General features: G+C 40.9%; 65 protein-coding genes (1 of these 65 running past the window's edge). 26 read left to right on the top strand and 39 right to left on the bottom strand.

Going from position 1 to position 56900, the window contains the following annotated elements:
* Window positions 1-227 precede the first annotated feature (227 nt).
* From SKC35_RS07925 to SKC35_RS07845, 17 genes are all read right to left on the bottom strand, one after another.
* A complete protein-coding gene (locus SKC35_RS07925) occupies window positions 228-851 on the bottom strand; it encodes a NeuD/PglB/VioB family sugar acetyltransferase (RefSeq protein WP_377978873.1) in 624 nt (207 codons plus the stop codon).
* Window positions 852-903: 52 nt separating this feature from the next.
* Window positions 904-2001: a DegT/DnrJ/EryC1/StrS family aminotransferase gene (locus tag SKC35_RS07920; protein WP_377978872.1), complete on the bottom strand. Its 1098-nt coding sequence runs from the start codon at window positions 1999-2001 to the stop codon at window positions 904-906.
* Entirely contained in the window at window positions 1991-2974 is a 984-nt protein-coding gene (locus tag SKC35_RS07915; RefSeq protein WP_377978871.1) for a Gfo/Idh/MocA family protein, read from the bottom strand. The genes SKC35_RS07920 and SKC35_RS07915 overlap by 11 nt, the downstream gene beginning before the upstream one ends.
* On the bottom strand, window positions 2967-4460 hold the full coding sequence (locus tag SKC35_RS07910; protein ID WP_377978870.1) for an NDP-hexose 2,3-dehydratase family protein: 1494 nt from the start codon (window positions 4458-4460) through the stop codon (window positions 2967-2969). The genes SKC35_RS07915 and SKC35_RS07910 overlap by 8 nt, the downstream gene beginning before the upstream one ends.
* Window positions 4420-5844 carry a lipopolysaccharide biosynthesis protein gene (locus SKC35_RS07905; RefSeq protein ID WP_377978868.1) on the bottom strand — a complete coding sequence of 475 codons (1425 nt, stop codon included), beginning with the start codon at window positions 5842-5844 and terminating at the stop codon, window positions 4420-4422. The genes SKC35_RS07910 and SKC35_RS07905 overlap by 41 nt, the downstream gene beginning before the upstream one ends.
* Window positions 5845-5884: 40 nt before the next feature.
* On the bottom strand, window positions 5885-6862 hold the full coding sequence (locus tag SKC35_RS07900) for a glycosyltransferase (RefSeq protein WP_377978866.1): 978 nt from the start codon (window positions 6860-6862) through the stop codon (window positions 5885-5887).
* 32 nt (window positions 6863-6894) lie between these two features.
* Window positions 6895-7965, bottom strand: a complete 1071-nt coding sequence (locus SKC35_RS07895; protein WP_377978865.1) for an O-antigen ligase family protein — start codon at window positions 7963-7965, stop codon at window positions 6895-6897.
* A 126-nt stretch (window positions 7966-8091) separates the two neighbouring features.
* Window positions 8092-8955 carry a 6-hydroxymethylpterin diphosphokinase MptE-like protein gene (locus SKC35_RS07890; protein ID WP_377978863.1) on the bottom strand — a complete coding sequence of 288 codons (864 nt, stop codon included), beginning with the start codon at window positions 8953-8955 and terminating at the stop codon, window positions 8092-8094.
* The gene (locus tag SKC35_RS07885; protein ID WP_377978862.1) at window positions 8940-9713 is read right to left on the bottom strand and encodes a glycosyltransferase; all 774 of its coding nucleotides are present in this window, start codon (window positions 9711-9713) and stop codon (window positions 8940-8942) included. Before SKC35_RS07885 ends, SKC35_RS07890 begins: the two co-directional genes overlap by 16 nt.
* Window positions 9714-9756: 43 nt before the next feature.
* Window positions 9757-10527 carry a hypothetical protein gene (locus tag SKC35_RS07880; RefSeq protein WP_377978860.1) on the bottom strand — a complete coding sequence of 257 codons (771 nt, stop codon included), beginning with the start codon at window positions 10525-10527 and terminating at the stop codon, window positions 9757-9759.
* A gap of 47 nt (window positions 10528-10574) precedes the next feature.
* Window positions 10575-11600, bottom strand: a complete 1026-nt coding sequence (gene pseI, locus SKC35_RS07875) for a pseudaminic acid synthase (protein ID WP_377978858.1) — start codon at window positions 11598-11600, stop codon at window positions 10575-10577.
* On the bottom strand, window positions 11587-12072 hold the full coding sequence (locus tag SKC35_RS07870) for a GNAT family N-acetyltransferase (protein ID WP_377978857.1): 486 nt from the start codon (window positions 12070-12072) through the stop codon (window positions 11587-11589). Before SKC35_RS07870 ends, pseI begins: the two co-directional genes overlap by 14 nt.
* Window positions 12059-12619, bottom strand: coding sequence for a GNAT family N-acetyltransferase (locus SKC35_RS07865; RefSeq protein ID WP_377978856.1), 561 nt, complete (start codon window positions 12617-12619; stop codon window positions 12059-12061). Before SKC35_RS07865 ends, SKC35_RS07870 begins: the two co-directional genes overlap by 14 nt.
* Window positions 12594-13295 carry a pseudaminic acid cytidylyltransferase gene (gene pseF / locus SKC35_RS07860; protein ID WP_377978854.1) on the bottom strand — a complete coding sequence of 234 codons (702 nt, stop codon included), beginning with the start codon at window positions 13293-13295 and terminating at the stop codon, window positions 12594-12596. The genes SKC35_RS07865 and pseF overlap by 26 nt, the downstream gene beginning before the upstream one ends.
* On the bottom strand, window positions 13285-14439 hold the full coding sequence (gene pseC, locus SKC35_RS07855; protein WP_377978852.1) for a UDP-4-amino-4,6-dideoxy-N-acetyl-beta-L-altrosamine transaminase: 1155 nt from the start codon (window positions 14437-14439) through the stop codon (window positions 13285-13287). Before pseC ends, pseF begins: the two co-directional genes overlap by 11 nt.
* A 30-nt stretch (window positions 14440-14469) precedes the next feature.
* Window positions 14470-15564: a dTDP-glucose 4,6-dehydratase gene (gene rfbB, locus SKC35_RS07850; protein WP_377978850.1), complete on the bottom strand. Its 1095-nt coding sequence runs from the start codon at window positions 15562-15564 to the stop codon at window positions 14470-14472.
* Window positions 15565-15901: 337 nt separating this feature from the next.
* Complete coding sequence (locus SKC35_RS07845) at window positions 15902-17260, bottom strand: MFS transporter (RefSeq protein WP_377978849.1); 1359 nt, start codon at window positions 17258-17260, stop codon at window positions 15902-15904.
* Window positions 17261-17356: 96 nt separating this feature from the next.
* On the opposite strand from SKC35_RS07845, the gene SKC35_RS07840 reads away from it, so the two are divergent.
* The 6 genes from SKC35_RS07840 (at window position 17357) to SKC35_RS07815 (ending at window position 19356) form a co-directional block, all read left to right on the top strand.
* Window positions 17357-17698 carry a nucleotidyltransferase family protein gene (locus tag SKC35_RS07840; protein ID WP_377978847.1) on the top strand — a complete coding sequence of 114 codons (342 nt, stop codon included), beginning with the start codon at window positions 17357-17359 and terminating at the stop codon, window positions 17696-17698.
* Window positions 17640-17981: a HepT-like ribonuclease domain-containing protein gene (locus tag SKC35_RS07835; protein ID WP_377978846.1), complete on the top strand. Its 342-nt coding sequence runs from the start codon at window positions 17640-17642 to the stop codon at window positions 17979-17981. The genes SKC35_RS07840 and SKC35_RS07835 overlap by 59 nt, the downstream gene beginning before the upstream one ends.
* Before the next feature lie 110 nt (window positions 17982-18091).
* Entirely contained in the window at window positions 18092-18388 is a 297-nt protein-coding gene (locus SKC35_RS07830; RefSeq protein WP_377978845.1) for a helix-turn-helix domain-containing protein, read from the top strand.
* 132 nt (window positions 18389-18520) lie between these two features.
* Window positions 18521-18883: a helix-turn-helix domain-containing protein gene (locus tag SKC35_RS07825; protein WP_377978843.1), complete on the top strand. Its 363-nt coding sequence runs from the start codon at window positions 18521-18523 to the stop codon at window positions 18881-18883.
* A gap of 62 nt (window positions 18884-18945) precedes the next feature.
* Window positions 18946-19095 (top strand): hypothetical protein, encoded by a 150-nt coding sequence (locus SKC35_RS07820; protein ID WP_377978841.1) that lies wholly within the window; start codon window positions 18946-18948, stop codon window positions 19093-19095.
* A 33-nt stretch (window positions 19096-19128) separates the two neighbouring features.
* Window positions 19129-19356, top strand: a complete 228-nt coding sequence (locus SKC35_RS07815) for a hypothetical protein (RefSeq protein ID WP_252624555.1) — start codon at window positions 19129-19131, stop codon at window positions 19354-19356.
* A 94-nt stretch (window positions 19357-19450) separates the two neighbouring features.
* Here the strand turns inward: SKC35_RS07815 and SKC35_RS07810 are convergent, their stop codons facing one another.
* The 5 genes from SKC35_RS07810 to hisH are packed head-to-tail and all read right to left on the bottom strand — an operon-like array spanning window position 19451 to window position 22480.
* Window positions 19451-19789 carry a phage holin family protein gene (locus SKC35_RS07810; RefSeq protein WP_236633179.1) on the bottom strand — a complete coding sequence of 113 codons (339 nt, stop codon included), beginning with the start codon at window positions 19787-19789 and terminating at the stop codon, window positions 19451-19453.
* A gap of 8 nt (window positions 19790-19797) precedes the next feature.
* Window positions 19798-20397, bottom strand: coding sequence for a bifunctional phosphoribosyl-AMP cyclohydrolase/phosphoribosyl-ATP diphosphatase HisIE (gene hisIE / locus SKC35_RS07805; protein WP_377978839.1), 600 nt, complete (start codon window positions 20395-20397; stop codon window positions 19798-19800).
* Between the two features lie 7 nt (window positions 20398-20404).
* Window positions 20405-21166, bottom strand: coding sequence for an imidazole glycerol phosphate synthase subunit HisF (hisF, locus tag SKC35_RS07800; RefSeq protein WP_377978837.1), 762 nt, complete (start codon window positions 21164-21166; stop codon window positions 20405-20407).
* Window positions 21160-21891 carry a 1-(5-phosphoribosyl)-5-[(5-phosphoribosylamino)methylideneamino]imidazole-4-carboxamide isomerase gene (gene hisA, locus SKC35_RS07795; protein WP_377978835.1) on the bottom strand — a complete coding sequence of 244 codons (732 nt, stop codon included), beginning with the start codon at window positions 21889-21891 and terminating at the stop codon, window positions 21160-21162. Before hisA ends, hisF begins: the two co-directional genes overlap by 7 nt.
* Window position 21892: 1 nt before the next feature.
* Window positions 21893-22480 carry an imidazole glycerol phosphate synthase subunit HisH gene (gene hisH, locus SKC35_RS07790; protein WP_377978833.1) on the bottom strand — a complete coding sequence of 196 codons (588 nt, stop codon included), beginning with the start codon at window positions 22478-22480 and terminating at the stop codon, window positions 21893-21895.
* Between the two features lie 41 nt (window positions 22481-22521).
* Here hisH and SKC35_RS07785 point away from each other — a divergent pair, with 41 nt between their 5' ends.
* On the top strand, window positions 22522-23184 hold the full coding sequence (locus SKC35_RS07785; protein WP_377978831.1) for a TVP38/TMEM64 family protein: 663 nt from the start codon (window positions 22522-22524) through the stop codon (window positions 23182-23184).
* A gap of 325 nt (window positions 23185-23509) precedes the next feature.
* Window positions 23510-23803, top strand: coding sequence for a hypothetical protein (locus tag SKC35_RS07780; protein WP_377978830.1), 294 nt, complete (start codon window positions 23510-23512; stop codon window positions 23801-23803).
* A 60-nt stretch (window positions 23804-23863) separates the two neighbouring features.
* Here the strand turns inward: SKC35_RS07780 and SKC35_RS07775 are convergent, their stop codons facing one another.
* Window positions 23864-24259 (bottom strand): Dabb family protein, encoded by a 396-nt coding sequence (locus tag SKC35_RS07775; protein WP_269001179.1) that lies wholly within the window; start codon window positions 24257-24259, stop codon window positions 23864-23866.
* A 26-nt stretch (window positions 24260-24285) separates the two neighbouring features.
* Here SKC35_RS07775 and SKC35_RS07770 point away from each other — a divergent pair, with 26 nt between their 5' ends.
* Window positions 24286-24963 carry an NAD-dependent epimerase/dehydratase family protein gene (locus SKC35_RS07770; RefSeq protein ID WP_377978829.1) on the top strand — a complete coding sequence of 226 codons (678 nt, stop codon included), beginning with the start codon at window positions 24286-24288 and terminating at the stop codon, window positions 24961-24963.
* Window positions 24964-25015: 52 nt separating this feature from the next.
* On the top strand, window positions 25016-26536 hold the full coding sequence (gpmI, locus tag SKC35_RS07765) for a 2,3-bisphosphoglycerate-independent phosphoglycerate mutase (protein ID WP_377978828.1): 1521 nt from the start codon (window positions 25016-25018) through the stop codon (window positions 26534-26536).
* A gap of 337 nt (window positions 26537-26873) precedes the next feature.
* Here the strand turns inward: gpmI and SKC35_RS07760 are convergent, their stop codons facing one another.
* Window positions 26874-27194, bottom strand: a complete 321-nt coding sequence (locus tag SKC35_RS07760) for an FtsB family cell division protein (protein ID WP_130895766.1) — start codon at window positions 27192-27194, stop codon at window positions 26874-26876.
* 4 nt (window positions 27195-27198) lie between these two features.
* Entirely contained in the window at window positions 27199-28476 is a 1278-nt protein-coding gene (gene eno / locus SKC35_RS07755; RefSeq protein ID WP_130922293.1) for a phosphopyruvate hydratase, read from the bottom strand.
* A 122-nt stretch (window positions 28477-28598) separates the two neighbouring features.
* On the opposite strand from eno, the gene SKC35_RS07750 reads away from it, so the two are divergent.
* A complete protein-coding gene (locus SKC35_RS07750) occupies window positions 28599-29279 on the top strand; it encodes a thioredoxin domain-containing protein (protein ID WP_377978825.1) in 681 nt (226 codons plus the stop codon).
* Here the strand turns inward: SKC35_RS07750 and SKC35_RS07745 are convergent.
* Window positions 29260-30231: an aldo/keto reductase gene (locus SKC35_RS07745; RefSeq protein WP_377978824.1), complete on the bottom strand. Its 972-nt coding sequence runs from the start codon at window positions 30229-30231 to the stop codon at window positions 29260-29262. The genes SKC35_RS07750 and SKC35_RS07745 overlap by 20 nt on opposite strands.
* Before the next feature lie 257 nt (window positions 30232-30488).
* On the opposite strand from SKC35_RS07745, the gene SKC35_RS07740 reads away from it, so the two are divergent.
* A complete protein-coding gene (locus SKC35_RS07740; protein ID WP_377978822.1) occupies window positions 30489-30842 on the top strand; it encodes a LytR/AlgR family response regulator transcription factor in 354 nt (117 codons plus the stop codon).
* Between the two features lie 135 nt (window positions 30843-30977).
* Window positions 30978-31103, top strand: coding sequence for a hypothetical protein (locus SKC35_RS07735; protein ID WP_377978821.1), 126 nt, complete (start codon window positions 30978-30980; stop codon window positions 31101-31103).
* A gap of 58 nt (window positions 31104-31161) precedes the next feature.
* Here the strand turns inward: SKC35_RS07735 and rsmG are convergent, their stop codons facing one another.
* The 5 genes from rsmG to SKC35_RS07710 form a co-directional block, all read right to left on the bottom strand.
* A complete protein-coding gene (gene rsmG / locus SKC35_RS07730; RefSeq protein ID WP_377978820.1) occupies window positions 31162-31788 on the bottom strand; it encodes a 16S rRNA (guanine(527)-N(7))-methyltransferase RsmG in 627 nt (208 codons plus the stop codon).
* Between the two features lies 1 nt (window position 31789).
* The gene (locus tag SKC35_RS07725; protein ID WP_377978819.1) at window positions 31790-33010 is read right to left on the bottom strand and encodes a tetratricopeptide repeat protein; all 1221 of its coding nucleotides are present in this window, start codon (window positions 33008-33010) and stop codon (window positions 31790-31792) included.
* Window positions 32994-34550, bottom strand: a complete 1557-nt coding sequence (locus SKC35_RS07720; RefSeq protein ID WP_377978817.1) for an Rne/Rng family ribonuclease — start codon at window positions 34548-34550, stop codon at window positions 32994-32996. Before SKC35_RS07720 ends, SKC35_RS07725 begins: the two co-directional genes overlap by 17 nt.
* 290 nt (window positions 34551-34840) lie before the next feature.
* The gene (locus SKC35_RS07715) at window positions 34841-35686 is read right to left on the bottom strand and encodes a tetratricopeptide repeat protein (RefSeq protein WP_377978816.1); all 846 of its coding nucleotides are present in this window, start codon (window positions 35684-35686) and stop codon (window positions 34841-34843) included.
* Window positions 35687-35715: 29 nt separating this feature from the next.
* Window positions 35716-36009, bottom strand: a complete 294-nt coding sequence (locus SKC35_RS07710) for an HU family DNA-binding protein (RefSeq protein ID WP_130895757.1) — start codon at window positions 36007-36009, stop codon at window positions 35716-35718.
* Between the two features lie 144 nt (window positions 36010-36153).
* On the opposite strand from SKC35_RS07710, the gene mutY reads away from it, so the two are divergent.
* The 3 genes from mutY (at window position 36154) to gldE (ending at window position 39141) form a co-directional block, all read left to right on the top strand.
* Window positions 36154-37209: an A/G-specific adenine glycosylase gene (gene mutY / locus SKC35_RS07705; RefSeq protein WP_377978814.1), complete on the top strand. Its 1056-nt coding sequence runs from the start codon at window positions 36154-36156 to the stop codon at window positions 37207-37209.
* Window positions 37210-37257: 48 nt separating this feature from the next.
* Window positions 37258-37713, top strand: coding sequence for a single-stranded DNA-binding protein (locus SKC35_RS07700; protein ID WP_377978812.1), 456 nt, complete (start codon window positions 37258-37260; stop codon window positions 37711-37713).
* A 78-nt stretch (window positions 37714-37791) separates the two neighbouring features.
* Window positions 37792-39141: a gliding motility-associated protein GldE gene (gene gldE / locus SKC35_RS07695; protein ID WP_377978810.1), complete on the top strand. Its 1350-nt coding sequence runs from the start codon at window positions 37792-37794 to the stop codon at window positions 39139-39141.
* On the opposite strand, the gene SKC35_RS07690 is transcribed toward gldE, so the two are convergent.
* From SKC35_RS07690 to SKC35_RS07680, 3 genes are all read right to left on the bottom strand, one after another.
* A complete protein-coding gene (locus SKC35_RS07690) occupies window positions 39138-41414 on the bottom strand; it encodes an ATP-dependent helicase (protein ID WP_130922301.1) in 2277 nt (758 codons plus the stop codon). The two genes, gldE and SKC35_RS07690, sit on opposite strands and share 4 nt — an antisense overlap.
* 65 nt (window positions 41415-41479) lie before the next feature.
* A complete protein-coding gene (locus tag SKC35_RS07685) occupies window positions 41480-42742 on the bottom strand; it encodes an acyltransferase family protein (protein WP_377978809.1) in 1263 nt (420 codons plus the stop codon).
* A gap of 1 nt (window position 42743) precedes the next feature.
* Window positions 42744-43265 (bottom strand): DUF1684 domain-containing protein, encoded by a 522-nt coding sequence (locus tag SKC35_RS07680; protein ID WP_377978808.1) that lies wholly within the window; start codon window positions 43263-43265, stop codon window positions 42744-42746.
* Between the two features lie 229 nt (window positions 43266-43494).
* Between SKC35_RS07680 and SKC35_RS07675 the strand changes: the two genes are divergently transcribed.
* From SKC35_RS07675 to SKC35_RS07665, 3 genes are read left to right on the top strand one after another with little or no spacing between them, the layout of a single operon-like run.
* Complete coding sequence (locus SKC35_RS07675; RefSeq protein ID WP_377978807.1) at window positions 43495-43842, top strand: type II toxin-antitoxin system RelE/ParE family toxin; 348 nt, start codon at window positions 43495-43497, stop codon at window positions 43840-43842.
* On the top strand, window positions 43826-44128 hold the full coding sequence (locus SKC35_RS07670) for a helix-turn-helix domain-containing protein (protein WP_377978805.1): 303 nt from the start codon (window positions 43826-43828) through the stop codon (window positions 44126-44128). The genes SKC35_RS07675 and SKC35_RS07670 overlap by 17 nt, the downstream gene beginning before the upstream one ends.
* Complete coding sequence (locus tag SKC35_RS07665) at window positions 44125-44322, top strand: hypothetical protein (protein WP_377978804.1); 198 nt, start codon at window positions 44125-44127, stop codon at window positions 44320-44322. Before SKC35_RS07670 ends, SKC35_RS07665 begins: the two co-directional genes overlap by 4 nt.
* Window positions 44323-44473: 151 nt before the next feature.
* On the opposite strand, the gene SKC35_RS07660 is transcribed toward SKC35_RS07665, so the two are convergent.
* The 3 genes from SKC35_RS07660 to SKC35_RS07650 form a co-directional block, all read right to left on the bottom strand.
* The gene (locus tag SKC35_RS07660) at window positions 44474-45781 is read right to left on the bottom strand and encodes a hypothetical protein (RefSeq protein ID WP_377978802.1); all 1308 of its coding nucleotides are present in this window, start codon (window positions 45779-45781) and stop codon (window positions 44474-44476) included.
* 58 nt (window positions 45782-45839) lie between these two features.
* Window positions 45840-45962: a DNA translocase FtsK gene (locus SKC35_RS07655; RefSeq protein ID WP_377978946.1), complete on the bottom strand. Its 123-nt coding sequence runs from the start codon at window positions 45960-45962 to the stop codon at window positions 45840-45842.
* 265 nt (window positions 45963-46227) lie between these two features.
* On the bottom strand, window positions 46228-46566 hold the full coding sequence (locus SKC35_RS07650; RefSeq protein ID WP_377978800.1) for a hypothetical protein: 339 nt from the start codon (window positions 46564-46566) through the stop codon (window positions 46228-46230).
* A gap of 48 nt (window positions 46567-46614) precedes the next feature.
* On the opposite strand from SKC35_RS07650, the gene pxpB reads away from it, so the two are divergent.
* Together pxpB and SKC35_RS07640 are read left to right on the top strand one after the other, a co-directional pair.
* Window positions 46615-47244: a 5-oxoprolinase subunit PxpB gene (gene pxpB, locus SKC35_RS07645; protein WP_377978799.1), complete on the top strand. Its 630-nt coding sequence runs from the start codon at window positions 46615-46617 to the stop codon at window positions 47242-47244.
* Complete coding sequence (locus SKC35_RS07640) at window positions 47241-48104, top strand: 5-oxoprolinase subunit C family protein (protein ID WP_377978798.1); 864 nt, start codon at window positions 47241-47243, stop codon at window positions 48102-48104. The genes pxpB and SKC35_RS07640 overlap by 4 nt, the downstream gene beginning before the upstream one ends.
* Here SKC35_RS07640 and uvrB read toward each other — a convergent pair.
* Window positions 48075-50093 (bottom strand): excinuclease ABC subunit UvrB, encoded by a 2019-nt coding sequence (gene uvrB / locus SKC35_RS07635; RefSeq protein ID WP_269006985.1) that lies wholly within the window; start codon window positions 50091-50093, stop codon window positions 48075-48077. The genes SKC35_RS07640 and uvrB overlap by 30 nt on opposite strands.
* Before the next feature lie 72 nt (window positions 50094-50165).
* On the opposite strand from uvrB, the gene SKC35_RS07630 reads away from it, so the two are divergent.
* Together SKC35_RS07630 and mazG are read left to right on the top strand one after the other, a co-directional pair.
* Window positions 50166-51020, top strand: coding sequence for a glycoside hydrolase family 16 protein (locus SKC35_RS07630; protein WP_377978797.1), 855 nt, complete (start codon window positions 50166-50168; stop codon window positions 51018-51020).
* Between the two features lie 2 nt (window positions 51021-51022).
* Complete coding sequence (gene mazG / locus SKC35_RS07625; protein WP_377978795.1) at window positions 51023-51808, top strand: nucleoside triphosphate pyrophosphohydrolase; 786 nt, start codon at window positions 51023-51025, stop codon at window positions 51806-51808.
* Here the strand turns inward: mazG and SKC35_RS07620 are convergent.
* Complete coding sequence (locus SKC35_RS07620) at window positions 51805-52857, bottom strand: aldose epimerase family protein (protein ID WP_377978794.1); 1053 nt, start codon at window positions 52855-52857, stop codon at window positions 51805-51807. The genes mazG and SKC35_RS07620 overlap by 4 nt on opposite strands.
* A 220-nt stretch (window positions 52858-53077) precedes the next feature.
* Here SKC35_RS07620 and rpsA point away from each other — a divergent pair, with 220 nt between their 5' ends.
* From rpsA to SKC35_RS07605, 3 genes are all read left to right on the top strand, one after another.
* Window positions 53078-54922, top strand: coding sequence for a 30S ribosomal protein S1 (rpsA, locus tag SKC35_RS07615; RefSeq protein ID WP_377978793.1), 1845 nt, complete (start codon window positions 53078-53080; stop codon window positions 54920-54922).
* A gap of 108 nt (window positions 54923-55030) precedes the next feature.
* Complete coding sequence (locus tag SKC35_RS07610; RefSeq protein ID WP_377978791.1) at window positions 55031-56464, top strand: Gfo/Idh/MocA family protein; 1434 nt, start codon at window positions 55031-55033, stop codon at window positions 56462-56464.
* A gap of 66 nt (window positions 56465-56530) precedes the next feature.
* Window positions 56531-56900: the 5' portion of a cupin domain-containing protein gene (locus SKC35_RS07605; RefSeq protein WP_377978790.1), read on the top strand. Its footprint extends 140 nt past the window's final position; 370 of the gene's 510 nt are visible here — the first part of the coding sequence; the start codon lies at window positions 56531-56533; its stop codon lies off the right edge, out of view.

Below are 56900 nucleotides of genomic sequence, written 5' to 3'. Positions count from 1 at the left end.
ATTACTAAATTCTAATAAATAATTGCCCCGAAACAAAAAGTAAAAAAATCTATAAAAAAATTCATACATGATTTATACCTAATTCGACAGTATACACCTTGAAAAAATATTTTAGCTTTTACTGAGGGCACCAGAGTGAATAAAGAAACTTATTTTAACGCTATCATCTATCAGAAAGCTTACTAACTAGAAAATATGTATCTTTCCGTTGAGCCTATTAACTTGAATTAGAGCTTCTTTGTAACGCTTCCATGGATAATATATGACCCAGGTTCGAGTATGTTTTTAGTGACTATAGAACCCATACCTAATGTTACATTATCTCTAATCCAAGTTTTTTCTCTAACAAGAGATCCTGCTCCAATAAGACTTCTTTCTCCAACTCTTACATTTCCACAAAGAACTACACCGGGTGAGATATTACAGAAATCATCAACAACACATTCGTGTGAAACGATAGCTCCTGAATTAATGATACAACATTTCCCAATTCTTACATCAGCTGTCACTATCGCGCCTGATGCAATATAAGACCCCTCTTGAATGTCCGAGTTTCCGACTATGCTCTTCGGGTCAATGATTGTTGCGAAAATGAAACCTAAATCTTTCAAATTTTTGAAGAGTCTAAATCTAAAATCAATTTTGCCGACTGCGATGTGTGGCAAGTGTAATTCCTTGTTTAGCTCTTCGATGCTTCTAATGGGAAACTCATACAATTTAGAGCCTTCCTCGACATACTCAGGTTCAACGAAGAATCCAGCCAGTTCTAGTGGCTGTGAATTACTGCACCTCATAATTGAGTGATATACTTCTTTGGCATGTCCACCTGCTCCAATTATGGCTAACTTCATAGAGTTAAAATTTAATTGCTTTTATCAAATTTCACATAGACTTAAAACCATATTAATTTTCATTTCCCGCTAATAATATAATTTCAGTGATCTTGTTAATTTGTTCATACGTTAACGACCAGTATAAAGGTAAACATAAGATTCTTTTAGCTATATCCTCAGCAATTAACATTGGTTGATAAGGGACAATTGCATTAAACGTATTTACAGCAGGATAAAAATATCGTCTCGGATAAATATTTGATTCAATTAGTGCCTTTTCAACTATCAATAACCTTTTTTCAGAATCGGTTATTATTGGGAAATAAGAATAATTGGTTTCACCAAAAAGATTTTTTTGGAAAGTCAGAAAATTTGTACCACTAAGTTTGTCCAGATAATATAAGTATTTCAATTTTCTATCAGTTAAAACTTCATCAAAATACTTCAAATTAGCAATTCCTAAAGCCGCATGAACTTCTGTAAGTTTTCCATTAAAACCTTCCTCAACAATATCTTTAGAATCATTATGCCCAAAAAAACGTATTCTTTTAAGCTTTTGATAAATTTCTGAATTAGTCGTGATACAACCTCCACCCTCTGCAGTATTTATTAATTTCGTTGCGTGTAGACTAGTTGCAGAAATATCCCCATATTCTAAAAGACATTTCTTATTGTAAGTTGAACCTACTGCATGTGCAGCATCGTAAATTACTTTTAATTTATATTTCTTGGCTATTTGATTAATAGTATCAACATCACATGGATTTCCAAAAACGTGGACTGGCATAATAGCCACTGTTTTATTAGTGATTTTCTCTTCCAATTTACTTGGATCCATATTAAGCGTAAATGGATCGATATCACAAAATATTGGAGTACAACCTTCCCATTGAATTGCGCTTAAGGTTGCAACCCAAGTAAACGGAGTAGTAATTATTTCTCCTTTTAATTCGAGAGCTTTAATTGCCATCTGCAAAGCTAATGTGCCGTTAGCAACTGACACAAAGTGTTTGATACCTAAAATTTCGCTAATCCGACTTTCAAACTGTTGCACTAAAGGTCCATTATGAGTCAGTATACCTCTATCCCATACTCCTTTCAATAAATCATTAACCTCTTCTAATGGGGCTAATGACGGTTGTGTTACATAAATTGGCTTATTTGACATATGCATTATCTTTTATTTCATTCAACAATCGAGCTTGATCCAAATTTTGAATATGCTCTATTTCTAAATTATCCTTAGTTTTAATTAAATTATAAAAGTGTAGTAACATATTTTCAAAATGGTTTCCACTTGGAGCTTTGATAATTTCATTACCAGAAGAAGTCTCTACCATAATTTCAGGAATAAATTCACTAGGTGCAGTAAACAATCTATTAGTAGTTAATCTTCCTTTGCTACCCCATATTTCTATACCACATTGATAAAAATTGTCGAATCCAAAAGCTAGTTCAGAAAAGATTCCACTTTTTTCATCTTGAAGGTATGCTCCCCCCCAAATATCAACTGAATAATTTGTTTGAAAATTTAAATTAGAAGCTTTAACTTTTAAATTCGTACCTAATAATATTTGTGAAATTTTGGTAGTATAAGCTCCTGCATCCAATAATGCCCCTCCACCCAATAGTTCATTATATCGAATATTATTTATATCAGAAAATGGAGGAAATCCAAAGGATGCCCTTAAAGATCTCATTTCCCCGATTTTACCACTGAGTAAAATTTCCTTAATAACATTAATTTGTGGATGGAATCTAAATTGAAAATTTTCAACTATAACGAGACCTCGACTTCTTGCAATTGATGTCAAAAATTCAACTTCTTCATAAGAGCATCCCAAGGATTTTTCAACTAGTACATTTTTATTATTATTAAGTGCTTTTTCAACATATTCTAAATGTAATGAGTTTGGCAATGGAATATAAACTGCTTCAATCTCATCTTCTGATAATAAATCATCATAACTATTATAACCTTTTGTACGAAATTTATCTGCAAATATTTCAGCTTTACTGTTTGACCTGCTCGCAATACCCGCTAATACAAAATTTGATTTCATTGCATTAATTGCTGGAATAACTAATCTTTCAGCAATACTTGCAGTACTTATGACACCAATCCTAACCAATTTATTCATTAACAATAGATTTCTTAAAACTTAATGCAGCTAACAAGCTACGAGCCTGTATATTAATATAATTATTATACCTAATAAAAGTCTGTATTTGATTTAATGTCATCCAAATAAAATTATTAGGTAACTCTTCGGAAATTTCCTCACCAGCCCAAACTAGCATGTTTCTGTTCTGTTCTTTAAAAAAGCGTCCCCCTTCTTCGGATTGAAAATTATCAAATATTATTTTCTTTTTATCTACATTAAGAACATAGTCCAAATAAGGTATACTTGACGAATTGGAGTTTCTATAATTACCAGTTAAACATTGAACAGTAGGCGCAAACTCAATAATATCAAAATTACCACATTCTAATTTCGCTTGCACTGCAAAATGTAACATCCCATTAATTTCTTTACAAATAAATGCACACAGTCCCTCTTGGGCGGGCTCAACCATAGGCTGAGTCCAACTATTAACTTCTCTATTCCCGATACTAACTTCAACAGCAATTATTTTAAAGTATTTTTTTTCAGCATGTTCAATTACATCTTGACTTATAGACCAATTTTTAACCTCTATAAGTGGTATTCTTTTGACATTTAATTCATAAAAACACTTGTGTCTTGTTACAAAATTAATTATGCTATCAAAGCTATTAACTGCTGATTCCGAAGATAACATCGACTTAAGAACTTTTGCTTCAAAGGAAATTGGATTTAAATAATCTCCAATAAAAGTAAACAAATCAATTTGCACATCTGAATACGTACCATAGGGAATTCCCGAAATAACAGTTCTCGTATCCATATTAACCAAATTATCGTAAGTCATCAATTCCTTAATTTGAGCTAACGTAAGCCATATAAAATTTTCCTTTAATTGAACTTCATCTTCAATTTTGATGATAATATTTCTATTTCTCTTTCTTAAAAACCTGGCTCCTTGCTCAGATTGTAATTGATCAAGAAGAATTTGTTCTGGCTTTGCATTGATAAAATATTCTAAATAAGCTGGTGATTTACCTTTGTGTGCTTGTGTATAATTACTTTTTGTTGCTTGTAAAGTTGGGGACAATTGCACAAAATTTATGTTTCCTGGCTCAATCTTCGCCTGTAACAAAAAATGTAAAACTCCATTAAATTCTTTAGTAATAAAACCCAAATAACCAATTTCAGGTTGATTAATGATTGGCTGATCCCAAGTTGACACCTCTCCCCAATTTGTCTTAACTCTTAATCCATCAATAGTAAAAAACTTACCGGTATTATGCCCAATTCTACAGAGGTTTTTATCAAAACTCCACATATTAAGATCAGAAAATGAAATCTTATTTATTCTTACAGACACATTATCATTTTGTTCTTTTATCCAACTAATAACACCACGAGTAGTTACAAATGGATTTTCAAAAGAAAAAGCACTTTTAAGAAACATTCCTTCAGTATAAGCTATATTCACAAAAATTCTATTTAAAATTAAAATTGTCTTTAAGTAAGATAATATCATTCAAAGAATTTAATCTTAGAACAAAGGCAGACAAGAAATATAATACAAAATAAATAACAGGATAAATCAAAAGAGAGAAATTTCCAATATTAATGTAACTACCAAAAACATATACTATAAAAAAAATTAACCCATTTATTAAAACTAAAGGCATAAAATCAGACAACTGGTCCCAATAATCAATTGCTAGATATTTCTTAGTTGGATAAAACATAATAATGATTGAAACAAAAGCAACAACTAATTGACCAACAACTATTGCCTTCACGCTGAAAGGAATCGTAATAAGTAATACAACTACTCCAATAATTTTTTTAATTAGTTCATACTTTAAAGTTACATTACTATGACCCATAGCATTAATGTAATAAGTTATTTTAGTGTGCAAATGATGTAACCCTAAAATAACTGAGAACATATTTAAATAAAATACACTTCCAATCCACTTTTCAGTAAAAAATATTCTAACAAAGTCAGAAGACACAAGTATTACAATAGATATGCATGGTAAAACAATAAAATTTAAAACTCGTGAAACCTTTCTATAAATATTAGCATTATTTACATTTATTGATTTTCTTTTGGCATAAAATGGAAAAAAGACACTTGATATTGTTGCATTTAAAGTTGCACTGGCAAAACTAGGAATTTGTCTACCCAAATTATAATTACCAAGAGTGCTATTGGAATAATATTTTCCAATTGACAACGTAAAAAAACTTTTATTTAATTCATCTAATAAAGCAGTAATTAAAATTTTATAGGAGTAGTTTAGAGAACTTATAGCATGATTGATATTAAAAGTTAAACTAGGTATTGGGACGTAAAAAGAAAAACAAATTACAATACTAATAATTGAACCTAAAAAATTATTTAATATTAATGAATAAATTCCAAATCCAAAGTATGCTAAAACTATACTTGCTATACCCGAGAAAAATAATGGAATAGATGTCACATAAAACATCTTTTTAAAATCTAAATCACGCTGCAATATGCTTATTTGAATTGAATTTATAGAATTAAAAATAACGAGTGGAGTTGAAATTCTAATTAAGAATACAAGATCAAATTCTGTGGAGTATAGTAATCCGATGAAGGGAGCTGAAAAATAAAGAATAGTGCAAATCAAAATTCCTAATGAGGAACTTAATATGTAAATAGTGTCAAATTTTTCTTTATTATAATCTGTATTTTGGATTATAGCAGCACCAAGACCTGCGATAGCAAAAATATTTGAAATATTAACAAATACTAGTATGATAGCAATAACACCGAAATCTGTTGGGTTCAATAATCTTGCAAGTAGAAAATAAATAATCAGTTGAACACCATTTGAAAAAATTCGAGTGAATAAATTCCAAGACATTCCATTGAAAGCCATTCTATTCAAGGGTAAAGTATTAGTCATTCTTTAACAAAAATTATTTTTTGAAAAATTTAATTATTTGAGAAAAAATAAATTTTGGAATTTTGTTAATGTTTAATAATATGTAATTAATAAACTTTTTTCTGTCGTCTAATAATTTAAATACAAAAACCATGACGGACCAATTATGTTTATTAGGATACTTGACTAGATAAAGTATGGACCATGCTAGAAAATTTTCAACTCTTGGTGCGTACCTAACAGAGACATTATATTCAATCAGTGCAAATTTTTCTAACTTCTCTAGATATAATAGTCTATTCTTAATTTGGTTTTTTCCATTTACGGTAGACTTATAATTCGAACCATTTTTTCTTACAATAATTCTGTGTGCGGCCATATTATCATCCATTACAAATATCCTGCCATTTAATAGTAACAATAAATTTAGGGTAATATCACCGATAAAAGGATGAGCTGATTTTACAATTTCGTAAATATTTCGATTATGAAAATACAAATTTCTAAATACAAGCGACCCGAGCAAGCCAGAGTATATATAGTTTTCAAAATGTTCTAATTTATACTCACCTGATAAAGGTCGACCTAGTCCAAAATACTCATTAACTATTTCCGCCCCTTTCTCATTAACTACTTTGTATCTATGTGTACAAGCTATAATTGAGGGATTTGAATCTAAAAATTCAACTTGTTTTTTTATTTTAAAAATATCAGTCCAAAAATCATCTCCCTCCAAAATGGCAATATATTTACCTTTACACTGCAATAATAATTGGTACAAATTCTGAGTTGGACCTATATTTGTATCCTGTAATATTACATTAATTAAATCTGGATATTGCTTTTGATAATTAACAAGTATACTTACAGTCTCATCAGTAGAGGCATCATCACTAACTAATATCTCACATTTATATGAATGCTTTTGATTTAATACACTATCAATAGCCTCAGAAATAAATTCTGCATGATTGTAGCAAATTATAGCTATGCTAATATGAAATTCTTCCAATTAAATATATATTTCTAATAAATAACAAACATCTACTTTTCAATACTTTGAGGTCTGTAATGACTTAAAAAAATTAATATGAAAAGAAATGTAAAATCTCGCATAAATGTTTGAAAAAAGGATAGAACAATAAAGAGAAAGAACATGTATCTCAAATCAAAATTTTTAATCTCTTTAATTTTTAAAAAAAGAAAAGATCCAAACAATAATATCCCTAAAAGGCCGTAACGAAGTGTAAATTCTAAAACAAAATTGTGCGTGTGACCCCAATCCATTAATGGTTCATAATCAATTTTAATATATGAAAGTTGCTCTATAGTATTTCCACCATAGCCAAATAATAAACTCTGTTTTATATATGCTATACTAGTGTAAAATATATCGATTCTATCAAATGCACGTAAAAATTTGAAATCATTTTCATAGTTAATTAATACATTAAAATAAAAAACTAATGTAATTAAAGAGGAAATTAAAATAAAATTAATATAGCGTCTAATTTTTCTAATTACTGGTAAAAGTAACACCCCAGACATGCCAAGAATCGCTCCTCTTGATCCTGTTAATAATGCGGCAAAAATTATAATTAACAAGAAAATTAATGAATAATTCATCTCTCTAACTAAGTACAACGATAATATTAAAATTAGTGGAATAGTATTAGGCCAGCCAGGGAAATAACTATTCATAATTTCATTCCATTTGAAAAATTCAAAGTTTTCTGAGGAAAATAAAAATACAAATATGATAATTAAGCTTAATATAGTGGTGAGTCTAACAAGCATTTTTTTTATTAAAAAAAAATCAAGATCTATAAATAATATCAAATATAAATATTGAAAATTATATAAAAATTGTGGAATACTTCTTAGTTCAAGTTGCTTAAAAAAAACTGCATAAATTACAGTGTTTAATGTGATATACCCTAAAAAAATAAATAATAAAAAAGAAGTTTTTCTGGAACTGATGAACTTAAATCGCCTTGAAATAGAAATTTGATTCAAGAAGCCGATCAAAAAAATAATATTAGAGATATAAATTTGTCCTAATTGATAACAAAAAACTATAAACAGGGATAGACTTTTTTGTAAAGTTCGAATCATTCTGATAAATTTCTTAAAATATTAAGCATTGCTGAATGGGTAAAATAAGGTTCTTTTATATCTAAATTATTTTCAGGCATTACATAAATATTTTTTGAAGTATATTCATTATTAGAATTAAGATAATTATTTGTAAATATCTAAATTATGATCCTTTGAAAAAGCATCAACAAGTCCTTGGCAATCCAAGTTAATGATTGGATACTTTTCAAATTTTTCAAGACCTGAAAATAGAGTACTTATATGAATTAAAAGTGATGACATCGACTTATGAAAGTTTTTGTCTACTTTCCTGATAGTATTCTCGCCTATTTCATTCGTATAAAAGTGTTTATCTTCAAAATAAATTTCATTTTTATGATTACATTGATAATTTTTGAAATAATCGTTATCAAATCCGCAAATGTAGATTTTAGAATAACCCATATAGCATGCCAAACTTAGAGCCTTATACAATGTCATTGAAACATAAGGTCGTGGCTTCGTTAAATCAGCAACATTACTCGAAAAAAGATCAATTGTGTCATTGAAAATAAATGAATTATTATGTCTGCTAACATACTTTGAATATCTATGTGGGTAAAAGCATGGAATACCCATCTCTTCAATATTTCTTACTACTTTCAAATTTTCATCATAAACAAACGAAGAATTATGTTTATGAAAAAATTTATCATCACTTATAAAATAGTAATCGGGCTTTATAACCTGACCTAGATTACTGTTAATAAATGAATTACCTGCAAACACATCAAATCCTTTGTCTTTATATATTTTTATCTTATTGATATCAAGCTGACTAATTGAAGGCCCGCCAGCAAATACAAACGCTGATTTTCCTACCTTAAGATTTTTAAAGGATTTGATTTTCTTGATTTCAAAATAATTTGGAATTACAAAATAAAAAAATTCTGCAAATCTAAGTACCTTAGAAAGTATATAGAATCTTAAAAAACTCCAAAAACTTAAGTCATTTAATAGAACTTGCATAACCTTTTTAAAATAATACGTTTAGTAATAATAATAATTGACAAGAAAAAAATTAATCTACTATTAATTTTTGAAATTAATTTTCTCGAAATTACACTTGCATTTCCACCATGAATTCTCCTAAATAAAATTGGCTCTTCAATGTGAACAATTCTATTAATGATAATTGCAGATTTAGCTATCCACAAATCATGTGATTCAATAATTATAGGGAAAGGGAGTATTAATGATCTTAACTCTTTAGAAAATGCCATGGTACATCCATAATATGGTGCAGTCCCACTAAAAATTTTAAATAGATTTGATATAGATTTTTTTGAATCGCATTTTTTTAAATTACCAATTAATGGTTCTGTTTCTAACCCATTATTATCAATGTAAATAGCATTCCCAGCTAATAGAGAACCCTGATTATTATCTAGCGTTGATAAAATCAACTTTAATCTTCCGTTTATCCAAATGTCGTCCTGATCAGATAAAACTATTACTTGATTATTTGCCAATTCAATAGCTCTTTCAAATGAACGATTTACTCCTAAATTTGAATCATTCTTTACTAATTTTATTCTTTGATCATTTAGATTTAGGATTGTTTTGAAACTATTATCGGTTGAGCAATCATCAACAATTATCACCTCGTCTGATATTTCAAGTTGAGCTAAAATTGAATTTAATTGTTCAAGAATAAATTTATCTCCATTGTAGCAAGCGAGGCAGACACTTACACTTTTATTTGACTTCAAAAAATTATCACTCATTAAAATAATATCTTAAAAAGTTTATTCAAGGAATTATAAATTATTACTTCCATATAAATCCTTTGATTCTAAGGAATCGCAAAACATAATTTGTCCCAAATAGAAATCCTTTTATACACAAATCTATTGGACCTTTTTTATTAGACGGCTTAGTAGATAATGAAATTGTGCCAGTGCACAAGTCAACAGGTTTTTCTCTTCTCTTTTTTTCAATAACTACAATACTATCATAAAAATGAATTGAGTTAGTTGATTTTGTGAAATCAGTTATCTTCAAAGAATTTTGTTTTGAATGAAATCCATATAAAGAATCAATTAAATTTTTTGTATACTCGATAAATGTACCGCTTCGCTTGTAACCTCCCCCATATGGTAACCAATAAGACGTATGAACGTCTTCACACAAAAATATTCCATCATTTTTTACATGCTCAAACATTACTTCAAAAGTGGTAATTTGCTGTGACATAGAATGGCCGCCATCATCAATTAAAATGTCTAATTGAGGTATTGATTGCTTGACTTGATTTAAAAAAATCTTATCACTTTGCGAACCAATAAAAATTTTTACATTCTCACTTTCAAATTTTTTGCACTCTGGATTAATATCAATACCGAAAATTTTGGCATTAGGTCCAAAATAATTTTTCCACATTTCAATGCTTCCTCCATTGGCTACACCAATTTCTAAAATCACTACATTAGGTTGTTCTCGATACTTATTAAAGTATCTATCATAAATATCGAAATAATGCTCCCATTTATTAATTACACGTCCTTTATTATTAAGGAAATAACTTTGTAAATCATTCATATACTTATTATGTTTTATAAAAAATGGTGTTAATGGGATAGTTTTTTCTATAAAGTAAATCTATCTCCTTTTTTGAAGTTTTTTTTTGCCTTTGAACCTAACGCTTGGTCATAGAATTTAGGATGTAATCCAAAGCCAGGTCTAACACTTTTCACATTTTCTTTTGTTATTAATTCTCCTTCACTAATTTCTTTCACCGCATACAAAGACCTTGAGAAATTCCTGCCATTTAACTGTTTTTCAGTCAGAGTATAATCAACGTATCCAATTGCACTTTCTGCTTCTCTTATGGTTTTAACCATTTCTCCAAATTCTTTTTCATTCATTGAAAATGAAGCATCAGGTCCGCCAATAGAGCGATCTAAAATAAAGTGTTTTTCAATGATTTTAGCACCAAAACAAATGGCAACTAAGGGGACTGTTGATCCCATTGTATGATCTGACAGTCCTGAAACTACACCAAAACGAGATTGAAAGTCTTTTACCATTTGCATATTCGCTTCTTCAATTGGTGCTGGGTAGCTTGATGTGCATTTCAATAATGCAATATTGTAATTCCCCATTTTTCTACATGCACCTAATGCTAATTCAATATCATCTAATGTTGCTATGCCTGTAGATAAAATAATTGGTTTGCCTTTGGAAGCAACATATTCAATCAAAGGAATGTCCGTTATCTCAAAAGAGGCAATTTTATAGGCAGGCACATCTAATTTTTCTAAAAAATCAACTGCCGTAATATCAAAAGGAGAAGAAAAACATATTAGACCTTCCTCTTTAGCGACTCTAAAAATTTCCTCATGCCATTCCCATGGCGTATAAGCTTCTTGATAAAGCTGATATAAATTTTTCCCTTCCCAAATAGTTCCTTTGATTAGAAAATCATCTTTATTTGAATCAATAGTTATGGTGTCAGCAGTGTATGTTTGTATTTTTATACAGTCCGCACCAGCTCTTTTTGCGGCCCTAACTGTTTCAATTGCAATATCTAAACTTCCATTATGGTTAGCAGAAAGCTCAGCTATCATAAAAACTTTGCTTTCAGCATTTATTTCAAAATTACCTATCCTCATAATTTATTTTTTTTATAAAATGATAGCTTATAAAGTTTTCATTCTCAACCATATTCATAAAGTGAAATCCAGCATTTTCAAAGGCTAATTTAGAACTCAAATTATTTTCTTTTATATAAGCATTTATAATAAAATTTGGATTGGACTTAAAAAATAGATCAGTAACAAGAATTAACATTTCTTTTGCATATCCTTTACCTCTATTGTTAGAATCTATAGAAATACCAATTAGCGCTTCATTATCTGTTTGTTTTTGGATACGCACTTGTCCTATATCTTCCCCGTTTGAGTTTTGACAAATACACATAAAATATGCTTCATTTTTAAGTGCTAATTCAAACCATTCTTTATGTTTTTCTAAATTTATGAAACTAGAGTTATAAGACTGTTCCCTAACATGAGTATCGTTTGCCCAATAAAAATACATTTCCATGTCTTCAATCGTAGGTTTTCTCAAACTAAGCATACTCATTTATTTTTGAATTAATTACAACATCTAAATAACTACCGTCAAAGTAGCAATGTTCTTTAAGACGAGCTTCTTCATGAAAGCCCATCGCTTCTAATACAGGGTATAAATGAGGTCTAAGATCAAATGCATAAGTGAAGATCTTGTGGAATTTTAAATCTTTAAATGCTACCATCTCAAGAAGTGTTAGATATTTTTTCCAATTGAATTCAAAACTATCTTTCTCCAGCTCTGTTCTCATAATAAAAGATATTTCTGCATTTTTATCCACCCAATTGATATGAACTAACCCACCATATCCTATACATTTATTGCCCTCTAAAAATGAAAACAATATTTGATTAGGCTGATCTTGTTGAAAAGTTTTTGCCAAAACATTTCCAAAATAATTGTCTTGGGCTTCTTTTGTTAAAAGTTCATTTTGACGTAAATGATATAACTGCTCATTACGCCATTTCATAATTTCAAAGCGATCTTCAAATCGTATGGGAACTAACGAAAAAATTTCATAATTGAACACTTGATTATTTAATACTTTGTAAATATTCATATTTTAATTCTGCAATTTTCCAATCATGAATGTTATCAATATCTTGAACTTCCAAGGAGCTTAAAAGTAATCCTCTTGTGAATGGAGTAATTATTTTATTATGAGTAAATAATGATTTTGTTTTGATCCAATACCATTGACCCGCATCATGAAATACTTGAGGTAGATCCTGTGATCTTGAATCTTCAAATTCATCCCAATTAAATGACAAATAACTATTTTCATTTTCTTTTAGACTTCGCCAAATTGTGTAATCAAAGCTAGAAATAGGAAGTACCGAATCTACTTGTTCTTTATTTAACAATTCAAACCCCTCTATCAACCTGTCTGTATTGACAAAGGGTGCAGTTGGATAACAACAACATATATTATCATACTCAAACCCATTTTCCGAATAATTTTTAATGACTTCAATTAAAACTTCAGCAGTTGTAGCAAAGTCATTTGAATTTTTTTCTGTTCTAAAAAATGGAACATTAGCTCCACTTTTTAATGCAATATTTGCAATTTCACTATCATCTGTTGAAACCATTACTTCTTCAAATAGACCTGATTTCAACGCTTGCTCAATACTATATGTTATGATTGGTTTACCTAAGAAATTTTTAATATTTTTTCTAGGAATGCGCTTGCTACCCCCACGCGCTGGTATAATACAGATATTTCTAGAATGCATAAAAATTGCGAATCTGATCAATTACAAATTCTTGTTCTAAGTCGGTTAATGATGGATACATTGGAAGACTCAAACATCCTTTATAATATTTTTCGGCAAATGGTAAATCACCGTTTTTCCAACCATACTGTTTATAATACGGCATTAAATGAGCAGGAATATAATGGATTTGAACAAAAATATTTTTCTCTCTCAGGTAGTTGACTAATTCCGATCTTCTATCTACCTCTATAATGTACAAATGATAGGCATGCCCATCAATAACACCTGATTGATGTTTAATAAAAGATAAATTTTTGAATGCGCTTTCATATTTCTTAGCAATCTCTTTTCTCCTTAGAAGACCTTCGTCAGCTCTTCCCAATTGACTTAAACCCAATGCTGCTTGAAAATCAGTTAACCGATAATTATATCCTAACTCTTGCATTTCATAATACCAAACCCCATGGTTTTCAATCTTTTTTTCTGGATCTTGCTGAATTCCATGTGTTCTTAAATTTAATATTTTTTTATACAGAATTTCATCATTGGTCGTTATCATACCACCTTCCCCAGCAGCAATGTGTTTAACAGGATGAAAGGAGAAGATTGACAAATCTGCATATGCCCCTGAGCCAGACATTATTTTCTGATTTGCCATATTATTAAAATATCCACCAGGAGAATGACAAGCATCTTCAATAATCCAACAATTAAATTCATCTGCCAAAGCTCTATAAGCTTCCATGTCCACAACTCTACCTGCAAAATTAACAGGGATTATTCCTTTGATTTCCTTATTAATGTCATTTTCCAGTATTTCTCTTACTTTATTTATGTCTAATAAATAGGTTTCAGGATCTATATCAGCAAAGACAACTTCACCTCCACAATAACGCACGCAATTTGCAGAAGCAACAAAAGTTATTGGTGTAGTAATCACCTTGTCGCCAGGCTTAATGTTTAAAGCGATTGCATTTAAGTGCAAAGCAGCTGTTCCATTTGAAACTGCTATTGCAAACCTTGCACCTACATACTTAGCAAAAGCATCTTCAAACTGCTTTATGCTCGGACCTTGTGTTAAAAAATCAGATTTCAAAACATTTATAACAGCTTGTATATCTTCATCAGTTATATTATGCCTGCCATATGGTATTTTTTTCATAGCTTTTAAATAAAATATGATAAATATTCTCTACCTGTAATTGTACATTGAATTATAATACTCTTTATAATTTCCACTTGTTACATTTTCTAACCAAAGTGTGTTATGTAAATACCAATCAATGGTTGAAACCAAGCCTTGCTCAAATGTAACCGATGGCGTCCATCCTAATTCCTTATTCAATTTAGTGGCGTCAATCGCATAACGACGGTCATGACCTGGTCTATCTTTTACATAAGTGATCAAGCCATCGCTCTCTCCTTTTGCGTTACCTAATTTTTCATCCATTTGGGTAATCAATAATTTTACCAAGTCGATATTAGTCCATTCGTTAAATCCACCAATATTATAAGTGTCTCCTTTTTTTCCTTCATGGAATATCAAATCAATCGCACGCGCATGATCTATTACATACAACCAATCTCTTGTGTACAAACCGTCACCATATACTGGCAATGGTTTTTTATTAATGATATTATGAATGAATAATGGAATTAATTTTTCTGGAAAATGATTAGGCCCATAATTGTTAGAACAGTTAGAAACTACGATTGGCAAATGATAAGTCTCACCATAAGCTCTCACAAAATGATCACTTGCTGCTTTACTTGCAGAATACGGAGAATTTGGATCGTAAGGTGTTGTCTCTTTAAACAAACCTTCTTTTCCTAAGCTTCCATAAACCTCGTCCGTAGAAATATGGTAAAATAAATGATCTCTTTTTTTATCCCAAGTTCCGTCATGTGCATTTTCGTAACTTAAATCTCCTTCCCAAAAATCCTTGGCAGTATTTAATAAGTTCACCGTGCCAATTACATTCGTGTACACAAAGTCCAATGGTGAAATAATAGAACGGTCCACATGCGACTCGGCAGCTAAATGTATAACGTCCGTAATGCTATATTTTTTAAAAATCTCCTTCAATGCATCGGCATCCAAAATATTCGCCTTCACAAAATGGTAGTTAGGCAATTTTTCGATATCCTTTAAATTTTCTAAGTTCCCCGCATAGGTCAAGGCATCTAAATTAAATATTTGATAATCAGGATATTTGGTCACCATTAAGCGTACTACATGGGATCCAATAAATCCTGCTCCTCCTGTAATTAATATGTTTTTTTGCATTAGTTTAAAATAAATAATCCGCACTAAACTGCGCACCATAATCTATTTTTTGGACTATTTTAAATAATCGGAAATTATAACCAAAACTATTTAACGCTGTAAATCAACGAATTATTGATTTACGATTATTTGAATATATGAATCGGCCGCCTGGACCATACTAATCATTTACCTCTATCTCTTTCCACGGCTTCGCCATCCTGAGTCACATGAAAGGGTGCTCAGAAAATCGAACTCAAGAAACAAATATACCCCCATTTTGGTTTAGCGCCAAAGACAATTTATTTAAAGGGAATATTTGAAATTATATCCATCGAATTATTCGAATAGTCCTATTTTAGTCGCTGAGGGCTCGACCTTTGGTTTCAGGTAAATAAATCACGCCCACGATGACCGTTAAGGCCGCTAGGGCGATGGGATAGAACAATCCGGCAAAATTCGAATGAGTGACGGCTCCCAGCCAAGTGGCCACAAAAGGGGCACAACCGCCGAACACCCCATTAGCAAAGTGATACGGGATGGAGAGGGAGGTATAGCGGATTTTGGTAGGGAAAAGTTCGACTAGGAACGCGGCGATCGGGCCGTAGGCCATCGCCGCGAAAGTCACTAATAAGCTGCAAATGAATGCCAGTTCAAGCTTTCCAGTCCAGTTCAGGAAGATCGCGCCATTGACCATCGTGCCCTCCTGGGCTACAATCGTGGACATCCACGAGAAAAGGGGGTAGTACCCGAGCGCAGCGAGGGCCATACCGCCCAGCATAATTTTCTTGCGACCCACCCGGTCAGACAGGCTCCCGAAATACACGAAGAGGGGAGTGCCCACCACCAGACTCGCGGCGATAATGAGGTTCGTTGTAATGAAATCGACCTGAAGGATTTTGTTGATGAAGATTTGGGCATAAAATTGTCCTGTATGCCAAACAACCCCCTGCCCCACAATCGCCCCAAACATCGCAATTAACATTAGGCGGCGATTCGCCTTACTGGCGAAAGCTTCCTTTAAGGGATTTTCAGAGAGTCTGCCTTCCACCTTGAGTTTGGAGAAGAGCGGAGATTCATCCATATTCCGCCTAATGAAGTAAGAAACAACCACTAGAATACCAGAAAGTGCAAAAGGCACCCGCCAGCCCCAGTCCTTAAAAGCCGCATCGCCTAAAAGCTGCTGCGTCGCTAAGATGACTAGGATGGAGACGAAGAAACCGAGCGTGGCGGTCGTTTGGATGTAGGACGTGTACTTCCCGCGTTCGGCGTCGGGTGCATATTCCGCGACGTATGTCGCGGCGCCCCCATACTCGCCCCCTAAGGCTAATCCTTGGATGATTCTTAATGCCAAAAGCACAGCCGGAGCCACCAACCCAATCCTCTCATAACTCGGTATAAACGCAATCGCAAACGTCGACCCACCCATCAAAAGCAACGTCAACAAAAACGTATACTTCCTCCCGATCAAATCCCCCAGCCTCCCAAAAAGCACCCCACCAAAAGGCCTCGCCACAAACCCCGCCCCAAAAGCCGCCAACGTCGATATAAACGCCGCCGTCGGATCCTCCTTCGGAAAGAAACTCAACGAAATAATCGCACTCAAACTCCCAAAAATATAGAAGTCATACCACTCAATCACCGTCCCCACACTCGACGCCACAATCACCTGCCACAACTTCTTAATGGGTACTTTATTATTATCGAACTCTTGCATAGTACATTCTCAATTTCTTCCTAAAAATACACAAAATATCACTATCTCATCCTTGCTCCGCGACAATTTCTATCCCTTATTTCACTACCTTTCACTATGACAGCGGAAAATCTCGATAAAATCGCCTCCTACTTCCTTAAAAAAGCGCAAATCAAACGCGCCTGGCTCTTTGGCTCCCACGCCCGTGGCACCCATTCGCCCACCAGCGACATCGATATTCAGATCCAAGTTTTCAAAAACACCCCCTTCACCCTCTTTGACCTAGCCGAGATCCAACAAGACCTCTCCCAGCTTCTAGCCTTAGAGGTCGACCTAGTCATGCTAGGCGCCCCATTAAAGAGCATTGCAAAACAACTTAACCACGACAAAATTTTAATTTATGAAAACCTCCACCCCAAGCTCGAAAGAGCGAATCGAGCACATTCTGCTAGCCATTAACAAGATTCAACAATACACCGCAGACCACACATTACAAACCTTTTTAAACGATCCTAAAACAGTAGAAGCCTGCCTTTTCAACTATACCATCATTGGCGAAGCATCACTTTTGATTGATAAATCTCTTTTGGAAAAAATCGACTACCCCTGGTATAAGGTAAAGGCATTCCGCAATTTCATCCTGCATGAATACCATGCAATCAAGATGGATGTGATCTGGGATACCACAGTTATGATTATTCCGGAACTAAAACTGGTAATATTGGCTCTGAAGAGCCTATAGGTGTTTTTTGCTAATATAGCTTGCAATTGTATAAACGGCTTTTTCAGCTTTTGACACAATCTGTCAATACCTGGAAACTGCAAAATCAATTTTAAATAAAAACAACCACTATGAAATCTAACCTAAAAACATTGGATCAATTAATCGAAGAAACCTATGGTAAATTAGGTTCTCCCTCCAGAAATAAATTCGAATGGGGAGCACAACTATTTAAAATAAGCGCCATGATTAAAGTTGCCAGGCTCAATCTCATGCTAACACAAAAAGAATTTGCTATAAAATGTGGTACATCTAAATACGCCATTTCAATTGCAGAAAATAACCTCATAGAAATTCGAATATCAACATTACAAAAGATCGTCGAATTAGGACTAGGTGGTCGATTAGTAATAAATATCAAGCTCTAATTTCACATTATCAATAAGCTGTTAGGTTAGAGGGATGGGTGGGAATACATTTGGAACACCAAACCACTAATCAATATGTTTAACCACTTCTCTAGATACCTGAAGCTCATCCGTGCCGTTCCGCTGCACGTGATGGCGCAGGATCTCGGGATCGACGCCGGGCTTTTGAGCAAATACGAAAACGGCAATCGCATCCCAGACCTCGACCTCGTCATCATTTTTGCCCATTACCACCAGGTAAACGCACGCGAACTGTGCATCTATTGGATGCGGGAGCGCATCAAACGATCCTTTATAGGCTACGAAAATTTAGTAGAGGAAGCTCTACCCCACGCTGAAAAAGACGTCAAGTACTTCCTAAAGTACCACAAAGTCAAATTAGAGCGGAAATTCTGTTTCAAACTCATCCTTAAAAACGCCATCACCTACGACGACGCGCAGGTCACAAACCTACGCCATTTTCAATTCCGCCGCCACGGCGTCTTTAACCACTAAACCCTACAAACATGTTCAATTTTTTTGGCAACAAAGAGCCCCTGCTCTTCTACAACGGCCACATGGGCCCCTACAAATTCACCAAAGTCACCGTCACCATCTTCGAAAAAGACCAAGAAGTCTACACGGAATCGGTCATCGTCGCTCCGGCAGCCAGATCTCAGCTGATATTTGATTCGAAGAAGTTCTTGACGGAGCTGAGGAATAGATAGACACATTCACATTAAAATCGATAACTTACACCTATGGATAAGAGCAAAGTCAAAAGAAAAAGGATACAAGATCCCCTAACTGGGAACTCCTTGCGCTCAATCGCCTACAAAGGCTTTCGAAAAGCAGAAAAAAGAACGCTAGAAGTATTAGGATATAATGTAGTCGTTCAAGACGGCTGGATTGTGAAAAAATACATCGATTCTCGAATCGAAAAAATTGAAAAAATGCCAGAAAACAGAGGAAGACTAGTTTTAGACTAGTTTGATAAGGTTAAACCTTAAGCATATTGACAAAATCTGTCAATACCTGAAAAGTCGCCTGCGTACCTCGCGACTTATAATAGCAAAAAGTGCCCTAGCGAGTAAAGAGCCCTACAAATGAAGTAGATAACGACACCAGAAAGCTAAAAATCAAAGGGGCAATAAACCCTGTCACGGCAAAACCGGGCACATAGGCAGCGACTAGATAGACTAGACCTACCGAAATCACGAGAGAAAATAACCCTAAAGTCATGAACGTAATAGGGAAACTGATGATCTTCAACACGGGTTTAACAAAAGAATTCACAAAGCCCATCGCTAGAGCGACTAAAAGTGCGGTCGTGAAACCGTCTACCGTAATGCCTTTTAAATAGCGAGGAATGACCATAACTACGCAGGCAATGATGATGTAACGAATGATGAAACCGATCATAGGAAAGATTATTTAGCAGCGTGACGAGATTGAAGAACGGCGATGATTTCGCTTAAATCGATTCCGCGATCCTCTAATAAGACTAATAAGTGGAAAATTAGATCCGCCGCTTCGCCTTTGAAAAGGTCATCGTTTTGCATCAAGGCTTCGATGACGAGCTCGACGGCTTCTTCGCCTACTTTTTGGGCCACTTTGTGGGTGCCTAATTGGAATAAAGAAGCGGTATAGGAAGACGATGCAGGGGCGGTTTTGCGGCTGCGGATGACGTGCTTTAATTGATCTAACCAAGCTGCGTTGTCTGCATTTGACTCATTGAAACAGGTGTCTGCGCCGGTGTGGCAAGTGGGACCAGCCGGTTTGGCCTGAATTAAAATGGTGTCTGCGTCGCAATCGATCGAGAGGCTGACTACGTCTAGGAAGTTGCCTGATTCTTCGCCTTTAGTCCAAAGACGGTTCTTCGAGCGGCTGAAAAAGGTCACGCGGGACTCTGCAACGGTCTTTGCGTAGGCTTCCTCGTTCATGTAGCCTAACATCAAAACGGTACGGGTGCTGGCATCTTGGATGATGGCGGGCACGAGGCCTTTGGAAAAATCGGGTTGCTTGGACATATTTCTATTAAATGCGCATCGGGATGCCTTGGGTTGCAAGGTAATTCTTCAATGCCAAAATTTCAATTTCTTTAAAGTGAAATATACTCGCGGCGAGGCCTGCGTCGGCTTTGCCGGTCGTGAATACTTCGGTAAAATGCTCCATTGTTCCCGCTCCGCCAGAGGCAATAATGGGAATGGAGGCTGCTGAGGATATAAGGGCGGTTAAATCACAGGCGAAGCCTGCTTTCGTTCCGTCCGCGTCCATCGAGGTTAATAAGATTTCGCCGGCGCCGCGGTTTTCGACTTCGCGTGCCCATTCGAGGGTTTTTAGTTCGGTGATTCGACGGCCGCCGTGGGTGTGGACGAAGTCCACGCCCACGGCGGGTTCAAAGCGCGTGTCGATCGCGACAATGATGCATTGGGAGCCAAAAGCCAAGGCCAATTCATCCACCAGCTCTGGCCGGCGCACCGCAGACGAGTTGATGGACACTTTGTCCGCGCCGGCGTTCAGCAACGCCGATACGTCAGCAATGGACGAAATTCCGCCGCCCACGGTAAAAGGAATATTCACGTGCCGCGCGACTTCACGGACTAAATTCACTAACGTCTTCCGGTCATCAACCGTCGCCGTAATATCTAAAAAAACCAGCTCATCCGCCCCCTGCTGCGCATAAAGGGCCCCCAGCTCCACCGGATCCCCGGCATCGCGCAGGTCCACAAAGTTCGTCCCTTTCACGGTCCGCCCCTCTTTAATGTCCAGACAAGGTATGATGCGCTTCGTTAACATATTTCTGCAGAAAATTTGGCCAAATCCGCTAAACTAATCCGACCCTCATAAAACGCTTTCCCCACAATCACCCCAAACAAATTCATCTCCCGCAAGCGCACTAAATCCTCCATACAAGCCACCCCACCGCTCGCAATGACGCTCAACGACGGGCTCGAAGCCTGAATCTTTTCATATAAATCGAAGCTGGGGCCTTGCAACAAACCGTCTTTGGCGACATCCGTCGAAATCACATACTTCGCGCCTTTCGAGGTATAATCCTGTAGAAAATCAAAAATCGAAATATTCGAATTCTCCTGCCAGCCCGAAACAGCAATCATCTCATTCTGCGCATCCGCCCCCAAAATAATCTTCTCCGACCCATATTTCTGCAACCATTCGCAGACCAGCGCAGGATTACGCACGGCAATACTGCCGGCGGTAATCTGCGCGGCACCCGCAGAAAAAGCCGTATCAATCATCTCATCCGATTGCACCCCGCCACCAAAATCAATGTGCAGCGACGTATTCGACGCAATGCGTTCCAAAACCGCCGCATTCACAATCTTCTTCGCCTTCGCCCCATCCAAATCCACCAAGTGCAAACGCTGAATTCCGGCTCCTTCAAAGGCTTTGGCAATCTCCAAAGGGTCTTCGGAATAGACCGTTTTTTGGCCATAATCCCCCTGAGTCAATCGCACGCATTGCCCATTTATCAGATCGATCGCCGGAATTAGTTGAAACATATTAAAGTGCTAAGAAATTTTTCAAAATCTGTTCGCCAGCCTTTCCGCTGATCTCCGCGTGAAACTGCGCGGCATAAAAATTATCCTTGTGTAACATCGCCGAAAACGGCTGCTCATACTCACAAACCGCTGTAGTGTACTCATTTACAGGCGCATAAAAGGAGTGAACGAAATAGACGAACTCTTCCTCTTTCAGTCCATTCATTAGGGGATTCTCGCCTTTCTGCACGATCGAATTCCACCCAACATGCGGAATTTTCAAGTCTTTACTAATGAATTTCTTCACCTCCACGTCAAACACCCCGATGCAATCCACGTTTCCCTCTTCCGAGTGCTTGCACAACAATTGCATTCCGATGCAGGTCGCCAAAACTGGCTGCTTTAACCCCTTTATCAATGTATCTAGGCCCTTTTCTTTCAAATAAGCCATCGCCGTACTCGCCTCACCCACCCCCGGAAAAATCACTTTGTCGGCCTTTTTAATCTCCTCTTGGTCATCTGTCAATTGGTATTTTTGCCCAATACGATCCAACGCGTACATCACCGACGCCACATTCCCCGCATTGTATTTTATGATCGCAATTTCCATAAGCGTACAAAGGTATTAACTTTGGGGGATAATTGCCCCCTTTGCGGGGCCCTTTTATGAACAAAAAACTCGTTTACGAAACGCTCTACCTCGTTTGGATGGGCCTATTGCCCCTGCTGGCGTCTGGCTTTTTGGGCTACTACGCGCTAGCTAATCCTTCGTTTTTTACGACGTTTTCTCTGCTGGGGTCGGTAGTTTTTTGGATTTTCGCCGCTCTAATTATGGGCCTGGCCCTATGTCCCACGACATTTTTTGCACTGTTTACAGGCTATGTTTATGGCTTTTCAGGCCTCATGCCGTTGATTTTGGCTTACTCGGCGGCTTCGGCTTTGGGTTATTTTCTCGCCAAAAAGTTCGGCGCGACAGCTTTGCTGTCGCGCGTGCCTTCTAGTTTCCTAGCAAACGTGCGGTCTTCCTCCTTTTCTTGGGTGTTCCTCGCTCGGCTTTCTCCAATTTTTCCTTTCGCCATCACAAACGCCATCATGGCCTTTGTAGGCGTTCCCTTCCGCGCCTTTATTACGGCTGGAACTTTGGGCATGTTACCAAGAACGTTCTTAGCCGTTTTTACGGGGATCTCTGCTTCATCTTGGGCTTTGTTATTCGCACGCCCCGAATTAGTACGCTGGCAAGATGTGGTTTCTGTGATGCTATTGATCGTTTCCGCAGTGGGGATGTATCTTTTAGGCCGCCGTTCTTTGCGATAAATGAGCCTTCGGCTCAAAGCATAGAGCATAAAGTATAAAGGTTTCGCTTCAGGCGAATAGTATAGTGCTGGAATTTAGACAATCTACCTCTATGAGTCCTAAACCCAATAATGGGTGAAATAAACTTCGAGCCACTCAGGCAGCTTTTCAGGTATTGACAGATTGTGTCAATACGCGAAAATCACTAAACTAAAATTAGCGAAATTTTACCTCCGGACTCATTTCCTTCGGACTAAGCCACTGCCCACTGACAACTGTCAACTAGCTACTGTGCAATTATCAGTTTATTAAAGGGTAATATCCAAAAAATGGGTTACATTTATCCATGCAACCACTAAACATCAAACTATACGATTTAGCTCGTGCTAAATTGCACCTAAACGACACCGACGCAATGGACTTTGTATCGAGTATCCACGAACTGCAAGATCACCGATTTGAAAATCTGGTGACGAAAGAATACTTAGATCAAAAACTTTTCGGAATCACCGAAAAAATCAATAAACTTGAAAATTCCATTTCTGAATTCAAATCTGAGATTTTAAAATGGATGTTTATTTTCTGGGTAGGTCAAATGTCAGTGACTATTGCCGTAGTTATGATATTTATCAAAAGATGACCTAATCGTGAATAAAATTTTTCAATTCCACCTACGGACTCATTCCCTCCGGACTTCGGACTAAGCCGCAGGCTCCTGCGAATCTATCACCTGAACTTTTCCCCACAGGTGCATGTTATCCTGAATGAACTTCTTGTGGAGTGGGTGGTAGAGGTATTCTTTCTCTTTTTCGGCGCTGTCGAAAACAAGGACTACCGAAAAGGTGTAACTTGCTTCTGTAACGGATTTGTCAAAATCGGTGACGATGGGCTTGCCTACGTGGGCTGAAGTGATCATGGGGAGGGTGCCTAAAGATTTTAGGGCGCGGTAGAGTTGATCGGTTTCGGTGGTGGAGGTTGGGTTTTTGGCCCAAAACAACACATGATGTATGAAGGTCATTTTCGTTGAAGGTTCAGCTGATGCCACAAAGGGCAAGGTCGAGGCTAGGGCGATAAAATCGCGGCGGGAGGTTGACATAGGTTTAATATTTTTTCAATTCTACGATGGAAAATCCACAAATCAAAGTGATTGTGACCGGGGTAACCGGGATGGTGGGCGAGGGCGTGATGCTGGAGGCGTTGCGTTCGCCGTTTGTGAAAGAGGTTTTGGCGATTAGTCGCAAGCCGTCTGGACATAAACACCCGAAATTAAAAGAGTATTTCTTAACCGATTTCTACCAGCCGGAAGAGATTAAAGAGGTCGTCAAAGATTACGATGCATGCCTATTTTGCCTCGGAGTTTCGTCCGTGGGGATGAAAGAAGAGGAGTTTAGGCGCAAGACCTATGATTTGACATTGGGTTTTGCGGCGCAAATGCCCAAAACGATTAGCTTCAGCTATATTTCTGGGATGTCCACGGACAGCAGCGAAAAGGGTTCGATTATGTGGGCGAGGGTAAAGGGTAAGACGGAAAATGATTTGAAAAAGATGGGTTTTCGGGATTCGTATTCGTTTAGACCGGGGTATTTACAGCCGATGAAGGGGAATAAATTCACTTTGAAATACTATAAATACATCGATTGGATGTATCCGCTGCTGCTTTTGGTGGCGGGGAAGACGGCGTCTACTTTGGAAGAATTAGCCAAAGCGATGATCGAGGTGGCTGCCTTTCCGACCGAAAAGAAGACGATTGAGGTGGTGGATATCAAGGCTTTGGCAGAACAAATGAGCAATAGAATCTAGGCAAATTGCCTAGAAATGGGTAATTTTGTGGTGAAATGTAATACAATAAAAGATGGATAAGAAAGTAGTTTTAATGATCTTAGATGGCTGGGGCATCGCAACAAACCCCAAAGTTTCCGCAATCGACGCGGCCAAAACGCCATTTATTTCTTCGCTTTACAGCAAATATGCGCACTCGAAATTAGAGGCGTCCGGCTTAGCAGTAGGCTTACCAGAGGGCCAAATGGGCAACTCGGAAGTGGGACACATGAACTTAGGGGCAGGCCGCGTGGTCTACCAAAACCTCGTTCGCATCAACAAAGCAGTCACAGAAAATACCTTAGGCCAGGAGCCTGAATTAGCGAAAGCATTCGACTATGCCAAAGCAAACAATAAATCAGTTCACTTCATGGGTCTCGTGTCCGACGGTGGCGTTCACGCACACATCGAGCACTTGAAATCCTTGCTTTCGACGGCGTCAGAGGCAGGTTTGGGCAAAGTTTTCGTCCACGCTTTCACAGATGGCCGTGATACGGATCCCAAATCAGGTCTAAAATTCATGACCGATTTATACCAACATACGCTTAAAACCAACACGCAAATCGCCTCTGTAACGGGTCGTTACTACGCGATGGACCGCGATAATCGCTGGGAGCGTGTGGCTTTGGCCTACAAAGCAATGGTCCACGGCGAAGGAAATCCTTCTACTGATGTACTAAAATCCATCGAAGCTAGTTACGCGGCTGGTGTAACGGACGAATTCATCCACCCAATCATAATGACAGATGCGTCAGGTGCTCCTATTGGCAACATCCAAGAGGGCGACGTGGTCATCTGCTTCAACTTCCGCACCGACCGTGGCCGCGAAATCACACAAGCTTTAACGCAACGTGATTTCCACGAGGAGAACATGCACAAAATGAATTTGTACTACTTGACGATGACGGAATACGATAAAGAATTCCAAAACGTCCACGTGATCTTCAACGACTCCAACCTACCAATGACGATGGGCGAGGTCCTAGAGGGCGCAGGTAAAAAACAAATTCGCATCGCCGAAACCGAAAAATATCCACACGTTACGTTCTTCTTCTCTGGCGGTCGCGAGGCCCTTTTCACAGGACAACAAAACATCCTACGCAACTCCCCAAAAGTCGCAACCTACGATCTTCAACCCGAAATGTCTGCCGCAGATCTTCGCGATGCGTTAATCCCAGAATTAGAAAAAGAGGAGGTAGACTTCGTTTGCTTAAACTTCGCTAATCCTGACATGGTAGGCCACACGGGTGTTTTCTCTGCCGTAGTTAAAGCAGTAGAAACCGTCGACGCTTGCGCTGAGGCAGTCGTAACAGCGGGTCTAGCCCACGGCTATTCCTTCATCATCATCGCCGACCACGGAAACGCGGACGTAATGATGAACGAAGATGGTTCACCAAATACAGCTCACTCAACAAACCTTGTTCCATGTATTTTAGTAGATAACGACTTCAAACCAACGCTTCGCGATGGTAAACTGGGTGACGTTTCTCCTACGATCTTGAAAATGATGGGCGTGGCTCAACCGAAAGAGATGACGGGGGTGGCGTTATTTTAGTCGCCCCAACGGGGCTTAATCGCGACTGCGTCGCTCAGTCCGTAGGGAATAAGTCCGATATAGCCCTGAGGTGCTCTAATGGCACAAATGGGTTAAAATACTTTCAAGGCACAAAATGGCATTTTCGCGTATTGACACATTCTGTCAATACCTGAAAAGTCGCCTGAGTGCCTCGAAGTTTATTTCACACTTTATTGGGTTTAGAGGCCGGAAAGGCAGATTGCATAAAATCCTCTATACGATTCGCTGCAGGCGAAACCACCTTTATGCTTTATGCTTTGTGCTTTATGCTTTCAATTAAAATAAAAGAAGCCCAGCGCTATGCGCCGGGCTTCTTTTATTTTTCAATCGGTTGATTCTCCTGATCTACTATCACGAAGACATCCTCGGAAGGTCGTTTCATGAAATATTTTTCGCGAGCGTATTTTTCTAACAACGCTGGATTTCCCATCACGGCAGCACGCTCCTGTTTCAGCTCCTTTAACTTGTGCCGATAGTATTCGTGTTCTGCCTTCAGGTCTGCCAATTCGGTGTAAAGTCTATATTGGACCGAAAGATCGTTTGTATCTAATACGAACATCCAAACCAACAAAACGGAGGTGGAGACGTAATAGAAACGATTTGGCCCTAAAAATAAACTACGTACGCGATCGAGCATAGAATTAGAAATTCAAACCTGGGAAATATGCGTTAGCCCCTAATTCCTCCTCAATACGAAGCAATTGGTTGTATTTAGCCATACGGTCAGAACGTGACGCAGAACCTGTTTTGATTTGGCCTGTGTTCAATGCTACTGCTAAGTCAGCGATGGTAGCATCTTCAGTCTCTCCCGAACGGTGTGACATGATGTTTTTGTATGAATTGCGTTTCGCTAAGTTAACTGTGTCGATCGTTTCTGTTAATGAACCAATTTGGTTAACTTTTACTAAAACTGCGTTTGCAACGCCTTTGTCGATACCTTGTTGTAAACGCTTCACGTTCGTTACGAATAAATCGTCACCTACTAATTGACACTTAGAACCGATCAATTTCGTTTGCTCAGCCCAACCTGCCCAATCGTCTTCAGCCATACCGTCTTCAATCGAGATGATTGGGTATTTGTCAGCCCAAGTCTTCCAGTAAGCAGCCATCTCCATTGAGTTCAATTGCTTTCCGTCAGATTTTTTGAATGTGTAAAGACCTGTTTTCTCATCATAGAATTCAGATGCAGCTGCATCCATTGCGATGAAGATTTCCTCGCCTGGCTTGTAACCTGCTTTTTCGATCGATTGCAATACGATTTCGATTGCCTCTTCGTTCGACTTGATGTTTGGTGCAAAACCACCTTCATCACCTACGTTAGTAGAATATCCTTTGGACTTCAACACACCTTTCAATGCGTGGAAAACCTCCGTACCCATACGTAAAGCGTGAGAGAATGACTCCGCTTTCGCTGGCATCACCATGAATTCTTGGAAGTCAATCGAGTTATCCGCGTGAGAACCACCGTTTAAGATGTTCATCATCGGAACTGGTAACGTGTTTGCGTTAACGCCACCGATGTAACGGTATAAAGATAAACCTGCTTCTTGTGCTGCTGCTTTCGCAACTGCCATAGAAACACCTAAGATCGCGTTAGCGCCTAATTTGCTTTTGTTAGGAGTTCCGTCTAATTCGATCATGATGTTATCGATCATGTTTTGCTCAGACACTTCTAAACCCCAAAGTTCTTCAGCAATCGCCGTATTTACGTTCTCAACTGCTTTTAAAACACCTTTTCCTACGTAAACTGATTTGTCTTCGTCACGAAGTTCAACTGCCTCGTGGATACCTGTAGAAGCTCCAGATGGAACTGCTGCACGTCCAAAAGCACCGTCTTCGGTCTTGATATCCACCTCGATCGTTGGATTTCCGCGTGAATCTAAAATTTGTCTTGCGTGTACATACTGTATTGCACTCATCGTATAATATTTATTGTGATTAACTGAATTACTAATTATTGCATAAATTGCCCTGCAAAATAACGCTTTTTTGCCTAATTCCGTATTAAGAGATGATAAAAAGTATTTCGACATGCCTTGCGATGGCTTTCGTATCCCTACTGAGCCTCAACACGTTCGCTCAAGTTTTGGACGTAGATACCTTCGAAAAGAAGATCAAAGAGACGCCTAACGCTTATTTGCTGGATGTGCGGACGACGGGGGAATTTGGAGGAGGACATTTGCCAAAGGCGATGAACATCGACTTTCGTTCCCCCGATTTCAGCGCCAAGGTCGCGCAACTTTCCAAAGATAAACCAGTATTAATCTATTGTCTTTCCGGCGGTCGTTCCGCACAAGCAGCAGAACAAATGCGAGCAGCTGGTTTTCAAGTGACCGAAATGAAAGGGGGCTATTTAAAATGGACGACTCGTCTAAAGCCATTAGAGGGAGTGCCCGATGTGAAGCATGATGCGGCTTGGAATTTGGGAGACTTCAAAAAAGAAATCGCCTCATCAGATGCTGTTGTGGTTGATTTCTATGCCAAATGGTGTGCGCCATGCCTGAAAATGATGCCCATCGTCGATAAATTAGCCGAAGAATTCAAAGGTAAAGTTACCGTTTTAAAGGTCGAAGCGGACGGCAACCAGGCCATCATGCAAGCCTACGGAATAGACGAAATCCCGAGTTTCATCGTCTTCTCCAAAGGGGAGTTGATCACTAAAACATCGGGATTCCGAGAAGAGGCCGCGTTAAAAGAACTTTTTACTGCGACCAAGAAGTAGGCTGACGCTCCCAACGGTGCGCGCGCAACTCCTCTACTAATGCTGTTGATAAACCATTGCCATCTGAGGTCGCAGTATTACTTTCTACGTGCTTAATCTTCCGCATACCTGGAATGATCGTGCCCACATCTGGATTCGACAGGATGAAACGCAAGGCCATTTCAGGCAAATCCATTCCTTCTGGAACCAATGGTTTCAAGGCATTCGCGTGATCCACACTCGAAATCAAATTCTCTGGAACGAAATAGGTCGAACGCCAATCATTCGCCGGGAAGGTCGTTTCATAGGTCATCAAACCTGTCAAACTTCCCTCATCAAAAGGTACACGTGCGATTACTCCCACGTCTAATTTCTTACATAGCGGAAATAATTGGTCTTCTGGATTTTGGTCAAAAATATTGTAAATCACCTGCACCGAAGAAATCAATCCGGTTTCCAGGGTCTGCAAACAGTTGTTGGGTTCCCAACGGTTTACCGAAACTCCCCAATGAGCTACTTTGCCTTCTTTGGTTAGCTTCTCAATTGCCATTTTCCACTCATCGCGATCCGCCCACGCATCTTCCCACACATGGAACTGCTGCAAATCTATTTGCTCCACTTTCAGATTGCGCAAACTTTTCTCCGTGTATTCTACGATGTGATCAGCCGGAAAACAGTCCTCTATTTTGAAATGAGACTTGGATGGCCAGGTAAAGTTTTTGGGCGGAATCTTCGTCGCAGCATATAAGGTAGTTTCTTTATGACGTCTCAAAAGACCTCCCAGGATTTCCTCACTCTTGCCTTCCGCATAACCCCAAGCCGTGTCAAAAAAGTTACAACCAAGTTCAACCGAACGGTCCAATGATTTATTGACTTCCTCAATATCAGATCCGGTCCAACCGGCCAAGCCCCACATGCCATACCCCACTTCACTCACTTGCCAGTTCGTCCGGCCAAATCGTCTTGTTTTCATAGTATTGTTTTAAAGTCCGAAAATTAGGAAAAATTTCCGTTACATCCTGTACCGTTAAGTCCGTGAAAGACTATTATTCGACTCTAGACTCATTGACTTATTTAGGCATTACACCTAAATATTATATGTAACCTATCATTTATCAACCGGTAAATAAGCGAAATGGAGCCAATAATAGTCAATAACGCAAATAACCTAATTATTATTCAAAACAGGCCTCTCTAGGCGTAGTTTTGTTTCACCATCTGTTCCAAATTATGACAGTAACCATTAGAAAAGAACAAACTTGTGAATTAGTTTTAGGAGATCAAAAAATCTGCATTAAAGAAATTCTACGCATCGAGGGCGAAGGGAATTATTCCAAATTTCATCTAGTCGATGGGCGCAAAATTATCTCTTGCCGGACCCTAAAATATTTCGAAACGACTCTATTAGAGAACGGATTCATCCGCCCTTCCAAGTCAGCCATCGTAAACATGAATGCAATTCAGGCAATCGATTTCAATATCAACAAAAGCATTCGATTAGTAAACCAACACCAGGTGACAATCTCGCGTCGCCAAATTAAGCCGTTGAAGGATTTGTTTAAAGCCGCTGCGCAGCAGTCGTAGAGCGACTTAGATAAGAGAGTAGAGATTATAGAGTATAGATAGGCTATCCTGATCCATAAATACACTTTTAGTAAAATAACGTCGAGGCACTCAGGCGACTTTTCAGGTATTGACAGAATGTGTCAATACGCGAAAATGCCATTTAGTCCATTGAAAGTATTTCAACACATTTGTGCCATTGGAGCACCTCAGGGCTATATCGGACTTATTCCCTACGGACTGAGCGACGCCATCGCGACCAAGGCGCAACGCACCGACTAAGCGAAGCGTTATGACTAAATCGCGCAGCGATGACTAAATGAAGCAGTCGTGACTGCGCCTACAGCGCTACATGCACTAACTTCTTCGTCTCGAAGAAATCCTCTTTAAAGCTTTTGGAAAGATGATAGACCTTGTGCTTTCTGCCAAATTCCTGTAATTCCTCCTGCAAGTCTCCTCCTTTTAGGCAAAGCAGGCCATTCTTCACATCATGGTAGCTGTTTAGGCTAATCTTATTCTTCACCCAACCGAAGAAAGGCAATAGACGCGTCACCGCGCGAGATACCACGAATTCAAACTCGCCGTCCACGTCCTCTGCACGACCGTGAGTGGCTTGGACATTTTTCAATCCTAGGGCTTCTGCGACGCCTTGAACAACTTTGATCTTCTTGCCGATGCTATCCACTAAATGGAAGTTCACTTCCGGAAATAGGATGGCCAAAGGGATGCCAGGGAAGCCGCCGCCAGTGCCTACGTCTAAGATTTCGGTGCCGGGTTTGAAATCGATAAATTTGGCAATCGCTAAGGAGTGTAAAACGTGGTGCAGCATCAGGTTATCAATGTCTTTTCGGGAAATGACATTGATTTTCTCATTCCACTCCGCGTACAAGGGGAACAATTGCTCGAATTGGGCTAATTGCTGCTCGGTGATGGAGGGGAAATACTGTTTGATGATGGCTGCTTTCATGTTATCGTTTTTTGCGTCTAGCTTTCTTGGATTCTGAAAGCAATTTCTTTGCCTCCGTGTGTTGAGGGGACTTTTTATCTGCACTTTCTAATACTTCTTTGCAGAAGTCGACGGCTTCGTCGTAATGTTGTTGTTGGTAGGAAATGCGGGCTAATCCTAAGACAGAGGCCCAATAATAACCGGAATCGGTGGCGTCTGTCTCCTTAGTGTAGGCCATGCACTGCTTAAAATAGCGCATCGCATCCGCGTGATCACGGTTCACATACAAGGCATAATAGCCCAAAATATAACTCGCATAACGACCAGAGGTTCCTTCGTAGCCTATTTGATGTATCTCAATGCGGCGTAAGATTTCCTTACACAGCGAGGTGGCTTCCTGTATATTTCCATTCATGTAGGCCGAACGGGCATAGGCACGGTGGAAATAGGGATTGTCAGGGAAGGTTTCGGAGGTGTATTTGGCCATTCCGTAAGCCTTCTCATTCATATTCTCGATGCCATAAATCTGCAAGAGGAAGTAGCGGGCTTCGGTCCGGGTATAGAACGCTTGGTAAGAAACCTTCTCTAATTGAGCAATTCCTTGCGATTTGTCTGCCTTAGGGAAAAGCCATAAGACAGGGCGCAAAAGGGGGAAGTTCTGCTTAATGAAGAAGTAATAGTAGTTATATAGGCCATCGCCGAACATTAATTCCGGGCTGAAATCAGCAAAGTTGCGGGAATATTCGAGGTATTTGAGGGCGTTTTTGGCGGCCAAAGTCGCGCGCGTCCAGTGTTTGCGTTCAGCGTGCAGGCGGCCTTTGAAGCCATAGGCGGCGGCCATAAAGAAGGCGGCCTCTGGGTTTTCGGTTTCGTCGTAGATCTTTTCGGCCTTTTCGATACTTTGGTCCATATATTCAATCAAACGATCGTCATAGACTTCATTTCTCGTGTTAGGCACGATTTTCCACCATTGCATCAGGCCTAAAAGAAAATCAGGCAACGGGTGCTGGGGGTATTTGATCTTTAAATAATTGAATTCGCGTTCAGCTTCCGGGAAATGGAAGTTATACATCTGGTTAATGGCCACGGTGGCCTCCGTCTGAACTTCGGTGGTGAGCAAAAGCATTCCTTTAGAACGCTCCTTCTCTGCCTCATCCGCCTTCTTCCACCATTGTGCATTCGAGTTGAAAGCGGGTAGAAGAAGGCCGAAAAATAAGGCTACAATACTAAGATGATATCTCAATTTGATCTCCATTTTGGTTTAAGAATTTAAATTCTGTAATGCCAAATGAGGAATCTTCCATAATCGTAATCCAGGTCTTGTACTTCAAGAACCAGTTCATGCGAATAGAAGGGAAACCTTTCGTGAAATAAGCGCTCAAGAAGGGGTGTGCCAAAATGGTCAATTTCTTCTCGTTTTGCTTCGTCACTAAATGTTCCAAATGCTGTTCAACAATGTCAGATACCGCGATACTCGCCGTGATACTTCCTGTTCCTCCGCAGCTTGGGCACGTTTCGTGCGTCGCTACGTTCATCTCAGGACGAACACGCTGGCGGGTGATTTGCATCAAGCCAAACTTCGTTAGCGGCAAAATGGTGTATTTCGAACGATCACCACGCATTTCATCGCGCATGATGTCCTGAATTAACTTGCGGTTATCTGCCTTCTTCATATCGATGAAGTCGATCACGATAATACCGCCCATGTCGCGTAGACGTAATTGGCGAGCTACTTCTTTCGCCGCTTCTCGGTTCACACTTAAAGCCGTCGCCTCTTGATCTTCTTCTGAATTCGACTTATTCCCCGAATTCACGTCAATCACGTGCAATGCTTCCGTGTGTTCCACGATTAAATAACCTCCACCAGGCAAAGAAACCGAACGGCCAAAAAGCATTTTCAATTGCTTCTCAATGCCTAATTGCTCGAATAACTTGGTTTTGCTTTGGTGTAACTTAACAATCTTCTCCTTTTCAGGAGCCACATTGTGTACATAGCCTTTTGCCTCATTGTACAATTCTGGTGTATCAACGATGACATTATCAAAATCATTGTTCAACAAGTCACGTAACATCGAAGTTGCGCGGCTCATTTCTCCAATAATGCGGTCTCCAGCTTTGGCATCCACTAATTTCACTAAACCTTCCTCCCATTTCGCAATGGAATCTTTTAGGTCGCGCTCCATTTCTTCCACCGCTTTGCCTTCCGCCACCGTACGCACGATCACACCGTAATTCTTCGGCTTAATCGAGGTCATCAGCTTTTGCAAGCGATTGCGTTCCGCTTTCGACGTGATCTTCTTTGAGATATTCACACCGTTCGCAAAAGGAACTAAAACAAGGAAACGACCTGCGATGGAAATATCGCAAGATAAACGAGGGCCTTTAGTAGAAATAGGCTCCTTAACGACTTGAACTAAAGCTAAATGTCCTTTTTGAACGGCTTTCTCGATCTTCCCTAATTTATCAATTTCGGGCTCAAGTTTGAAGTTCTCTAAACGGACAACTTTGTTTTTCTTCGTCATCACCTCCCGCGTAAACTTCTGCAGGGTAGGCAAATTAGGACCTAGGTCATGGTAATGCAAGAATGCATCCTTTTCATAACCGATGTCAATAAAAGCGGCGTTCAGTCCAGAAACCAATTTCTTTACTGTGCCAAGATAAATATCTCCTACAGAAAATTGAGGTTCCGACTGTTCTATGTGGTACTCTACTATCCTTTTGTCGTGCAAAAGGGCGATCCGATCCCCCTTGGGAGTCGAATTAATGATTAATTCATTGCTCACAATTTATGTCGAGAAGAAGGGTACAAGGCCTATCGGCCTATATAGTCTAAATATACAGGAAATTAAACACCAAAAACAGGCCATTTCGAAAAATGCCTGTTCCTGGGTTACCTAAATACAAATTCCAAAAGGGAAAATGAATTTATGAAGACTATTTCTTCTTGTGACGATTCTTGCGAAGACGCTTCTTTCTTTTGTGAGTAGAGATCTTGTGACGTTTTCTTTTTTTACCGCAAGGCATAATGTTAAGAATTAATGTGTTAAATACTTTACGAGATTGACTTTCAACCTCAATGCTCCTGCATTTCTGCAAGCAACTCTTTCGCGGCCTTCTGCTCTTCTGCATCCTTAGATTGCTCTAAAACACGCTTCAGAACCTTCTGAGCCTCTTCTTTTTTATCTAACTGGGCTAAACAAAAACCGAGATTTAACGCGGCTTTATGGTTATTCGGCTCCAGCTTCAATATCTGGGTGAATCGTTCTTGGCCTTTGCCAAACTGATTCGATTTAATCGATAATATCCCTAAATTAAACAGCGCTGGCACAAACGTGGGCTCTTGTTCAATGACTTCGCGAAGTAGCGTAATGCCCTTCATCGGAGTGGGTGTATCTACGTAAGTCATCGCCATGTTCGATTTTACCAGCAAGTTGTTCGGGTCGATGGCCAAAGCCTTCGCGAAGTACATTCTTGCTTTTTCGCCCATTTTACCGCCTTTCTGTGCATTCAAAGCATACGTTTGTGCTTCAAAATACAGCTGACCGGCACGCAAAACGTTCGTCAAACTGGGATGCTGATCCGCATAACTCGCTGCATAAACCGCAGCAGAATCATAATGACTCGCATTCATAAAAGCGCGCATCAGATTCTCTAAGGCTTTCACCTGCGAGGCATCTGTCTTAGCCGCAGCAAAAGCGGATTTCAATGCAGAAATCTCTTTTAGCTGCGCTGGAGTCAAAGGAGCAGCATGCTCTTCTTTCTCTGCGACTTTTTCAGTCTTTTCGCTTCCCGCGTCTCGGTTAGCGCCCCCCGAAGGAGTATTTTGTGTCTTTCCCGCCACATTACCTTTCGGTAAAGAGTACAATAGGGCGGTTATCCCTAGGCCTACCAGAAGAATGATCAAAAGGTTTTTTTTCATTATTCTAGACCCTTTTTTAGCTCGAAAGCCTATTTAGTGGGGTCAGTACTCGTTTTTACTTGCTCTACAAATACTTTCGCTGGCTTAAAGCTAGGCACATAATGTGCGTCGATTGTGATCGCCGTATTCTTAGAAATGTTGCGAGCGATCTTCTGCGCGCGTTTTTTGTTGATGAAGCTACCAAAACCACGAACATAAATATTCTCTTGGTTCGCTAGGTTGTTTTTAACTACTTCGAAAAATGACTCTAACGTTTCCGATACATCTTTCTTATCAATCCCTGTTTTGCTGGCAATCTCAGCAATTACATCTGCCTTAGTCACGTTTTATAAATTTATTAAATGATGATTCTTAGGTAATTACAATTTCCCCTCCGTAAAAGGGACACAAAAGTAACGTTTTTCTCTCAATTCTCTAAAAATTCTTTCGAAATCGGGGTGATTTTTTTCGTAAATTTGATTTTATCCATGCAAAAAAGCCCTTTACATCCTTTTTCGGCCACTATTATGGCCTGGTACGCAGAACACCAGCGCGAGCTGCCGTGGCGGCAAACACAGGATCCCTACGCGATTTGGTTATCGGAAATCATCTTACAGCAGACGCGGGTGGCGCAGGGACTGCCCTATTTTGAGCGATTAATCACTGCTTTCCCCACCGTTCGCGATTTAGCTGAGGCTCCCGAGGCCTCTCTTTTACGTTTATGGCAAGGCTTAGGCTATTATTCCCGTGCTCGGAATCTCCAAAAGGCCGCCCAAATGGTCATGCGCGACTTCTCGGGCGTTTTCCCACAAAGCTATGACGAGATCATTCGCTTACCAGGCGTGGGGCCCTATACGGCAGCAGCGATTGCGTCTTTTGCTTTTGATGAGGCCAAAGCCGTAGTGGACGGCAATGTATACCGGGTTTTGTCTCGCGTATTCGCAGTAGAAACAGATATTGCTTCTTCTGCGGCGCGTGGGGTTTTTACTTCACTAGCGCAGTCTTTGATCCCAATGCAGGATCCGGCGACCTTTAATCAGGCGATCATGGAGTTTGGGGCATTGCAATGTACCCCATCGCCGGATTGCTCGGATTGTCCTTTGCGTGTCTCGTGCGCGGCTTTCAGTGAACATCGTGTAGCCGAATTGCCCATAAAGTCGAAGAAGACGAAGGTCAAAGAGATAGAAATGGATTACCTGGTCATCGAGCAAAATGGCCAGCTTTTAGTGCGCGAACGCACCGAAAAGGGCATTTGGAAAGGAATGTGGGAGTTTTATTTGATCGAAGACGCTTGCGATTGGTTGCCTTTTCAGCGCCAAGCCTTGAAATCCCCACCCGTTCATCTATTAAGTCACCGCAAAATCCATTGCGACGCTTGGTATGTTCAAGTTCCTGATAATTTTGAACTGGAAATTCCGGAAGGATATGGCTGGATGAGCCCCTCAGACTTCGAGAGCAAAGGAAAACCTGTTTTGCTTTTGAACCTAATAACTGATAATTTAGATTGTCCTATTTTACAAGACATTTCGCCCACGTACCTTTAGGCAATGCAAGGAGCCTTGCTGAGCTAACCCTTTAAACGACAAATCATTATGGCTGGAGTAAACAAAGTTATTTTACTAGGAAATTTAGGTGCTGACCCAGAGGTGCGCGCCCTACCTAGCGGTGTAAAAGTGGCAAATATTAACATTGCGACCTCTGAGTCGTATACGGGAAAGGACGGACAGCGAGTAGACCAAACCGAATGGCACCGCGTGGAGCTTTGGGATAACCTAGCGAACATCGCAGAACAATATTTGAAGAAAGGAAACCAAGTCTATATCGAAGGAAAAATTCGTTCCGAAGAATGGCAAGATAAAAATGGCGCGACCGTGCGTGGTTACAAAGTGCGTGCGACGTCGATCAATTTAATCGGGGGCCGCAACGAAGGGTCGCCAGCGTCTGCTCCTTCAGCTGAAAGACCTAAGCCTGAAGCGGTTTTAGCCGGTGCTTCTAAGACCGATCCATTTCCGCCGATGATGGAAGAAGGGGACGATCTACCGTTTTAAATTTTTGTTACAAAAAAGGGGATATCGCATTTCGTATTCCCTTTTTTGTAAATTTGCATCGATCAGTTCACCCAAATTATGGACCCAGACCCCTTACCCAATCTGTTTTTACTCGCCTTGGAGCCTTCCATTAGTGTGAGTTCGATTGCGCTTATTTCCTTTGTTTTAGTGGCTCTATTGTTCCTATCCGCTGTTTTAGCTGGATCAGAAGTAGCGTTCTTTTCCCTGAACGCAGACCAGCGTATTAGCCTTCGCGAGAGTGAGGTAAGCAGCGAGAAAAAGGTGAGCCATTTGCTAGATAAACCCCAACAATTACTGGCTACTTTGTTGATTTCCATCAACTTTGTCAATATTATTTTCATTACCCTAGCGAATTATTTAACCTCGATGGTCCTAGGTCAACAGTCGATGGAGACCTTGCTCGTGACCTTGTTTTTGTTGTTTGGGGTGACATTTATTATCACGTTTTTTGGAGAATTGATTCCCAAAGTTTGGGCGCAACAGAATAACCTGAACTTCGCCCGCTATTCCGCTCCTCTAATAGGCTTCTTGAGTTTTGTGTTTTCTCCCCTTTCTAAAGCCCTTTTAGGCATATCTGGCTTAATCGAGAAACGCGTAAAGAAGAAATCGTATACGCTGACTTCGCAGGAATTGAATCAGGCGCTGGAAATTACGACGGATGAAAACACGAGTGATCGGGAGAAAGATATTTTACGGGGGATCCTGAATTTTGGGAATATCTCCGTGAAATCGGTCATGCAGGCAAGACGCGACATTGTGGCCTTCGATACGAGTATGAATTTCCACGAGTTAATGGACCTCATCAATAAGAATGGCTATTCGCGGGTGCCCGTTTACAACGAAACGATCGACAAGATCGAAGGAATTTTATACATCAAAGATTTACTGAAGCACATCGATCAGGACGAGAAATTCGACTGGTTACCGCTTTTGCATAGTCCGTTTTTTGTACCGGAAAACAAGAAAATCGATGATTTACTCTACGATTTCCAAGAAAAACGCGTACACATGGCGGTCATCGTAAACGAATACGGCGAGACAGAAGGGCTCGTGACGATGGAGGATATTATCGAGGAAATCGTGGGTGAAATCAACGACGAGTTTGATGAGGTGGAAGCCGATTACAAGAAGATAGGCGACAATATCTACGTCTTCGAAGCAAAGACTTCGTTGAATGATTTTTGCCGCGTGTTTGAAATCGAGGCCGCCTATTTTGAGAAGGCCAAAGGCGAAAGCGAAACGCTGGCAGGATTGATTATCGAGCTTTTTGGTCGTATTCCGAGTGCTGGAGAGGAAATCGAATTCGAAGACTTCACCTTCAAGGTACAATCCGTCGATACACGCCGCATTAAGAAGGTGCGCGTTACGCAACGTGTTTCAGCAGATCAAGACGATTCCCAGAATTAAGTTACGATCATCAACTTCGCGAAGCTCAATAAGAGCGTCTTCTCGCCTACTCCTTTTTCAAAATCTATCACCGCTTTGCGCTCCGCGCCATTAACTTCAATGCGCTTGATGAGGCCGAAACCGAATTTAGCGTGTTCGACTTTTTGACCGGCTGCTAATGCTAATGCATCTGTAGCCTGGAAGTTTGCTGAAACTACATGTTGGTAATTCGTATTCGTCGTAGGTTTTTGAATCAGTTGTGCTGCTGATGGAGCCGGTTTCGCGGTAAAGCCGGTCTTTTGCACCGGGCGGAAACTGGATACTTCTTTGCGAGCGCCGGCAGGTTTCGCCATCTTCACAAAGTTCGGATCTAATTCATTCAAGAAGCGACTCGGCTCACAGGCTTTCAATCGACCAAACTGGTAGCGGGATTCCGCATACGAGATTTGCAATTTCTTCTCTGCCCGAGTCACAGCCACGTAGAACAAGCGGCGCTCCTCCTCGAGGTCCTGCTGGGATTGCAACATCATTTGGGAAGGAAATAAATCTTCCTCTAATCCCACTAAGAAAACGCGGTTGAACTCTAAACCCTTCGCCGAGTGAATCGTCATCAAGGTCACTTTATCGCGGTCCGCCGGATCTTCGTCCGCATCTGCGTTTGTTAGCAAGGAAACCGATTGCAAGAAGGTGGCTAGGGATTTGTCCTCGTTCTCTGGATTGTCCACGAAGGACTTGATGGCATTCAGTAATTCTTGTAAGTTTTGGTAGCGCGCAAGGCCCTCTACCGTCTTGTCTTCGTATAATTCGCGCAACAAACCCGACGCTTTCGCCACGTGGTTCGCCACTTCATACGCATCTTTTTGCTCGACCTCCACCATTAATTTGAAGGACTTAATCAAATCAGAGAAAGCCTCGATCCCGGCGCTTCCACGCGCCGCCTGAAATTGAGAGATATTCGAAACCACGTCCCAAATAGGCACATTGTTCTCCGCCGCCGTCACCACGATTTTTGCGATGGTCGTGTCACCGATACCGCGCTTTGGCAAGTTAATAATACGTTTGAATGCCTCCTCGTCGTTCTGGTTCACCGTAAAACGCAAATAACCGAGCACGTCTTTGATCTCCTTGCGTTGGTAGAAAGAGACACCACCGATGATGCGGTATTTGATGTTCAATCGACGCAAGGCCTCCTCAAAAGAACGGGATTGAGCATTCGTTCGGTATAAAATCGCGAAATCAGACCAAGTCAAATTTTCTTTTTGGGCAGCTTCGAAAATCGCAGAAGCGATCATGCGGCCTTCCTCGTTATCACTAGAGGCTCGGATGATTTCGATATCATCGCCATCCTCATTTGAGGTGAAGACGTCTTTCTTTAATTGGTTTTTATTGCGAGAGATAATCGAATTCGCGACGGCCACGATGGCCTTCGTAGAACGGTAATTCTCCTCTAATTTAATGGTCACTAAATCCGAATAATCGCGCTCGAAGTTCAAGATATTCTGGATATCCGCGCCGCGGAAGGCATAAATGGATTGGGCATCATCGCCCACCACGCAGATGTTGCGGTTCACGGCCGACAATTTCTTGGTGATCAAGTATTGGGAAACGTTCGTATCCTGAAACTCATCCACCATCACGTGCTTGAACTTGTGTTGGTATTTATTCAATACGTCCAAATGGTCGCGGAAGAGGATGTTTGTTTGGAACAATAAATCATCAAAATCCATCGCGTTTGCTGCGAAGCAACGCGCACAATAGAGTTGGTATAATTCGCCCATCGCCGGGATGCGTGCGAGGCGATCTTCTTCGGCTAAAATGGAAGAACCGGTGTATTGTGCCGGACCGATCAAGCGGTTTTTCGCGTTTGAAATTCGGTTCAAGACCAAATTCACTTTGTACACTTTATCGTCTAAATTCTTCTCCTTGATCAGCGCGCGGATCAGGGATTTAGAATCGTCTGTATCGTAAATAGAAAAGTTCGAGGTGTAACCGAGGCGGGTGCCTTCGAAACGAAGAATTTTGGCAAAAATCGAGTGAAACGTACCCATCCAAATGTTCTTCGCCGCATTCCCTATCACCGTTTCAATCCGGTGACGCATCTCACCCGCCGCCTTGTTCGTAAAGGTCAACAGCAAGATCGCAAATGGATCCACGCCTTTCTCAATCAAATGCGCCGTACGGTAGGTCAGCACACGGGTCTTTCCAGATCCGGCACCGGCGATGATCATCAAAGGACCATCAATATGTTCGACTGCTTTTCGTTGAGGCTCGTTCAGGCCAGCTAGGTAATCCATCTGTTTTGGGCTAATCAATTAGGGTTTCAAAAATACGAAATTTAGCCCGGATTTGCCCTATGAAATTAGACTTTGTAATATCTTTTTCGGGCGTCAAAGAAGAACAAAATCACCGCCCAAATCAACACATAAATCAGCGCTCCAGCCAGCGAGGCGTTCATCTTATCCGCAAAAAGCGGCTCGATTCCGTACGAATAAATCCAAGATGTTAGGCCTTCGTCGCCTATTTTAATCATTCCCAAAACCCGCGGGATGATTCCCGAGAAGAAAAACACTAACATCGGGTTCATTCCGAAGATCAAAACTGGTTTCCAATAGCGATCCGCGAAAATCGCCGAATGAACTGTTGCCTGCAAAACAGCCAGCAACAATAAATCCCAACCCGCCGCCACGAGTACATAAGAACTCGTCCACAAAGCCTTGTTAATGGGAAAATACCAACCCCAGACAGTGCCAGCCACCAGCGCAATCGCCCCTGCGGCAAACAAAATAGACGCCTTCGGACTAACCCCCTCCGGACTCCCTCCCTCCGGACTAACCCCCTTCGGACTCCCTTGCAAATACCTCCCCGCAAACAAACCCGCTAGCCCCGTCGCCACCGCTGGCAAGGTGCTGAGGATTCCCTCCGGATCCCAGGTTTTCGAAGTCGCCCACAAATGTCCTTCTAATAGGTAATTATCTAACCAAGCAGCTAAGTTTTTATTTACCTCCAAATTCGCCGCACCGATACCCGGCACATCGACAAAATGCATTAAGGCCCAATAACCGATGAGACTAGCCATAAAAACTCCGATCTGCACGCGCAATGAAGTATAAGCGTGCAATAAACTGACTACCAAATACACCACCGCGATCCGTTGCAAGACCCCCGGAATGCGCACGTGTTCGAAATCTTCAATACCAGAAAAACACAAACCGATGAGCAGCGCGAAAGCGGCCACGGCCACCCAAAACTGCCTCCGCAAAGGATAATCGCCTAAAAAGGCCACCGTGGCTAATGCCATGGCGAGCAAACGTAAAACCAGAGTGTAGTCACCGGCTTTGATTTTGGAGAAAAAACTCAGCGACAAGCCTAATAAAAAGATGCGCAAGGCGCGTTTGCAACTCTTCAACAATTGATCCTCCGAAGGCTTCGACAAGACCGTGGAAATTCCCACGATAAACAGAAAGGAAGGAAACACGAGATCCGTCAGCGTGTAGCCATGCCATTCCGCGTGTTCCAGCGGCGCATAAATGTGGCCCCAGTCCCCGGGATTGTTCACGATCGTCATCAGAATAACCGTGAGTCCTCTAAAAATGTCAATCGATAAAAGTCGTTTGTTCTCCATATTAATGATGCCCTGCGTATTTCTCACCCGCCGGAATGGCCACAGGCAATTTGTTCTCTTTGGTAGGTAGCGGACAAGTCGCAAAAGGCGTGAAGGCGCATGGCGGATTGTAGGCCTTATTGAAATCCAAGGTCACGGTTCCATCCGGATTAACCCCTTTCGTATCCAGGAAACGGCCTCCGCCATAGGTCGTTGTTTTATTGGTAGCATCGCCAAAAACGACAAAGAAATCCTCCTTCGTCTCCCCCGGACCCGCCTCTAGGCGATAGGTCTTCCCATCTACCTGAAACTCCAATAAACCCGGCGAATCCTCTTGATACGAACGCCCCGTGATGTCGATGATGGTTACTTTTTTGCCGACGGTAGGAATGAATTTGGCGTTGATTTTCCATTTCGAATCGGCCGGAAAATGATCAATTCCGTGAAAGGCTTTCAGGTATTCTCCCTCTAAATCGCGCAATCGAATCGCATATTTATCTCCGCGTTTAATGATAAACCAACGTAGCGAATGATGACTAATCACCGTGCTTTTACCCTCCGGGGTGAAAATGACCTGATTATGAGGGTTTCTGGCGGTATTCTATCCCTTTTCTTTTATTGATAATCAATAGGATACAAGATTGAAATAGATTTATATTTCTCATATTTCACCTCTTTTAACCCTTTTTCATTGAAAACCTGGCCCGGAACCTGGCCGGGATTTTATTTTAAATGTTTCACTTTAGTGCAACATAAATTCATATCTTTGCAATGTGTCAGATAATAAAAAAATAAGGACAATTGTATTTTACAAAGAATACTTTCAAGAGTTTTTCTCTGCACAAAAAGATAAGGTTAAGGATAAAATAATCTGGACACTTACATTAATAGAAGATATTGAACGTGTATCACAACATTATCTTAAGCATTTAGAAGGTACTGACGGATTGTATGAAATTAGGATACAATTAGGAAATGACATTTTTAGAATATTCTGTTTTTTTGATTCGGGTAAATTAATAATCATCACAAACGGGTTTCAAAAGAAAACACAAAAAACGCCAAAACAAGAAATTGAAAAGGCTTTAAAAATTAAACAAGATTATGAAAACGAGAAGTAATACTTTTACCTTGGAACAATTTAAGGAAAAGAACTATGGTGCTAAAGGGACTTCTAAGCGTGAAAAATTAGAAGCCGGGTATCAAAATTTTAAATTGGGTGCATTACTTCAAGAAGCAAGATTGGGTGCAGGATTAACACAAGAAGAATTAGCTGAGAAAGTGGGTACAACAAGATCTTATATTTCTAAATTAGAAAACGACATTAAGGAGGTAAGACTTTCTAATCTTCAAAAAATTGTAGAATTAGGATTAGGAGGGAAATTGGAGCTTTCAATTAAGATATGAGAACAGGCACCATTTTACATAAAGAACCACTTAATTCATTTGATGAAAAAATGAATGATTTGAGCTATTGGCTTACTCAGCCTGTTATAAAAAGATTAGAAGCAGTTACATTTTTAATATCTCAAACTGTAGATCTCAACACTACAAAGATGGATAAGACGCATTTAGTAAGAAGAAAACTTCACGATGAATAAATATTAATATTACTAATTCCACCCCTTCACCTCCTTTGACCCCTCTTTTCCCTCAATAAATGTAAAACCTGGCCCAAACTTGGCCGGGACTTACCCCAAACAAAAAGGGTCTATGAAAATTACTTCATAAACCCTTGTTAGCAGAAGGCCTTTATTTTATTTCTAAAGTTATATTACCATTTAGGGTGTTTTTAGCATTGTCTGGAACTGTTTGCCAATTTTCGCCATTTATTACAAACTTAAATTGGTTGTACTTTTCTTTTAGGTTTGCTTTGGGTATGATAAATTGATATGTATTATTCGCAATGTTTGTCATTTTATAGTTTAAATTTTGGGGATTCCAACCATTGAAACTTCCCGCTATTGTTATGTATTCAATTTGTTTTTTGTCAATATTTTCAGGTAGTTTAAAAGTAAAAACAACGTTGTCTTTTTCAATTTTATAGCCGTATTGAATGAGTTTTAGCCCTTTTTTTGTTTCAATAACTTTATCAAACTTAAAATTCTTGATAAAATTTATATCACTTTTAGGTACATAATTTGACTTAATCAAAAACGCTCTCGCTTTCTCTTCTGAACTAACTTCCATTTCAATGATTTCCTTAATTGCTTGTTTTTTGTCTGTTGCATTGTCATAATATGCTTTGCAGATTTTGTATCCCATAAAGTAGCCTAAATCCTTCATTTGATTACCATTTAAATTTCTGCCTTTTATGCCATACAACCAATCGAAGAATTTTCCTTTTTCATTGGAGGTAATATATTTTTTAAACTCTTTCCAAACTACTTTTTCATTTTTATAGCCAAAGTCAATATAGCCATTAGGATAAATTTCTCTTAAATTCTTTTCATTTATCAGTTCTGCAATAAAATCGCAAGCACCTTCATTTAAACAATGTGCTAAAAGTGCATTATCAGAATTCTTTTGAAGTGTATGGACATATTCGTGAAGAACAATGTTCACTGCCCAATCTGGTTTTTCGTTTGCAAGTACTTCACAACCAATAAATAGACTTGGGTCTTCTTTTTCTGGTCTGCCTCCAAACATGCCTAAGCCTATTACAAAATAAACGTTGCCATCTTTAAATTCAGGATATTGTTCTTTAAAATATTTAAACTTTGGTTCTAATATTTTCATTTGAGAAGGAAGACTTTTAAAATAAGGTCTGATTCTAATTAAGTTTTCCTTTGCATTAATCATAAATTCAGCCCAATGTTTTGCAGTGGCTATTTTGCCTCCGTCAACAGAGTGGTTGATCGCATATTTTACGCCCAAACTCCCGTTGTCTAAATATATTTTTTGCACAAAATCAATTTGTTTTTCTTTGTCTTTTGTGGTTTGTACACTGTCAAATGCTTGATAAAAATTTTCGATGTCTTTCGTATGAAAAACTGTTTGTGCTTTAATGGTTGTTGCACAAAGGAAAGTCAAAAAGAAAATTATGTATTTTTTTGTCATTGTGTTAGTATGTTTGTTGTTTTATGCTTTCTGCTAACTTTTAAATATACGAAGGTTTTCACTCAAACTGATCCATCAAACTATCGGCACTATCATAACCTAATTTCAATCTTCTTTGCAAAAAGGATACGCTTGCCAATTGACTTCCTACAATAAACATTGCAGCGTCTTTAAATAAAATGTCACTTATTTCAATTCGTAATTTTTTTCCAAATCATCCAACTACTGACCCTCATACACTACTTCATTTGATTTAATCAATTTGCCATGTCCATTTTTTTATTTTCTAAACATTTACCTTCATATACATTTCCATTAGCCCAAATGATTTTACCTTTACCAGTTATTTTGTTTCCACCCCTTTACCTCCATTCACCCCTGTTTTCCCTCTAAAAACACAAAACCTGGCCCAAACTTGGCCAGAACTTACCCCAAACAAAAAGGGTCTACGCTTTTGACAGCATAAACCCTTGAAAATGTTGCCTTTCGGCTGTGGGCCCACCAGGGCATGATCCTGGGACCCCCTGATTATTATACACTACTTGATTATTTTGCAAGATGACCTTGCCTAAGGAAGCCTCCGCGTGCGGGAAGACAAAATCATTTGATTCCGCTCCGCCAATGGTGTTTTCACCCTCTTTCAACCAAAACAATCCCGCTAGGTTTAACCAACCGGTTTCGGATTTAAGGCTGGCCTCTCTTTTGGCATAAAAACCAGTGTAATCCTCCTGAGAACGCGCTGTGAACGCTAACATGGTGAGGCACAAAAATAGGATCTTTTTCATAGCGGGATATTTGCCTAAAAATACTAAATTACCTTAGAAATATACCCTATGAACCCGCAAATCTACGAACTCGGCGACAGCGCACTGACGATTGAATTCGGCAACGAAATCAGCGAAAGCGTACACCAAGAGGTCATGAAGCGGTTTTATCAGTTTCAATCCTTTCCCTTACCCGGAACCTTGGATTTAATTCCAGCCTACGCGAGCCTCACGATTGTGTTTGACTTAGGAGTGGTGGCGAGCCGCTTTCAAGGTTTGGCGGGAATGAAAACACTCATCGAGGAGAAACTAGCTGAAGCTTTTACGGCAATCATTCCAGAGGGACGATTACATGAAATTCCCTGTGTTTACGACGGAGCGGATTTAGCCTCTATGGCGAACAGCTGCGGACTTAGTGAACAAGAAATCATCCGCATTCACAGCGAAAAAGAATACACCGTTTACTTCCTAGGCTTCCTACCGGGATTCGCCTATATGGGAACAACCGACGAGCGAATTACCGTAGCTAGAAAAGTGACGCCCGTCCCCATAAAAGCGGGAGACATTGGATTAGCCGGCAACCAAACCGGCATCTACCCCAGCGCCTCTCCCGGCGGCTGGCAAATCATCGGTCGGACGACGGATATTCCACATTTCAGAGCGGGTGACCGTGTTCGTTTTATCCCCGTCCCCGTATGAAGCTGATCAGAAAAGGTTTATTGGATACGTGGCAGGGCCTTCCCAGCTTCGGTTTGCAGCACGAAGGAATTCCTCCCGGTGGAGCGATGGACACCTTTTCCTTACAAATTGCAAACGCGCTCGTGGGAAACGATTTGTATGATAAGGTACTAGAGATGCACTTCCCGACTGGGGTCTACCAGTTCGAGACGAGTACATTGATCGCTATTTGTGGCGCGGACTTCACGGCCTGTGTGGATAATGTGGAAGTCCCCATGAACCAACCGATCAAAGTGCCGCCCGGGGCCATTTTGAGTTGTAAAAAGCCGGTTTCAGGCCAAAGAGTCTACGTCGCCTCCCGAACCTTACAAGACGAGCAGGTTTCCCGTGTGAAGATTTTGCCTTGGTCAATGAACCCAGAAAACGTGTTCACGGATGAGCCGATCAGGATTTTATGTGGACGGGAATGGGATCAGATTAAAGCCTGTTCGCAGCAGCTAGTTTTGAGTAAATCCTTTGCCATTTCTCCCACCTCGAATCGGATGGGTTATCAATTAATGCAGGAACCGCTGAAGACATTGGCTTCGCAAAATTTATTGTCCTCCGCGGTCACGGCCGGTACCATTCAGTTACTGCCATCAGGTCAACTGGTGGTGTTAATGACGGGACATCAGACGACGGGCGGCTACCCGCGTTTAGCGCATGTGATTTCGGCGGATTTGCCCCGTTTAGCCCAAAAAGGCCCAGGCGACAGCCTCCGCTTCACCCTAACAGATTCGATGACGGCAGAATACGAATGGATTCTTGTCCAAAACTATTTGCAACAAGTTCGGAATGTGTGTGCGTTGAAATTAGGTCAGCATCGATTCGATCACCACTAATTCGTCGCGTAAACGCGCGGCTAATGGGAAGTCGAGGTCGCGCGCCGCTTTCTCCATCTCTTTGCGAATGGTTTCGGATTGCTTTTTCAGCTCCGCTGGCTTCATATAAGCTAATAATGGATCTGCTGCGACTGGTGCTTGATCCGGATGAATCGTGTAATTCTTCGTGGGTTTCGCCATCCGATCCGCGATGGAAGTTTGTTCCATAATCTCGTCGTGCGAACGCCAAATCGTTTTAGGCGTAATGCCGTGTTTCTCGTTATAGGCCATTTGGATGGCACGGCGACGGTTTGTTTCTGAGATAGCGAGCTCCATCGAACCCGTAATCTTATCCCCGTACATCAACACCTTGCCATTTTCGTTACGCGCTGCACGACCGATGGTCTGAATTAATGAGCGAATGTCGCGCAAGAATCCTTCTTTGTCCGCATCCATAATCGCGACTAGAGAAACTTCCGGTAAGTCCAAACCTTCCCGTAATAAGTTAACTCCCACTAACACGTCGATGACGCCTAAACGTAAATTGCGGAGGATTTCGACACGCTCGAGCGTTTTCACTTCCGAGTGAATGTACTGGCATTTGATGCCGACACGGTCGAGGTATTTCGATAGCTCTTCGGCCATCCGTTTGGTCAAGGTGGTAATTAAAACGCGTTCGTTTTTCTTAATGCGGTCGTAGACCTCTTCGAGTAAATTATCGATTTGGTTTTTCGTAGGACGCACCTCGATTAATGGGTCCAAAAGTCCGGTAGGGCGAATAATCTGTTCGACCACGACTCCCTCGGAGCGGCGTAATTCGTAATCCGATGGGGTGGCGGAGACGAAGATGGTTTGGCCGATGAGGTCTTCGAATTCATCGAATTTCAAAGGACGGTTGTCCATCGCTGACGGCAAACGGAAACCGTATTCTACCAGGGATTCTTTGCGGGAACGGTCGCCGCCGTACATCGCGCGGATTTGGGGCATCGTGGCGTGGCTTTCATCCACTACCATTAAGAAGTCGTCTGGGAAGAAATCTAAAAGGCAGAAAGGACGCTGGCCGGATTTTCTTTGGTCAAAATACCGGGAATAATTCTCAATTCCTGAGCAATACCCTAGCTCGCGCATCATTTCCAGATCAAACTCAGTGCGTTGCTTAATGCGCTCCGCTTCTGTTAGGCGACCCTCGCGGCCGAAATAAGAAATCTGATTCACTAAATCTTCCTGAATATGGGAGATCGCGTTGTTCAAGGTCTCGCGTCCCGTCACGAACAAGTTCGCCGGGAAAACGGCCACCATCGTCTCGGAAGAGATCTTCTTGCCCGTCCACGGATCGATGCGGTGGATCTCCTCGATCTCATCGCCAAAAAACACAAAGCGATATCCGAAGTCCGCGTAGGCCAAGAAAATGTCCACGGTGTCGCCTTTCACCCGGAACGTTCCACGCGAGAATTCGCCCTCCGTCCGCGCGTAGAGAATCTCCACCAAACGGAACAAAAACTGATTCCGCGAGATGATGTCACCCACGGCGACGCGCATAATGGAATTTCGGTATTCGTCCGGATTCCCCATACCGTAAATACAGGAAACGGAGGCGATCACGATAATGTCGCGGCGGCCAGACATCAACGAAGAGGTCGTCGCCAAACGCAACTTTTCAATCTCCTGGTTAATCGAGAGATCTTTTTCTATGTAAGTTCCCGTGGAGGCAATAAAGGCCTCGGGCTGGTAATAATCGTAATAAGAGATGAAATACTCGACCGCGTTCTCTGGGAAAAAGGACTTGAATTCCCCGTATAATTGGGCGGCGAGGGTCTTGTTATGGCTCAAAATCAGGGTCGGCCGGTTGACCTGCTGGATCACATTGGCGATCGTAAAGGTCTTTCCAGAACCGGTTACGCCTAGCAAGGTTTGCGCGGCTTCTTCTTTGTTCACCCCCTCGACTAATTGCCGAATCGCCTCCGGCTGATCACCGGTGGGCTTATAAGAAGAAGTGAGTTTGAAATCCATCCCGAAATATACGAATAATGGAGAGGATAAATCGGGGGGAAATACTATTTTTGGGAAAAATCAAACCTCTCTATGTTAAGACTTGCACTCATCCTCTTCAGCTTAGGCGCTTTCTCTTGTAAATCCGAAGAGCCTACGCCTCCTAAAGTGAATATTATTGATTTACCGGCGGTTCCACCGAAGGAATACACGTTTGCGACGACGCCTTTTTGGGCGGATGAGTTCGATAAAGATGGTTTACCTGATCCGGCGAAATGGGGATATGACGTAGGAAATAGCGGCTGGGGAAACCACGAATTGCAAAATTACACGAATGCAAATATCAAAAACGCGCATATCGAGAACGGGGTTTTGACCATCGAGGCGATCAAAGAAACATCCGGTTCGAGCACCTACACCTCCGCGCGTATCGTGACTAAAGGCAAGAATGATTTTTTATATGGTCGTATTGAGGCCAAAGCAAAGATTCCAGCTGGCCGCGGAAACTGGCCTGCGATCTGGATGCTTGCGTCTCAATCTGATTACGGTACCCAATACTGGCCAGACAATGGCGAGATCGATATCTTAGAACACGTGGGATACGATCCGGGTGTGATGCACGCGAGTATTCACACGAAAGCGTTTAACCATGTCATTGGAACACAGAAAACAGCCATTACGACTTTGGCAAATTGGGATACCGAATTCCATACATTCCGGGTGGACTGGACGCCGGACTACATTCGTGCTTTCATCGACGACAAACAATACTTCGAATTCAATAATCCGAAAGGCGGCTGGGAGCAATGGCCTTTTGACAAGAAACAACATATCTTAATGAACCTAGCGATTGGTGGCGATTGGGGCGGACAAAAGGGCGTAGATGACACCATTTTCCCGAACAAATTCCAAATCGACTACGTTAGAGTCTACGCGCTAAATCCATAAGTATGAAATACCCCAAAGCCGCGGAGGCATTCGACCGTTTATTAGTCATCATGGACGACCTTCGGGAGAAATGCCCATGGGACAAAAAGCAGACGCTGGAATCATTGCGCCATTTAACCATCGAGGAGACCTACGAGCTTTCCGATGCGATTATGGAAAATGATTTGACCGAAATCCGCAAAGAACTAGGGGATATTTTCTTACATCTTGTTTTCTACAGCAAAATCGGTTCAGAAAAAGGAGCGTTTGACGTAAGCGACGTGTTGCACGGGGTTTGCGAAAAGCTGATTAGCCGCCATCCACATATTTATGGGGATGTGGTCGCTGAGACCGAGGAGCAGGTAAAGCAGAATTGGGAAGCCTTGAAATTAAAAGAGGGAAACAAGTCCGTTCTAGGCGGTGTTCCGGGTTCATTGCCAGCACTTGTGAAGGCGATGCGGATACAGGAAAAGGCGCGCGGTGCGGGTTTTGACTGGGAAGAAAAAGAGCAAGTGTGGGAGAAAGTGGAGGAAGAACTGGGCGAATTCAAAGAAACTTTTGTGGGTAAAGACCTCGATGCCGCGGGAAAGGCGGAGGCAGAGGGCGAACTGGGAGATTTGATCTTCAGTCTCGTGAACTTTGCCCGATTCATCGATATTAATCCCGAAACAGCCGTGGAGCGGACGAACAAGAAGTTCATCAAGCGCTTCCAGCACCTCGAAAAACGCGCGGCAGAGAATGGCCAGGCGCTTTCCGAGATGACTTTGGCAGAAATGGATATCTACTGGAACGAAGCGAAAACGCTTTAGTTCACGCTAAACTGATAGGCAGTCCTTGTTTTATATACCTCACTTGGGCGCAAAACCGTGCTCGGGAAATTAGGCTGATTAGGTGAATCTGGGAAATGTTCCGTTTCTAAACACAATCCGTGACGCTTGGTGATTTGCACCCCGTATTTTCCCGTCAAATGTCCATCTAGGAAATTTCCCGTATAAAACTGCACCCCAGGCTGATCCGTAGAAACGGTCATTTTACGACCCGAAACTGGATCTTGTACTGTCGCAATCTTCGCATAAGATCCCGCCGGCTTGTCCAAAGCCCAGCAATGGTCATAGCCTCCGCCTAACACAATTTGCTCTGAAGAAGTATCGTTAATGCGATCGCCTACGATGTGTGGCTTCGTAAAATCAAAGGGCGTTCCTGCGACCGGCGCTAACACTCCGGTGGGAATCAACACCTTATTCACGGCCACTAAACGTGACGCATCAATCTGCACCTCTTGGTTCAAAATATCGCGTTTCGCGTTTCCGCTCAAGTTAAAGTAGGAGTGATTGCTCAGGTTCAATACCGTCGCTTTATCTGTTGTCGCCTCATAGGAGATCCCTAGTTCGTTTTCCTCCGATAAAGTATAGGTCATCTTAACGCTCAAGTTACCCGGAAATCCCTCTTCCATATCTTTGGAAACATAGGATAAGGTGAGGCTTTGCGCGGAGGCCGCTTCCACTTTCCATATTTTCTTATCGAAACCGATGAGGCCGCCGTGAAGGTGTTGGCCGTTGTTTTGGGCAGCGAGGGTATATTCTTTCCCGTCCAGCGTAAATTTCCCATTTGCGATGCGGTTTCCGAACCGGCCTACAATCGCTCCGAAATAGGGAGTGTCTTTGATATATTCTTGTAAAGTCTCAAATCCGAGCACCACATCTTCCACTTTTCCGTTGCGATCAGGGGTTAGGATTTTTTGGATGATGCCGCCGTAGTTCATAATGTGCACTTCCATGCCTTTGGCATTCTTCAAGGTATATAAGGTAACAGACTCGCCCGCAGGCGTTTGACCGAAAGGTTTTCCGGGATTAGACATAGCAAATAGGTTTTGGGACAAGAAAAAAAGGGCTAAAAAGCAATATTTCATAGGTTAACGAGGTTTGTGACAACAATTTAGCACAAAAGATGGAAAATAAACTAATTCTTCGTAGCTTTGCACCCCAATTTAAAAATTGTTTCAAACTTAATTTCAGCAGGTTAGCCCAGCTTGTTGATGTAGGCAAAATCAAAAACGATTAGCCAAACGGGCACCAAATATGTCAAAACAACCAAAAGATTTCGACTGGGATTTAGTTGAAGGAAAAGGGTTCGGTGGTAACTATACTACAGAACAAAAAGAAAAAATGGAGGCTGCTATCGAAGCAACCTTGAACTCGGTCACTGAGAAGGAAGTAGTGAAAGGTATTGTTGTAAGCAAGACTGACCGTGAAGTAATCATTAACATTGGATTCAAATCTGATGGTTTAGTATCTGCTTCAGAATTCCGCGATATGCCGGATTTGAAAGCTGGTGACGAGGTTGAAGTATACATCGAGAACCAAGAAGACGCAAACGGACAATTAACGTTGTCACGTAAGTTAGCTAAGGTGATGGGTGCATGGACTAACATCGAGAAAGCATTAGAAGAAGATACCATCATCAATGGTTTCGTTAAGCGCCGTACAAAAGGTGGTTTAATCGTAGATATCTTTGGAATCGAGGCATTCTTACCTGGTTCTCAAATTGATGTGAAGCCTATCCGTGACTTCGATATTTTCGTAGGTAAAAACATGGAGGTTAAGGTGGTTAAAATCAACCACACAAATGACAACGTAGTTGTATCTCACAAAGTATTAATCGAGAAAGATCTAGAGGCACAACGTCAAACGATCTTAACGAACTTAGATAAAGGTCAAGTACTAGAAGGTGTGATCAAAAACATGACTAATTTCGGTGTGTTCATCGATTTAGGTGGTGTAGATGGTTTACTTCACATCACAGATATCTCATGGGGTCGTATCAACCACCCACAAGAGGTATTGAAATTGGATCAAAAAATCCAAGTGGTGGTATTAGACTTCGACGAAAACAAAAAACGTATCTCTTTAGGTATGAAGCAATTACAAGCGCACCCTTGGGAAGCTTTAGCTGCTGGAACTGAAGTAGGTTCGAAAGTAAAAGGTAAAATCGTTAACGTAGCTGATTACGGTGCTTTCTTAGAAGTATTGCCAGGCGTTGAAGGTTTAATCCACGTGTCTGAGATGTCATGGTCTCAACACTTACGTAACCCACAAGATTTCTTGAAAGTAGGCGACGAAATGGAAGCAGTAGTGTTAACATTAGATCGTTCTGAGCGCAAGATGTCTCTAGGTATCAAGCAATTAACAGAAGATCCTTGGACTAAGACTGATTTATTAGCGAAATACGCAATCGGTACGAAGCACAAAGGAACCGTTCGTAACTTAACTAACTTCGGTTTATTCTTAGAATTAGAAGAAGGAATCGACGGTTTAGTTCACGTTTCTGACTTGTCTTGGACAAAGAAAATCAAACACCCATCTGAATTCGTTAAAGTAGGTGATTCTTTAGATGTTATAGTGATCGAATTAGACGCGGACAACCGTCGTTTAGCTTTAGGCCACAAACAATTAGAGGAAAACCCTTGGGATACATTTGAAAGTGTGTTCACGTTAGGTTCAACTCACAAATCAACGATCATCTCGAAGAACGAGAAGTTCGGTGTATTAGAATTGCCATACGGTATCGAAGGATTAGCTCCTTTGAAGCAGTTAACGAAGGCAGACGAAACAGTGGCTGAGGTAGGTGAAGCGTTAGACTTCGTGGTAACAGAATTCCACAAAGAAGAGCGTAAGATCATCTTATCACACACACGTACTTTCACGGCGGCAACGGCGGAAGAAGTAGCGGCTGATGCTGCTGCTGCGAAGCCAGAGAAAAAGAAAGCAGCGAAATCTGCTGACAAGCCTGCAAATGTAACAGCTGAGAAATCGACTATGGGCGATATCGGTGCTTTATCTGCTTTAAAAGAGCAAATGGAAGGTGCTGAAAGAGAACAAGCGATCAAAAAATTAGAAAAGAAATCTTCTAAAAAAGCTGAATAGTAACATTCACCTGTTCTATACTGAGAGGGGTTAGCGAAAGCTGACCCCTTTTTTTGTTTTGTACTATTTTTTTACAAACTTACACCCAATCATTAAAACCTATCAACTATGAGTAACACTTCAAGACGGAACTTCCTGCAAAAAGCCGGATTAGCCGCAGCCAGTTTCTACATTGTACCTCGCCACGTGCTAGGCAAGGGTTACACTGCTCCTTCAGACAAATTAAACATCATGGGTGTCGGTGGTGGCGGAAAAGGCTACAGCGACATCATGAATTCCTATAATAAGGGAGCAGAAAACATCGTCGCTATCGTCGATGTAGATGATCGCCAAATGGTACGAATCAAAAAAGATCTTCCCAAAGCGAATGTATACCGCGATTTCCGTGCGGCCCTAGATAAAGAGGGTAGCAACGTGGATGCGGTCATCGTTTCTACACCAGACCACACCCACGCAACCATTGCGATGGAGGCGATGCGTCGTAAGAAACACGTATACGTTCAAAAACCCTTAACACACGACATCTACGAGGCGCGTCTATTAGGCGAGAAAGCACGGGAGATGCAAGTCGTAACCCAAATGGGTAACCAAGGATCCTCAGGTGACGGTGTACGTCAAATGATGGAATGGTTCGATGGCGGTGCGATCGGAAAAGTAAAAGAAGTATATGTTTGGACGAATCGTCCCGTATGGCCACAAGGAATCGCCTATCCTGCTGCTGGATCTCCAGCACCGGCAGAGTTAGATTGGGATCTTTGGTTAGGGCCTGCGAAATACAGAGAATATAACCCCGCTCTACTTCCATTCAAATGGAGAGGCTGGTGGGATTATGGTACAGGTGCTTTAGGCGACATGGGATGTCACTTATTAGACCCTCCATTCAAAGTATTAGGTATCCGCGATGCAATCGACGTAGAATGTTCGGTAGGATCTGTCTTCTTGCAAGATTGGACACCAGAATACATTCCTCAAGGATGTCCTCCTAGCTCGATGGTAACTTTACACTATGGTCCTTCGAAGAAAAATAATTCCCCGGTGAAATTGACTTGGTTTGATGGAGGTCTTCGGGCGCCACATCCAGACGGAATTCCGGCTTCTGAAATTATTGGGGATCCAGATGGTTCTAATGGGGTGATCTTAATCGGTTCGAAAGGTATCATGACGTGTGGAACGTATGGTATGTATCCTAAAGTATTTAGAAACGGAGCGCGTGTAGATGAGTCTGAACTTCCTAAAGCAAGCTTAGCGCGTGTGAAAGGCGGCGATAGCGGTCACAATACGCAGTGGGTAGAGGCTTGTAAAGCTGGTTTCGGTAACATGGAAGTCAGTTCTCCATTCGATTATGCGGCACCGTTTACGGAATCCGTATTAATGGGTAACCTAGCGATTCGTTCGTATATGTTACGCGAAGGCGAGGGACGTAATGCGAAATACATTGGTCGTCAAAAACTGGAGTGGGATGCGAAGAATATGCGCATCACGAACTTCGATGCGGCAAACCAATTCGTGAAACGCGAATACCGCAACGGCTGGACACTCTAAGTGACCATTCGATAAATAGACTAGAAAAGACGGGACGCTCTCCCGTCTTTTTTTTATTTTTGTGCTATGAATTTTAGCGCAACTACTCCAGCCTCTGAAATCTTCGCACAAGTCGAAGCTTACATTCTTTCACAAGGGTATACGATTATTGACAAAGACCACAACCGCCCTTGGGGAGGTTTCTTTGTGTTAGATGAGACACAGGCGGCGAAGTTTGCGGCACAATACTTCCCACAGCTTTCGATGGATGCGATTCAGATTACGCAGAAACTAAGCCCTAAGTTTTTAGTGGTGGCGCCAGAGAAGCGTTTGTCTTGGCAATACCATTTCCGCAGAGCAGAGGTTTGGACGGTGAATTCAGGTCCGGTAGGCGTGGTGATTTCGGAGAACGATGAGCAGTCTGCTCCGGGCGTTTACCAAGAGGGGGAATTGATTA

It is taken from the genome of Aquirufa originis (genome assembly GCF_042714495.1).
GTDB lineage: Bacteria > Bacteroidota > Bacteroidia > Cytophagales > Spirosomataceae > Aquirufa > Aquirufa originis.
Note: the sequence above shows the minus strand (reverse complement) of the source record. Positions and strands in the feature narration are given on the sequence as shown.

Coding starts and splice junctions, on each gene's coding strand:
- SKC35_RS07925 (WP_377978873.1), bottom strand. CDS start 851: ATGAAGTTAGCCATAATTGGAGCAGGTGGACATGCCAAAGAAGTATAT.
- SKC35_RS07920 (WP_377978872.1), bottom strand. CDS start 2,001: ATGTCAAATAAGCCAATTTATGTAACACAACCGTCATTAGCCCCATTA.
- SKC35_RS07915 (WP_377978871.1), bottom strand. CDS start 2,974: ATGAATAAATTGGTTAGGATTGGTGTCATAAGTACTGCAAGTATTGCT.
- SKC35_RS07910 (WP_377978870.1), bottom strand. CDS start 4,460: ATGATATTATCTTACTTAAAGACAATTTTAATTTTAAATAGAATTTTT.
- SKC35_RS07905 (WP_377978868.1), bottom strand. CDS start 5,844: ATGGCTTTCAATGGAATGTCTTGGAATTTATTCACTCGAATTTTTTCA.
- SKC35_RS07895 (WP_377978865.1), bottom strand. CDS start 7,965: ATGATTCGAACTTTACAAAAAAGTCTATCCCTGTTTATAGTTTTTTGT.
- SKC35_RS07890 (WP_377978863.1), bottom strand. CDS start 8,955: ATGCAAGTTCTATTAAATGACTTAAGTTTTTGGAGTTTTTTAAGATTC.
- SKC35_RS07885 (WP_377978862.1), bottom strand. CDS start 9,713: ATGAGTGATAATTTTTTGAAGTCAAATAAAAGTGTAAGTGTCTGCCTC.
- SKC35_RS07880 (WP_377978860.1), bottom strand. CDS start 10,527: ATGAATGATTTACAAAGTTATTTCCTTAATAATAAAGGACGTGTAATT.
- pseI (WP_377978858.1), bottom strand. CDS start 11,600: ATGAGGATAGGTAATTTTGAAATAAATGCTGAAAGCAAAGTTTTTATG.
- SKC35_RS07870 (WP_377978857.1), bottom strand. CDS start 12,072: ATGAGTATGCTTAGTTTGAGAAAACCTACGATTGAAGACATGGAAATG.
- SKC35_RS07865 (WP_377978856.1), bottom strand. CDS start 12,619: ATGAATATTTACAAAGTATTAAATAATCAAGTGTTCAATTATGAAATT.
- pseF (WP_377978854.1), bottom strand. CDS start 13,295: ATGCATTCTAGAAATATCTGTATTATACCAGCGCGTGGGGGTAGCAAG.
- pseC (WP_377978852.1), bottom strand. CDS start 14,439: ATGAAAAAAATACCATATGGCAGGCATAATATAACTGATGAAGATATA.
- rfbB (WP_377978850.1), bottom strand. CDS start 15,564: ATGCAAAAAAACATATTAATTACAGGAGGAGCAGGATTTATTGGATCC.
- SKC35_RS07845 (WP_377978849.1), bottom strand. CDS start 17,260: ATGCAAGAGTTCGATAATAATAAAGTACCCATTAAGAAGTTGTGGCAG.
- SKC35_RS07840 (WP_377978847.1), top strand. CDS start 17,357: ATGACAGCGGAAAATCTCGATAAAATCGCCTCCTACTTCCTTAAAAAA.
- SKC35_RS07835 (WP_377978846.1), top strand. CDS start 17,640: ATGAAAACCTCCACCCCAAGCTCGAAAGAGCGAATCGAGCACATTCTG.
- SKC35_RS07830 (WP_377978845.1), top strand. CDS start 18,092: ATGAAATCTAACCTAAAAACATTGGATCAATTAATCGAAGAAACCTAT.
- SKC35_RS07825 (WP_377978843.1), top strand. CDS start 18,521: ATGGCGCAGGATCTCGGGATCGACGCCGGGCTTTTGAGCAAATACGAA.
- SKC35_RS07820 (WP_377978841.1), top strand. CDS start 18,946: ATGGGCCCCTACAAATTCACCAAAGTCACCGTCACCATCTTCGAAAAA.
- SKC35_RS07815 (WP_252624555.1), top strand. CDS start 19,129: ATGGATAAGAGCAAAGTCAAAAGAAAAAGGATACAAGATCCCCTAACT.
- SKC35_RS07810 (WP_236633179.1), bottom strand. CDS start 19,789: ATGATCGGTTTCATCATTCGTTACATCATCATTGCCTGCGTAGTTATG.
- hisIE (WP_377978839.1), bottom strand. CDS start 20,397: ATGTCCAAGCAACCCGATTTTTCCAAAGGCCTCGTGCCCGCCATCATC.
- hisF (WP_377978837.1), bottom strand. CDS start 21,166: ATGTTAACGAAGCGCATCATACCTTGTCTGGACATTAAAGAGGGGCGG.
- hisA (WP_377978835.1), bottom strand. CDS start 21,891: ATGTTTCAACTAATTCCGGCGATCGATCTGATAAATGGGCAATGCGTG.
- hisH (WP_377978833.1), bottom strand. CDS start 22,480: ATGGAAATTGCGATCATAAAATACAATGCGGGGAATGTGGCGTCGGTG.
- SKC35_RS07780 (WP_377978830.1), top strand. CDS start 23,510: ATGCAACCACTAAACATCAAACTATACGATTTAGCTCGTGCTAAATTG.
- SKC35_RS07775 (WP_269001179.1), bottom strand. CDS start 24,259: ATGTCAACCTCCCGCCGCGATTTTATCGCCCTAGCCTCGACCTTGCCC.
- SKC35_RS07770 (WP_377978829.1), top strand. CDS start 24,286: ATGGAAAATCCACAAATCAAAGTGATTGTGACCGGGGTAACCGGGATG.
- gpmI (WP_377978828.1), top strand. CDS start 25,016: ATGGATAAGAAAGTAGTTTTAATGATCTTAGATGGCTGGGGCATCGCA.
- SKC35_RS07760 (WP_130895766.1), bottom strand. CDS start 27,194: ATGCTCGATCGCGTACGTAGTTTATTTTTAGGGCCAAATCGTTTCTAT.
- eno (WP_130922293.1), bottom strand. CDS start 28,476: ATGAGTGCAATACAGTATGTACACGCAAGACAAATTTTAGATTCACGC.
- SKC35_RS07750 (WP_377978825.1), top strand. CDS start 28,599: ATGGCTTTCGTATCCCTACTGAGCCTCAACACGTTCGCTCAAGTTTTG.
- SKC35_RS07745 (WP_377978824.1), bottom strand. CDS start 30,231: ATGAAAACAAGACGATTTGGCCGGACGAACTGGCAAGTGAGTGAAGTG.
- SKC35_RS07740 (WP_377978822.1), top strand. CDS start 30,489: ATGACAGTAACCATTAGAAAAGAACAAACTTGTGAATTAGTTTTAGGA.
- SKC35_RS07735 (WP_377978821.1), top strand. CDS start 30,978: ATGCCATTTAGTCCATTGAAAGTATTTCAACACATTTGTGCCATTGGA.
- rsmG (WP_377978820.1), bottom strand. CDS start 31,788: ATGAAAGCAGCCATCATCAAACAGTATTTCCCCTCCATCACCGAGCAG.
- SKC35_RS07715 (WP_377978816.1), bottom strand. CDS start 35,686: ATGAAAAAAAACCTTTTGATCATTCTTCTGGTAGGCCTAGGGATAACC.
- mutY (WP_377978814.1), top strand. CDS start 36,154: ATGCAAAAAAGCCCTTTACATCCTTTTTCGGCCACTATTATGGCCTGG.
- SKC35_RS07700 (WP_377978812.1), top strand. CDS start 37,258: ATGGCTGGAGTAAACAAAGTTATTTTACTAGGAAATTTAGGTGCTGAC.
- gldE (WP_377978810.1), top strand. CDS start 37,792: ATGGACCCAGACCCCTTACCCAATCTGTTTTTACTCGCCTTGGAGCCT.
- SKC35_RS07690 (WP_130922301.1), bottom strand. CDS start 41,414: ATGGATTACCTAGCTGGCCTGAACGAGCCTCAACGAAAAGCAGTCGAA.
- SKC35_RS07685 (WP_377978809.1), bottom strand. CDS start 42,742: ATGGAGAACAAACGACTTTTATCGATTGACATTTTTAGAGGACTCACG.
- SKC35_RS07670 (WP_377978805.1), top strand. CDS start 43,826: ATGAAAACGAGAAGTAATACTTTTACCTTGGAACAATTTAAGGAAAAG.
- SKC35_RS07665 (WP_377978804.1), top strand. CDS start 44,125: ATGAGAACAGGCACCATTTTACATAAAGAACCACTTAATTCATTTGAT.
- SKC35_RS07660 (WP_377978802.1), bottom strand. CDS start 45,781: ATGACAAAAAAATACATAATTTTCTTTTTGACTTTCCTTTGTGCAACA.
- SKC35_RS07650 (WP_377978800.1), bottom strand. CDS start 46,566: ATGAAAAAGATCCTATTTTTGTGCCTCACCATGTTAGCGTTCACAGCG.
- pxpB (WP_377978799.1), top strand. CDS start 46,615: ATGAACCCGCAAATCTACGAACTCGGCGACAGCGCACTGACGATTGAA.
- SKC35_RS07640 (WP_377978798.1), top strand. CDS start 47,241: ATGAAGCTGATCAGAAAAGGTTTATTGGATACGTGGCAGGGCCTTCCC.
- uvrB (WP_269006985.1), bottom strand. CDS start 50,093: ATGGATTTCAAACTCACTTCTTCTTATAAGCCCACCGGTGATCAGCCG.
- SKC35_RS07630 (WP_377978797.1), top strand. CDS start 50,166: ATGTTAAGACTTGCACTCATCCTCTTCAGCTTAGGCGCTTTCTCTTGT.
- mazG (WP_377978795.1), top strand. CDS start 51,023: ATGAAATACCCCAAAGCCGCGGAGGCATTCGACCGTTTATTAGTCATC.
- SKC35_RS07620 (WP_377978794.1), bottom strand. CDS start 52,857: ATGTCTAATCCCGGAAAACCTTTCGGTCAAACGCCTGCGGGCGAGTCT.
- rpsA (WP_377978793.1), top strand. CDS start 53,078: ATGTCAAAACAACCAAAAGATTTCGACTGGGATTTAGTTGAAGGAAAA.
- SKC35_RS07610 (WP_377978791.1), top strand. CDS start 55,031: ATGAGTAACACTTCAAGACGGAACTTCCTGCAAAAAGCCGGATTAGCC.